Raw genomic sequence first — 56,413 nt, 5'->3', positions numbered from 1 at the left:
GCATCACCAGGCCGGACCCGATGCCGGACCCGATCAGCGTCCGGAACACCGACCACTCGGCCAGCCGCCCGGCCAGCCAGGTGCCGGCGACCATGCCGAAGCCGAAGGCCGCGGTGAAGACCGGGACCGCACCCTCGGACAGCCCGCCGACCTCGGTGACCGTCGGCGCGATGTAGGAGTAGACGGCGAACAGCCCGCCGAAGCCCACCGCACCCGCAAGGAGCGTCAGCATCGCCTGGCCGTTGCGGAAGAACAGCAGCTCGCGCCGGCCGGTGGCTGCCGGGTTGCCCGGGCAGGAGGGCACGAAGAACAGGATCATCACGATCGAGGCCGCCGCGATCGCCGCGGTCGACACGTAGGCCGCGCGCCACCCGGCCTGCTGACCGAGCCAGGTCGCGGCCGGCACGCCGATGACGTTGGCGACCGAGAGACCGAGCATCACCGACGCGACCGCACGCCCCTTGCGCGCGGGCGGCGCCAGGCTCGCCGCCACCAACGAGGCGACACCGAAGTAGGCGCCGTGCGGCAGGCCGTCGAGGAACCGCGCCAGGAGCAGCACGCCGTACCCGCTGGCGAGCGCACTGAGCAGGTTGAAGCCGGCGTACACCGCCATCAGGCCGATCAGCAGTCCCCGGCGCGGCAGCTTGGCGCCGAACACGGCGATCAGCGGCGCGCCCACCACCACCCCGACGGCGTACGCCGAGATCAGGTGCCCGGCGCTCGGGATCGAGACGTCGACCCCGTCGGCGATCTGGGGCAGCAGGCCCATCGTCACGAACTCCGTGGTGCCGATCGCGAAGCCGCCGAGTGCGAGCGCGAGGACCGCCAGTGCGAAGTGGGAGGCCCGAGTGCTCGGGGTCAGCCCGGTCGCGGGCGCGGTCGTCGTCATCAGGGGCGCCCTTCCGGTCGTCGTGGCACTGCCTGAGTGTGCAACCGGACGTGCGGTGGCGCCTATTCCGCGCCGCGTCGGGCGCGAGCCTCGTAGGCGGCCCGCGCCGCCGGGTCGGCCTGCCGCAGCACGTCGGAAGCACCGTTCAGCTTGGCCAAGGTGTCCTGCACCCGCCGCGGCATCGCCTGGATCGTCTTGGTCGGGCCCTGCACCCAGCGCGGCACCCAGACCTCGGCCTTGGGCTTGCGCACGACGCTCTCGATCACCTCCGCGACGTCGTCGGCGGTGACCGGGGCGACGCCCTTCGCGGCGGGCACGCCGGCGGACAGCTCGGTCTGCACGACGGTCGGCAGCACCACGGAGACGTCGATGCCGAACGGCGCGAGCTCGGCCCGCGTGGCCTCGCTGAAACCGACGACCGCGAACTTCGAGGCGGAGTACGACGCCCCGTCGGCCACCGCGAGCCGCCCGACCGCCGAGGCGACGTTGACGATGTGCCCGCGCCCGCGCTCCACCATCCCGGGGCCGACGGCCTTGGTGCCGTTGATCGGGCCGTGCACGTTGACGTCGAAGATCGCGCGGGTCACCTCGTCGGGCTCCTTGAGCACCGAGCCGAGCGGCATGATGCCGGCGTTGTTGACCAGCACGTCCCAGGGACCGAGGTGACCGACCGCGGCGAGGAACTCCCGCCACGAGGCCGGGTCGGTGACGTCGAGGCGGGCGGTGGCGACGCGTTCGCCGTACGGCGCGGCGACCTCCTGCAGCAGCGCCGTGTCGAGGTCGCCGACGGCGACCGAGGCGCCCTGGCGGGCGAAGCGTTCGACGGTCGCTCTGCCGATCCCGCGGGCGCCGCCCGTCACGATGATGGACAGTCCGGCGATCTGGCGGTGAGCGGTCATCGTTCTCTCCTGGTGCTGACGAGGTCGATCGGCTGGCCGTCCTTCGGGAACGGCAGCGAGTGGTTGTCGAAGGGCGGCACGTAGCCAGGGTCGACGCTCCAGCGGTGGTCGCGCAGAAGCCGGTGCAGGATCGCCTTGACCTCCATGCCGGCGAAGTACAGCCCGATGCACTTGTGCACGCCGCCGCCGAACGGCTCCCAGGCGTAGCGGTGCGAGTGGTCCTCGCGCCGGTCGGGCGAGAAGCGCTCGGGGTCGAACGTCATCGGGTCGGTCCAGTACTCCTCCATCAGGTGGGAGAACTGCACGCCGACCATCACGTCGGTCCCGGCCGGGATGCGGCAGCCCTGGACGACGGTGTCCTTGACGGCCCGCCTGACCAGGACCGGCACCGGCGCGTGCAGCCGCAGCGCCTCCTTCATCACCCAGTCGAGAGCCTGGAGGCTCTCGAGCTCGGCAAGCGTGGGCTCGGGGCCGAGCGCGAGGGCCTCGGCCCGGCACCGCTCCTGCCACGCGGGGTGCTGACCGAGGAGCTGCAGGATCGTGGAGGTGGTGATCGTGGAGGTGTCGTGGGCCGCCATCATCAAGAAGACCATGTGGTTGACGACGTCGTCGTCGCTGAACCGCTCGCCGTCCTCGCTCTCGATGTGGCAGAGCACCGAGAAGATGTCGTCGGTGCGGGTCGCTCGCTTGGCCGGCAGGTAGTGCCGCAGGAACTCCTCGAGCACCGCACGGCCTCGATGGGCGCGACCCCACCGGGTGAACGGCACGTTGGCGCGCACGACGCCGGCGGCGGCCTGGACGCAGGCGACGAAGGCACGGTTGACCCGGTCCATCTCGGCCCGGCTGGTCTCCCCTGCGCCGCCCATGAAGATGTCCGCGGCGATGTCGAGCGTCAGCTGTTTGAGCGCCGGGTAGGCCTGGAAGTCGGGATCGTCATCCCACGCTGCCGTGCCCGCCGCGATCGCAGGATGCATGCGCGTGGCGTACGTCGCGAGCCGGTCGCGGGTGAAGGCCTCCTGCATGATCCGCCGGTGGCCGTGGTGCTCCTCGAAGTCGAGCAGCATCAGGCCGCGGTTGAAGAACGGGCCGACGATCCGGCCCCAGGCCGGCTCGTTGGCGAACGCCTTGTCCTTGTTGCGCAGCGCCTCCTCGCAGGCGTCGGGGCCGAGCAGCATCACCCCGGTGCCCAGCACGGCGCGGAACGGCGAGACCGCGCCGTACGTCTCCCACTGGTGCCGAAAGACCCCGAGGGGGTCGCGGGTGTAGTCGAGGAACCGCCCGACGACTGGGAGACCGCGGTCGCCCGGCCTCAGTGGTGGCACCTCGCGCACGTCCGACGGCACCTCGATCGCGGCCCGGTCCGCCATGGTGACTCCTCGTGTCCTCTCGGTCCCCGCAGGCCACGATGATTCAGGAAGGGCATCCTGTCAATGTCTGGCATCGGCCGGCACGGCAGTGCCCCGTGAGAGGCTGACCAGCATGGCCGTGCAGGCAGGTGTGTACCGCGGCGTTCCCGCCGCGACGCGGGCAGCCGCGCGCCGGGAACGGCTGATGGAGGCCACGCTCGCGGTCTGGGCCGACCCCGCGGTCACCACCACGATGACCCGGATCTGCGCCGAGGCCGGCCTGAGCGAGCGGTACTTCTACGAGAGCTTCCGCACCCTCGACGACGCGCTGACCGCAGTGCTCGACGCGGTCGCGTTGGAGATCGAGGAGCTCGCCACGGCCGCGGCCGACGGGTGCGGTGACGATCCGGCCGAGCGGGTGCGCGCCTCGGTGCGGGCGTTCGTCGACCTGCTGGTCGAGGACCCCCGCAAGGGCCGGGTCGCGATCATCGAGGCGGGTGCTCTGCCCGCACTGCGACACCGCCGCACCGAGCTGCTGCACCACTTCGCGCACCGCTCCGCCGAGGAGGCCCGCGTGCTCGCGGGCGGTCCGGGGCGCAGCGAGCACGACGACGAGATCGCGGGCGTGCTGTTCATCGGCGGGATGGCCGAGCTGATCACCCGGTGGCTCACCGGCACCCTCGAGGCCACCCCCGAGGAGATCGTCGACGCCGCCTCGCGCAGCTTCCTGGGGTTCTACCGCTGAGCCGCTCCGGGCCCGGCCGCGCCGCTCTGGTTGGGGGCCTGGTCGGGCGGGCATTCCGCCCAGAATGACGCGGGTGCTCTACGCCGAGGCTAAGTGTGAGTTCACACGGGTCCGGCAACGACTCCGAATGTCGGGTAGCCCTCAGCGCCCTCGGCCAGTGGTGCTAGTTCAGGCGGGAGATAGCGCGCTGCAGTCGGTCCTCGATCACCGAGAGGACACGAAGGCGAAGGGGGGCTGGTCGCTCCTTTCGCTTGGCAACGGCTTCGCGCCAGTCGTCTCGGTGCTCAACGATTGGGATGCGCCCATCCCCGACTGCGGTCGCGTTTTCATAGGGGCAATAAGTGCCTGAGGTCGCTGTGGAGTGTTCAAGGGTGTGGGACGAGAGGATGTAACGCAAAGGTGCGGGTACGCCGCGGTGTCCGGGGTTTGCCGTGAGGCTGACGAACTGGGCCAGAAGTGCGGCGCTGACGCTCGCGGACAGAGACGCGACGTTCTGCCGAGAGGGCTCCTCACGTCCTGCGCCGGCGATGTACTCCGGGTTCTCGAGTAGACCTTGCTTGTCGAGGGCTACGTCGCCGAGGACGAGTTGGCCGAGACAGACCATGCACGGACGCTTGGGGACGAGCGTGTGTGAACGCCAGATCCCGTTGCGCATGCGGTGGTCGGGGAAGGTGTCGAGGGCAATGCCGCCGTCGATGACTGGGATGAGATCGGCGTAGGCGATAGCGTTGAGAACGGCCCGAGGCCATGGGCGGTCGACACAGGAGAAGATCACGTCGTAGTCGAGTGCGGCTTGCAGTCCGATGGGATCGGTGATGCTGAGCTCGTGTCGGCGGATGTCGATTGACTCCGCGGTTGCAGACGATCGTGTGAGGCGGGCAGCAACGTCTGTCTTGGATCGTCCAAGGGCGGCATCAAGGCGTGTGGCGCCGATCATTCGGTCCAGGTTCACGGTCTCTACGGCGTCGTAGTCCATGAGACCGACGGTTGCGATGCCTGTCGCGGCGAGGCGCTGTGCGATGTCGAGTCCAACGCTGCCGGTGCCGACGACGAGGACGCGGAGGCGCGCGATGGATCCCTGAGTGCGCTCGCCCCACGAGGAGACGGTGCGTTCCTGGGAGTTGGTCACGGTGGGCACCGGGCGCAGATCGTCGTTCCAGGTTACGGCGAGCTTCGTGGAGACAGTCCGTACCGACTCGGCCCAGGTCGGCGCGGTCTTGTCGAACCAGAATCGAGCCGACCAGGAAGTGTCGCGCCCGCCGAGCGTCATACCCAAAAGGGGCATCTTGGTCATGGCGCGAGCGACACGTTCGTATTCCGACTCGGTCTCATGGTCCATGTGGCTCAGGTATTGCCAGCCGCGGCCGCCGGGGTGGGAGTGCAGTAGCACGAGCCCGTGTCCCAGCGCGCGGGCCTGGTTCGAGGCGCGCAGGACGTATCCGCTGGTGAACGAGGCGTTCCCGTGGACGAGGCGCTCCCCTTCACCCGGCAGGACCAAAGTCCTGAGGAGCGCGGTTGTGCGCTCGTCACCGGTGGAGAGAACGTAGGTGGCGATGAGCACATCCTCTTGGCTGTCGTCGCGGATCAGGTGGACGCGCATGGCCTCGGCGACCTCGCCGGTCATCGCCACGGAGTACCGCACCTTAGGCAGCCTTCGAGACGGCGATGGAGATGAAGCCGCGAACGTGCCGGAGCCACGCGAGCGCCGGGGGCGTCGACATGTCGGTGAAGGTGAATTCCCGGGAGTGTCGATTCCATCCGGGCGGGCAGTCTGTCTCGTCCATATTTGTAGCCTCGAAGGCGATCGACGCGGGCAGGTGGATCCAGTGCGGCGGAACCATCGGCCAGCTCTGCACCTCGGACATGCTGACGCCTGTCGTCACGATCTGTCCGTTGACGGCTCCACCGACGGCCATAACGTCGTACAGAATCCGCTCGCCATCGATCCGGGCAGGGGCGCCTGCAGCGGTCAAGTCGTCGACGAACTGCTGGGTTGCTGCGGTCGGAAGGGGTGTGTCGGTCACGCGACACCGCCGACGCGCTTGGCGGTGACGAACTCGTCGCCGTTCTTGATCGTCACGATCTGCTCGTCCCGGAACGTCTCGGGCTCGCTACCGTCCCGGACGCGCGCCAGGTCGTAGCCGATCGGGTCGACGCCAGCGAGGCAGAGCAGAGCAGCCGCGGCCTGGTCGTCGTCGTAGGTGGTGTGCGGTTCGCCGTCGATGGTGAACCGGATCTTCTGGCGGGTGACGAACTGCTCGCCGTCCTTGAGGTTGACGATTCGGGCATCGGCGATCTTCTCTTCGACGCCGTTGCGCTTGACGAGGAAGAGGTCCCAGGTCTTCGGCTCACGACCAGCCAGGCGCAGCAGCGACCCTGCTTCCTGGTCGTTGTCGCGGATGGGGTAGCTCGTGCCGTCGATGGTTACGTGGATCGGTGCAGGTGTGGGGGTCATGGGACCCTCCTTCCTATTGGTGTCATTGCGTCCCGCCGGGGACGGGACCTTTCACCCCTCCATGACGTCGCACCGCGGCCAGCTGTCCGGGGAAGCCGTCCAGGACTTTTCTCGCCACAAGCCGCCGCGACCAAGCCGCCGCGGCTAGGGTGGCGGCGGATTGCGGCGCCCGGGAGGAGACGGAGGTGGCCAGGAAGCGGCACGCTACGTACGTCGCACCGACTGGACCGCCTTCGCCCCCATTCCTGCCCGAGGTCGGCGACCTGTACTGGGTCGACACGTTGCTCTACACCGCCTCAGATTCGGCGCCGCGGCGACCCGCTGTCGTGCTCGAGGTTCCCGACCCGCCCCACAGCCCGATCCGGATCGCAACGCGCACGACCAATCTCAAGGTCCGTGGAGTACCCCATGCAGCGCAGCCACAGTGGCTCCTCGAGGAGGGCATGTTCTCTGACCTGAACCACGTCAAGAAGGACGAGTGGTGCGCACCGCGGGTGTCGCTGATTGCGCCGATCGACACCGAAACGCTGGCCGCAGTCAAGGATCGATTCGAATGACCGCGTGGACAGAACTCAGCGAGACCGGGCAGCTTGGCGAGTTGGGGGCCAAGGCGCTCTACCGCGCCGTGCTGGTCACCGCCTTGGCACACAACTTCCCGCCCCCGCCGGGCAGCGATCGCTGGGATGAGGCAGCAGTCGCTGATACAGCGCACGACTTCCTGACTGGACCTCGCGGCCTGGCACGGATGACAGAACTCGCGTTGCGGGCTGACGACGACCGCTCGTTTGCTCGACTACTCGACGCCGCGGTGCTGAACCGCTTGCGCGACGTCGCGCGCCGAACCGACCGAGGTCGGCTCATCCGTCGCATCAAGGAGGTCATGTCGGATGACGATGTCTTCAGCCGTGCCCCACAAGGCCAGGACTGGTGGCACCTCACAGGGGAAACACCAGTGGCTAGCTCGCTCCCCCTGGCCGACATAGCTCCGCACCTCACCGGAGTCGAGGTCGTGGTTCCGCGCTGGAACAGCGAGGAACGCAATGCACCCGTGGCCGACCGTCGCACCTTGCGTGATCTGCTCTCCACGGCACTCACGGCTGCAGGAGGGGCGCTCACGGACACCGACCTTGCCGAGCTGGTCGCAAGACGCATCGACACCCGTCGCTCCCCGCTCACGGTGGAGTTGGAGACCCTGGAAGGAGTCGCCGAACCTCCGACGCTCGCGCCGCAGCCCGCAGACCTCGTCATTGGACATGCTGAGGCGACTGCCATCTTCAACAATTTGAGTGATGTAGCCCGCATCGTCCTCTCCGTTGCCGACCAGCCGGTTCGCGAGATCGGCCTCGCAGTCGGCATGGGCAAGTCGCAGGCAGCGACATATCGCCAGCGTCTCTATGACGACCTACGCAATACGCTGGACGCGTCCGGCGACGCGCTTGGCGTCCTCGAGGACCTCACGGGATTGTGCGCGGACTGGGTTCGAACACGGACAACCGGCGACGGTGCGACGTCCATGGAGAAGCATGCTGACGAAGGTGGTGACTGAGGCATGAGCGACCACCCGACCTCCCAGGAGCTGTTCGATGCAGCCGGTCACAATGCAACTGACGCCACGGCTCGACACATCGCCAGTTGTTTGCGGTGCCAGGTATTCGTCTCAAGGTTGAGCGAGACCGAGCTGGCTATCGACCCATCGCCGGCGACGGCGTCGGCGCTGTGCGAGCATTCGCCGACCGTACGGGTGCTTGCTGCAGCGCCGGCCGACGTTCAGCCTGCCGAAGGCGATGTCTGGCGCACACAGGCACCTGGATCCCTTCTGCTGTGGATCCGGAGGATCATTGATAGCGAGACAGTTGACGCAATACCCCTGACCCTCGACCTAACCCTCGCGGACAATATGTCTCTGATCGTTGGATCGGACAGAGCGTCGTGGGCATGCGACACAGTTCTGCTGCTGGACTACCGGAGCCACGTCCACATCGACGCCTTGGCTGCAAAGGTCGGGTATCTCGACGCTAGGTCTACGGTTCAACGCATTCTTGTCGGCGATCAGTCGCTTGATCCTCATGCCACGGGCCTCCCTATCCATGATTCGGCCGACCAGAGGCTTGAGTACCGCGACCTGCTGCGCCTCGAACTCAGCACCTACGCGCCGAGCATCTGGACCGAATCGCATCCTCCGACCCCCGAGTACTGGAATGTACCTCGCGACGAGCTCAGCTTGCGTCTAGATGGAATTGCGTTCTTCGAATGGTCTGGGCTTCCCCGAGTTCTCGCGCCGGGTGTCGAGTTGATCCCCTGCCTGCGAAGCACGTATCTGGGCTCGACCGTGCTGATCTGCAGGCTTACTGATCCCGGCTTCTTGGGAAGCACCCCCCGCATCATCGACGCCTGCAGAAGCATCGTCGCCGAAGAACATGACGCAGACGCGGTAGCGGTCTTTGCCGCAAGTGAGAGCCAAGACTCAGTCGTCGTTAGGCGAGCCGACATGCGCCACGCGATCGGTCTACCGAGCGGCGCACCGGCCGAACCGGGACCGTATTTGGCTGACCTGCCGCTTGTGGACATTCTGTTCAAGCACTTTGACCGCTACGCCTTCGCGATCTCCTGGTCAGCCGACGATCAGATGCCCGAACTGAAGCAACGAGACCTTGGCACGGTCGCTTCGGAACAAGTTCGCAACGCAGCTGAGCTTGTGGCCGGACGGGCGCGCGCGGCGCGCCAACTGGCGAAGACACGTGGATACGACGCGGCCGTTCACAACGTGAGCGCGGTAGAGGCGCTCGTTCTTAGCGCATTGCGCGGCGATATCAATGTTGCACTCCAGCGCCTGACGGAGGACGACGACCGATGATCCGACGGCTGATCCTTGAAAACTGGCGGAACTACGAGAACGCCGACCTATGCCTGTCGAAGGGAACGACCTTCGTGGTGGCATCAAACGGTGTCGGCAAGACGTCCTTTGTCGAGGCAGCCCGTTGGGCCCTATTCGGATCAAAGCTGCCAACCAGTCCGGCGCGAATCGGAACAGAACGCACGAGCGCCAGCGTCGAGGTCGTTCTTCCAGACAGAACCGTTTTGACCGCATCGCGCGTCTGGGATGCCCGAAAGACCAGGCCAGTCCACCAACTGGCATTGGCTCGAGATGGCCGGGAGCTCTCGATGCCGGCGTGGGAGGAGCTTTGCGTCGAGGTCTACGGTTGCAGCACCGAACTGCTTGAACGGCTCACGATGCCCGAACCGGGATCGAGCGGACCGTCGAGCCTTGGCCTTCACGAGCACCTCTGCGCGCTGTACGGAGTTGACGATCTCAGCAATGCGGCCGTTCGCCTGAGTATGGAACTGAAGTCGGTCGCTAAAGAGATTGCAGGCGTCAAGAACGCGAACGCCGTGAGGGCCGCGGAGTTCGACGCATTGCGAACCGAGGTTGCTGTGGCCGCGACACGACTGACCGTGGCCCGACGTGGCGTTGCCGACGCCGAAGGAGCATTAACCCTCTCACGCCAACGCGACCAGCAGATAGAACGAGCACAAGCCCGAACCTCCGAAAAGGCCCTAGTCGATGACGCACTCGGCCAACTGCTTCAACGTCTCGCTGACCTCCTTGGAGAACCTGTCACAGCAGATCGCGTCAGCGATGTTCTGGGGCAACGTTTGGCTGATGCCCGAAGCAACCTCGAAGCTCTGCGTCTGGAACTGCAACTCGTGTCGAGCCGCAGGCACGACATCGAACGCGACCTCGCCAGCCTCGACGCGGCACCCAGTGATTGCCCCACATGTCGTCGCCCGCTAGACAGCGAGACGAGGGAGCACGCACATGCGCTGTGGAGAAGCGAATTGACGGACCTCGATGCGCGCGAGCTCGCAGCTGGTCGCGCGGAGCCTCGCGCGGTCGCACGAGTCACAAACCTTGAGCAAGCACAACGAGAGCTTGCAACCGTCGAACAGCGGTACACGGCGCTCGCCGTCCCCGGCGACGAACGGATCGTTGAGGCTCCGCCCAGCGAAGAGGCGACCCAGCAGTACCGAGCAGCAGCCGAGGCTGAGGCGCTTGCCAAACAAGGACACGAACGTGCTGAACTCGCGTTGCAGGAGGCGCGCGAGGCAGACGAGAACATGAGGAAGCTCGAAGGTCTCTTCACTAGGGAAGCCCAATTCGAGATCGCTAAGACCGCCATCGAGGCAACGCGGGAGGAAGTGCTTAGCGAGGTCGTAGAACCGCTCGCTGAGGCGATGAACGTTCGCTGGGCGAGCCTCTTCCCGAATCGGGGCAATGTGACTACGGAGCCGGATGGAACGATCGCTCGTAGCGTCGGTAAGTACGATCTGACCTTCGAATCGTTCAGCACCGCGGAAAGCACGGCGGCAGTGATCATCATGCGTCTGCTCGTTGCCCAGATGACCACCAGCGCAAATTTTGCATGGTTCGATGAACCGCTCGAGCACCTTGATCCTGACGTCCGACGAAACGTCGCCAGCTTGCTGACCAAGATCACAGCCGACGGCGCACTAGACCAGGTCGTCGTCACCACTTACGAGGAGAACCTCGCTCGAACCTTGCACGAACGATCGCCCAGTAGGACAAGGTTGCTTGACGTGCGACAAGAGGCTCCTGCTGACGATCGGTCTGCCTGAGGCCACGCAAGAGAGTCAGCCGGTTGAGGCAGTGAACCCTCAGCCAACTCGTGACCCGCGTCTTATCGGCTCCCTTCTGTTGTCAACCGGTTCGGCGTAGCGTCTTTTCCGCGGGTCCGGGAAGTGGCTGATCCGAAGTGTCGATGTGCGGGGGTAGGTCGACCGCGCTGGATTGAAGAGTCGCCCCGCAGTGCCCTCCCGGGCCCGTGCCAAGGTCCTCGACTGCGGCGCGTTGTGCGTCTTCGACCAGCTGGCGGTAGATCGCATCCGAGATCCTGCGCTTGAGACAGCGGATCGCCTCGAGAGGCTTCTTGCCCTCGGCTCGCTTGCGTCGGTAGTAGGCGCGGCCGTCGGTGTTGAGTCGGATCTGGCTGATCGCGGCGATGTGGATCATGTGGTTGATCCGCCTGTTGCCGGCGCGTGAGAGTCGGTGGCGGTTCTGCTCGCCGGAGGACGCATCGAGTGGTGCGGTGCCGGTCCAGGACGCGAACCGGTTGCGGTCGGCGAAGCGGGTCACGTCCCCGACGTCGGCGAGGACCCGTGCGGCCACGACGGGGCCGACGCCGTGGAGGTCCATCAGGCGGGAGCCGCGTGCCAGGACGATTGCCTTCAGCTCGGCGGTGGACTTCTTGATCTTCGCCTCGACCGCGACCAGCTCGGCGAGCTCTTCAGCGGCGATGCGACGGCGGGTCTTCCCGGCGATGTCGCGCGGTCGGACTGGCGCGAGCATGGCTTTGGCCTGGCCGGTGGTGATGTCGCGTTTCGCCTGTCCTGGGAGGAGTTCTGCGAGAAGAGCCTGGAGCCGGTCGACGGTCTGAACACGGCGCCTGGTGAGTGCCTCGCGGCGGTCGGTGAGCATCCGCAGTGCCTCGAGCTCACCGTCAAGCTGCAGCACCCGCAGGTTCGTCGTGCGGACTGCAACGGCAGCGACCGCGTGCGCGTCGTGGGCGTCGGTCTTGCGGTTGTGACCGGTGTCGAACAGTCGGACTCGGGCGGCGAGCTTCGCTGGCACGTCCACCACCTGCTCACCGTCCTCGAGCAGTCGTTGTGCGAGCGGGCGGCCGGCGCCGTTGCTGCCCTCGACCGCCCAGACCCGGTTCGGCCAGGTCTTCGCATAGGTCCGCATCGCGGCGTAGCCGGTCCGGCTGGTGGTGAATCGACCCGACCCGAGCAGCTGCTCGCGCTCGTCGACGACCTCGATCGTGGCCGACAGTTTGTGGGGATCGACCCCGATGATCACGTGCTCCGAGTAGTTCATCTTCTGCTCCCGCCTGTGCTCGCTTCCGTTGTGGACGGCGAGGTGGGCAGTGCTACTACGAGCAGGGCAGTCCCTTCTTGAGCCACGCCTCGTCACGGTGACCGGCGGGCCGCAGACCGATAGTGAGCCACACCAGATCAGCCGGTGGGCAGCCGCAAAGAGAGCTGCCCGCCGATCACCTGGACCGAGTCTGGCCAGACACCGGTCCTACGGAAATCCTCTAGTAGCCGCAGATGACGTCGACGTTTGCGCCCTCGAACGCTGCGGGCGCTGACGGCCCCGGAGCCTCATGCTGCAACGCCGCGCGGCGCTCTTGTGAGGTTGTGCTTGTTTTCGATCATGTGTTCGGTTAGGATAGGTCTATGGCGCCCCTTCTCACCGATCTCGACGCAGCCGGCGTGCTGGCCGCATCCGAGCGTGCGGTCAGGCGACGGCGTGAGGCGCAGGTCGAGGACCTGCAGTTGATGCTGCAGTGGGCCGACCTCCACGGCGACAACCCGCAGGAGCAGCCAGGCGCAGTGCCGGGCAGCCGAGGGGGCGACAAGCTCGTGGGGCTCGGTGGTGATGGCACTCCCCTGGTCCAGGAGCTCTGCGTCCATGAGCTCGCGATCGCCCGGCACACCCACCCGGCCTCGACCCGGGCCACGATGGGCGACGCCCTCGACCTGCGGCACCGGTTGCCGCTGACGTGGGCACAGGTCGTGGCGCTGGAGTGCGAGACCTGGGTCGCCTGCAAGGTCGCGCGGATGTCGCGCCGGCTCGACCGCGACCGGGTCGGCATCGTTGACCAAGCAGTCGCCGCCGCGATCGGCGGCCAGTCACCTGGCCGGGTGCTCGCGATCGCCGAGGCCAAGGTCATCGAGGCCGACCCCGCCGCCCACGTGGAGCGGTTCGAAGAGGGACGCCGCCGCGGGGTGTGGGTGAGCCGCACCGACCTGGAGACCGGCACCCGCAGCGTCTTCTCCCGCGTCGAGCCCGGGGACGCGGCCTGGATCGACGCCATCGTCGAGCGCATCGCGGACGCCCTCCTGGCCCGACCCGACCTGCTCCGCACCCACCACCCCGACCTCCCCGTCGAGCTGGCCGACCTCAGCCACGACGAGCTGCGGGCGATCGCGTTCGGCTGGCTCGCCCGCCCCGAGGACGTCTGCGAGCTGCTGCGCATCAAGGCCGACGAGCTCCTCCCCCGTCGCCCCCACGGACGCGCCGTGATCTACCTCCACCTCCACGAGAGCGCCCTGACCGGCAGCTCCGCCGCCGTCGCCCGCGTCGAGGGCATGGGCCCGATGCTCCTCGACCAGGTCGTGGCCCTCCTCGGCCACGCCCACGTCACGGTGAAGCCCGTCATCGACCTCGACGACCACGTCAGCGTCAACGCCTACGAGTTCCCGACCGCCGTGAGCGAGCGCACCCGTCTGCGGTGCATCGGGGACGTCTTCCCGTACGCCGTCAACACGGCAACGATGACCGGCCGCTACGACGACGACCACGCCGTCCCCTACGACCCGCTCGGACCACCCGGTCAGACCGGCGACCACAATGACGCCCCACTCACCCGTTCCCACCACCGGGCCAAGACCCATCGGGGATATCGCGTCAGGCAGGTCGGCGACGGTGCCTACCTGTGGATCTCGCCCCACGGGCTGCGCCGCCTCGTCGACGCCGAGGGCACCCACGAGCTCTGTGAGACCGACGCCTGGCGGCTCGAGCACGCAGAGCAGCTCGACACCGCCATCCAGCAACTGCACGAGGCAGCCCGCACGAAGGCCGGCTGATCGGCTACTCCGCGATGATGCGCAGCGGTGCGCCGCCGTCCTCGACCTCGACGCTCACCGCACCCGCGCGGTCCACGTGCACGTCGAGCCTGCGCCCTGCCACCCGCAACCCGTGCAGCGTGTAGGCGCCGAGCAAGGCGCTCGTGCGGGCCGGGTGCCGCAGCTCCCCCGCCGGCACGTCGATCCGGATTCCGCCGACCGCGACCAGGGCCGCGAGCGGTGCCGCTGCCGACCAGGCCTGCGGGCGGCAGGCCGCCGGGTACGCCGAGGGCAGCGGGACGTCCGCGGCCGCGTCACCGCCGTAGAGCTCGGGCAGTCGGTAGCCCACACCCTCGGCGGCGACGAACAGTCCACGCGCCAGCCGGGCGGCCTGGTCGACGTACCCCTCGGCGGCGAGCCCGCGCACCGCGATCGCGGTGTCGTGCGGCCAGACCGTGCCACCGTGGTAGGAGAGGCGGGAGAACCGCGGCGAGTCCGATGCGAGGGTGCGCAGCCCGAACCCGGAGTCCATGCGAGCGTCGAGCAGCACCTCCGCGACCCGGCGCGACGCGTCGGGAGGCAGGAGGCCGGTCCCGAGCAGGTGCCCCATGTTCGAGGTGACCGAGTCGACGCGGCGACCCGAGCCGTCCAGGGCGATCGCGACATGGCCACCCTCGGCGGTCTCCACCCAGAAGTCGCGCAGGAAGCGCGCGCGCAGGTCCTCGGCCCAGTCCGCGAGACCGGGCACCGGCTCCTCGTCGTACGCCGCGAGGAGGGCGCCACCGCGCACGGCTGCCTCGTAGGCGTAGGCCTGCACCTCGCTCAGGGCGATCGGCGCCTCGGCCAGGCGGCCATCGGCGAACTGCACCGAGTCGTGGCTGTCCTTCCACCCCTGGTTGGACAGGCCGTGGCCGGTCCGGTCGACATAGCGGATCCAGCCCGTGTCCGCCGACTGCTCCATCAGCCAGGTCAGGCAGCCGCGCGCGGCCGGGAGCAGGGCGCGGACCTGGGTCGGGTCGGCGCCCCAGTCGTGCGCGTCCGCGAGCGTCGCAACGAACAGCGGGGTGGCGTCGACCGTGCCGTAGTAGACCGGCGGGAGGACCTGGTCACCGAGGTCGAGCTCGCCGCCGCGGACCTCGTGGAGGATCTTGCCGCGCTGCTCCTCGGTCATGGGGTCGTCGCGGGTGCCCTGCCGCCTCGCCAGGACGCGCAGGGTCGAGAGCGCGAGCCCGGGAGCGAACGGGACCAGCATCCGCGACGCCCAGAGCGAGTCGCGGCCGAAGAGCGTGAGGAACCACGGGCTCCCCGCGGCCAGGAACTGGTCACCCTCGTCGCTGAGCAGGAGTCCCGCGAGGTCGGCGAGCCCCTGGCCGGCGGCGCGGGACACGCGCAGGTCGTCCGCCTCGACGCTGACCGCCGACCACGGCGCCGGGCCCCCGGGCGCGAACGGACCGCTCGCCCGGGTGCGCGCACGCACCGTCAGCTCGTGCCGCTCGCCTCGCGCCAGGCGGAGCCGCCAGGTGAACCGGTCGGCGCACACCTCCGGCTCCGGCGCGGCGGTCACGGTCGCCCCGTCCTCCCAGGACAGCCGGCCGGCACCGGACCCAACCGGTGCGCCGGCGCGGTCCCGGCCCTGCTTGACCTCCGCCATCGGAGCCAGGTCGGCGGCCAGGACCAGGTGGACGACAAGGTCGACAGGCTCCTGCGCGACCGACTCGACCACGATCACCTCGGTGAACCCCTCGGGATCCAGCTCGCGGACCCGGTCGAGTCGCACCGTCGGGTCGGGCAGCCGGTCCCCCAGGCTGCGCGCCACGTAGGAGAACTCCTGGCGGGCCGACCCCACGGTCGCCGCACGCACCAGGTCCAGACCGGAGCCCTCGACGGCCAGCTCGACGGTGTCGAGCAGCCGCACGTCCCCGACGTACCAGCCGCTGACGCCGCCGGGCCGCACCTGTCCGTCGAGCGAGCTCAGCAGCAGTCCCGGGGCGGCCACGGCCGAGGCCAGGTCGTGCAGCAGCGGCTGCAACGAGGGGCTTGTGGTCGAGCGCTCGGTCTGGGTAACCTCCGTCACAGGTCGCATTTTAACGCTAAACAGCAGGTCGCCCGCAAGGGCGGAAGGGATCGAGATGGCGGAGAGCACGCGCGGACCCGCGCCGCACGGCGTCGTCACGCTGGGCGACGTAGCCCGGCACGTCGGCGTCTCGGCCCAGTCGGTCTCCAACGCCCTCAACAGCCCGGACCGCGTCGCGCCCTCGACCCGCGATCGGATCCTGGCCGCCGTGCAGGAGCTGGGCTACCGGCCCAACCGATCGGCGCAGGCGCTGCGCAACCAGCGCTCGCGGCTGATCGGCGTCAAGGTGGAGGCGTCCCGTGACGACCGGGCCGCCCTCCTGCTGGACCAGTTCCTGCACGCGTTGGCGGAGTCGGCCCGCGGCGCCGGGTGCCACCTGATCCTGTGCCAGGCCGACACCGAGGCCGAGGAGATCGCGGCCTACCGCGAGCTGCTGGACACCACGTCCGTCGACGCGTTCGTGCTCGCGAGCACCCACGCCGACGACGGGCGGCTGACCGCCCTGCGCGAGTGGGGGGTGCCGTTCGCGACGTTCGGCCGCTCGTGGGACGGCGACGACGACCTCGCCTGGGTCGACGTCGACGGCCGCTCCGGCATCCGTGCGGCCACGGAGCACGTCGCCGCTCAGGGCCATCGCATCGTGGGGTACGTCGGTTGGCCGCACTCCTCCGAGACCGGGCGCGACCGCCGGGCCGGCTGGGAGGACGCGTGCGCCGAGCTCGGCCTGCCGACCGACCGGCACGCCGAGGCTGCCGACGACTTCGAGGCCGGGAGGGCCGCCGCCCACCGGCTGCTCGACGGCGCCCAGCCCGCGACCGCGCTCGTGTGCGCCTCCGACACCCTCGCCCTCGGCGTGCTGCGCGCGCTGCACGAGCGCGGGCTCCAGGCCGGCGCCGACATCGCGGTCACCGGGTTCGACAACTCCCCCGCCGCCGCGCTCGCCACCCCCGGCGTCACCAGCCTCCGCCAACCGCTCGAGCAGGTCGCCCAGGACCTCATCGGTTCGCTGGAGGAGCTGCTCGCCGGCACCCCCACCCGACGCCAGACGCTGCTCCAGCCGGAGCTCGTCGTCCGCGAGTCGAGCCTGCGCGGCCCGGCACGCTCCACCCATCCCACCAAGGAGTGACCATGAAGAACCACCGGGGTCGTCGCGCCCTCCCCGCCCTCAGCCTGGCCGTGACCGCCGCGCTCGCGCTCAGCGCGTGTGGCGGCGGGTCCGGCTTCTCCGACGGCAACGACAGCTCGAAGGACTCCGGGGGCAAGATCGAGGTGCTGATCGGGTCCTCCGGCGACGCCGAGACCGCGGCCGTCGAGAAGGCCGTCGCCGCCTGGTCGAAGGAGTCCGGCACCGATGCCACCGTGCGCGTCGCCTCCGACCTCTCCCAGGAGCTCAGCCAGGGCTTCGCCTCGAGCAGTCCCCCGGATGTCTTCTACGTCTCGACCGACAACCTCGCGGGCTACGTCGCCAACGGCTCGCTCTACGCCTACGGCGACAAGCTCGCCAACGCCGGCGACTTCTACCCGAGCCTCACCGACGCCTTCACGGTCGACGGCAAGCTGCAGTGCGCACCCAAGGACTTCTCGACGCTCGGCCTGGTCATCAACACCAAGCTCTGGAAGGCCGCCGGCCTGACCGACGCCGACGTGCCCACCACCTGGGACCAGCTGGAGTCGGTGGCGAAGAAGCTGACGTCGGGCGACGTCGTCGGCCTCACCTTCAGCCCCGAGTACGCCCGCGTCGGCTCGTTCTTCCCTCAAGCGGGCGGCGCGATGGAGAACGAGGACGGCACCGAGGCGACCGTCGACAGCGACGCGAACATCGAGGCGCTCACCTTCGTGCAGAAGCTGCTGAAGGAGGGCGTCGCGAAGTACTCCTCCGACCTCGGCGCGGGCTGGGGCGGCGAGGCGTTCGGCAAGCAGCTGGCCGCGATGACCATCGAGGGCAACTGGATCGCGGGCGCGATGAGCGCCGACTACCCCAAGGTCGGCTACACCGTGGCTGAGCTGCCCGCCGGCCCGGCCGGCAAGGGCACGCTGGCGTTCACCAACTGCTGGGGCATCGCCGAGGACAGTGGCAACAAGGACGACGCGGTCGACCTCGTCGAGTACCTCACCAGCCCCGACCAGCAGCTGGAGTTCGCCGACGCGTTCGGTGTGATCCCCTCGATCCAGTCAGCCGCGGCGCAGTACGCCGAGAAGAAGCCGGAGTTCCAGCCGTTCATCTCCGGCGCCGACTACGCCCAGACGCCGCCGTCGCAGCAGGGCGCGGCGGACGTGATCACCGACTTCAACGCCCAGCTCGAGGGGCTGAAGGACGGCGACCCGAAGTCGATCCTGAGCTCCGTACAGGACAGCCTGCAGGCCGCCCTGGACGCCGCGCAGTGAGCGCTGCCCGGTGAGCTCCATCGCCCGCGGGCGCACCCGCGACGGCTGGCTGCTGGTGGCGCCGGCCGTCGCGGTGCTCGGCGTGTTCCTCCTGCTGCCGGTGCTGATGGCCCTGTGGGTCAGCTTCTCCGACTGGAACGGCAACGGCAGCCCGCTGGCCGGGGACGTCGGCTTCGTCGGCCTGGACAACTACCGGGCGCTGCTGAGCGACGGCGGCCTGGCCGAGCGCGACTTCGGCACGGCCTTGCGCAACAACTTCTACTACGTGCTGTTCGTGGTCCCGATCCAGACCACGTTGGCGCTCGCGCTGGCCGTGCTCGTGCACAACCGGATGCTGCGGGGCAGAGGGTTCTTCCGGACCGCCTTCTACTTCCCCTCGGTCACCAGCTCGGTCGCGATCACCGTGCTGTGGCTGTTCCTCTTCAGCACCACCGGCACGGTGAACGGCGTGCTCGGCTGGGTTGGCATCCACGGGCCGAACTGGTTCCAGGACCCACGGGGCCTGATCCACCTGGGCCTGGGCAAGCTCGGGTTCGCCGACGCCCCGGCGTCGCTCGCGGACCACCGACTCCTCGGCGTGTCCTGGTGGGACTGGCTGGCCGGGCCCTCGGTCGGGATGTTCACCCTGATCCTCCTGGCCGCATTCACGACGTCCGGCACGATGATGCTGCTGTTCATCGCGGGGCTCAACAACATCGGCGAGGAGCTCGACGAGGCCGGCATGATGGACGGCGCCAACGCGTGGCAGCGGTTCCGGCACATCACGCTGCCGATGCTGCGTCCGACGATGTTCACGGTCCTGACCCTGGGCCTGATCGGCAGCTGGCAGGTCTTCGACCAGGTCTACGTCGGCACGCAGGGCGGTCCCGCCAAGACCACGATCACTCCGGCGTACCTCTCCTACACCGCCGCCTTCAAGAACCAGCAGTGGGGACAGGGCGCCGCGATCGCCTTCATCCTGTTCGTCATCATCGTGGCGCTGACCCTGCTGCAACGGGCCGCACTGAGGAGCCGCACATGAGCGCCGACCGTCCCCGGGCACGTCGCCCGATCGCGCTGTACGTCGTCCTGGCCGCGCTCGCCACCGTCTACATCTTCCCGTTCCTCGTCGACGTGGCGACCTCGTTCAAGACCGAGGACGAGGCCGCGAGCAACCCGGTCTCGCTGGTGCCCCATCCGGCGACCCTGGCGGCGTACCGCGAGCTGTTCCTCCACTCCGACTTCCCGCGCTGGTTCGCCAACTCCACGTTCGTCACGTTGGTGGTCTCCGCCGGCCGCGTGCTCTTCGCCTCGATGGCGGGATACGCGTTGGCCCGGATCCCGTTCCGCGGCCGGAACGTCCTGTTCGCCGTGCTGATCGCGGTCATGGCCGTGCCCAACATCGTGCTGCTGATCCCGAAGTTCCTGGTGCTCAACCAGCTCCAGATCTACAACTCCTACCCCGCGCTGATCCTGCCGTTGCTCGTCGACGCCGCCGGCGTCTTCATCATGAAGAACTTCTTCGAGTCGATCCCGGTCAGCATCGAGGAGCAGGCGCGCATCGACGGAGCAGGCACCTTCCGGATCTTCTGGTCGGTGGTGCTGCCGATGGCCCGCCCGGCGTTGATGACGATCGTGATCCTGTCCTTCCAGGGCTCCTGGAACGAGCTGACCCACTTCATCGTCGCCAGCAACGACCCGAAGCTCTACACGCTGACCAAGGGCGTCGCCCAGCTCACCTCGGGCAGCCTGGGCCAGGGCACGCGCTACCCGCTCAAGCTCGCCGCGGCGGCGGTGATGACCATCCCGGTCGCCGTCGTGTTCTTCGTCTTCCAGAAGCGGATCATGAACACCACGACGGGCGCGGTGAAGGAGTAGGCCCTTCAGCTGGTTCGGGCGTCGAACTCCGCTCGGGCGGCCAGGATGCGCGCCGTGTTCGCGGTCGTCCACTCCGCGAGGTGCGCGACGGGCACCCGCAGCTCGCGACCCAGGTCGGTCAGGGCGTACTCGACCTGCGGCGGCACCGTCGCGAGCACCGTCCGGCTGACGAGTCCGTCGCGTTCGAGGACCTTCAGGGTCGAGGAGAGCATCTTCTGACTGATCTCCCCGACCTGCCTGCGCAGCTCGTTGAAGCGCAGAGGTCCGTCTCCGAGGTTGGCGACGATCAGCAGCGACCACTTGTCGCCGAGCCGGGCGAGCATGTCCGCGATCGCTCCGCAGGCCCCCTCGCCGTCCTCGGGTCGCGCGCACGTGCGGGTGTCGACCATCGCCACTCCTCTCGTCGCCGTCCGCCGCGGGCGGTCACCTCGAGGTGACCTGGTGCGGTGAAAGTGCCTTCTTGTCCCGATGCCGGACGCCCGGCACCGTGGTTACCACAAGGAACTTACTCCCTACAGGACACCGAAGGAACCGCTGTGACCACCCCGCCCCGCCTCGCCCTCGTCATCGGCTCCACCCGCCCCCAGCGCTTCGCGGACAAGCCGGCCGAGTGGTTGCTCGAGCACGCCGCCGAGCGAGACGACCTGACGCTGGACCGCCTCGACCTGCGCGACTTCGACCTGCCCTTCTTCGAGAAGGGCGACCTCTACGCGCCGAGCACCGACTCGCGGGTGCTGGCCTGGCAGGAGGCGATCGGCAGGTACGACGGCTACCTGTTCGTGGTCGCCGAGTACAACCATGCGATGACGGGTGCACTCAAGAACGCGATGGACCAGGCGATGGTCGAGTGGCGACGCAAGCCGTTCTCGGCGTTCGGCTACGGCAGCGTCGGCGGCGCTCGCGCGGTGGAGAACCTGCGGACCGTCGGGATCGAGCTGCAGATGGTGCCGTCGAAGTTCTCGGCACACCTCGGCGGCAGCGACCTGTTCCGGGTGCACCCGTTCGGCGGCAACGGCCCGATGAGCGAGATCGCCGACGCCGTCAAGCCCTCGGTCGACGCGATGTTCGACGACCTCGCGTGGTGGGCGACCATCCTGCGCGAGGCGCGGGAGCTCGCCGCGGCCGCGTGACCGGGCCCGGGTTCAGGGAGTGACGGTCACCTCGGACTGCACGATCGCGACCTCACCGCTCTCGGGCAGGCAGGGTTCGCCGGCGAAGGTGCCCGCAGGGCCGAAGCCGCCGGTCATCGAGACCTGGTCGCCGTCGTGGGCGACGGTCTTGCCGGCGCCGTCGAGCAGGGTGAGGTGCTCGCCCTCGCGGACCGCCTTGTAGCCCGCCGGCCAGACCGGCCAGACCCGACCGGGGTCGGCGCCGTCCTGGCCGGACTCGAGGTAGACGCAGTGGTCCGCGTCGAGCCGCAGGATGCCCTGGATCGCGGCATCGTCGGCGCCGCCGCCGGACGTCCATCCCGACACCGGGAGCCGGACGGTGACGCCGCTGGCGGTCTCGTCACCAGCGGAGATCAGCGACACGATGCCGAACCCGATCGCGGCGATCACGAACGGCAGCGCGGCGATGATGGCATAGCCCCGCTTGCTCAGCGCCTGAGGGCGGGACCAGCGGTCGTAGGGCTGGTCCCGCTCCTCGGGGCTCGGGTCGTGGAGGTCAGCCAAGAGTCGCCAGCGCCTCGTTCAGCGTCGCGGAGGGCCGCATGACCGCCGACGCCTTGGCGTCGTCGGGCCGGTAGTAGCCCCCGATGTCGGCCGGCGAGCCCTGGACCGCGAGCAGCTCCTCCACGATCTTGTCCTCGTTGTCGGCCAGGGCCTGCGCCAGCGGCTTGAACGCGGCCGCGAGCTCGGCGTCCTCGGACTGGCCCGCGAGCTCCTGGGCCCAGTAGAGAGCCAGGTAGAAGTGCGAGCCGCGGTTGTCGATGCCACCGAGCTTGCGGGTCGGCGACTTGTCGCGGTCGAGGAAGGTGCCGGTGGCCCGGTCGAGGGTATCGGCGAGGACCTGGGCACGCGCGTTCCCGGCGTACCCGGCGAGGTGCTCGAAGGACGCCGCGAGCGCGAAGAACTCGCCCAGGCTGTCCCAGCGCAGGTAGTTCTCCTTGACCAGCTGCTGCACGTGCTTGGGGGCTGAGCCACCCGCGCCGGTCTCGAAGAGGCCGCCGCCCGCCATCAGCGGGACGACCGACAGCATCTTCGCCGAGGTGCCGAGCTCGAGGATCGGGAACAGGTCGGTGTTGTAGTCGCGCAGCACGTTGCCGGTCACCGAGATGGTGTCCTCGCCACGGCGGATGCGCTCGAGGGAGTACGCCGTCGCGAGCTCGGGCGTGAGGATCTTGATGTCCAGGCCCTCGGTGTCGTGCTCGGGGAGGTAGGCGTTCACCTTCGCGATCAGGCTGGCGTCGTGCGCCCGGCTCTCGTCGAGCCAGAACACCGCCGGGTCGCCGGTGGCGCGGGCCCGGGTGACCGCGAGCTTGACCCAGTCGCGGATCGGGGCGTCCTTGGTCTGGCAGGCGCGCCAGATGTCGCCGGCCTCGACGTCGTGCTCGAGGAGCGTCGCGCCGGAGCCGTCGACCACGCGCACGGTGCCGGCGGCCGGGATCTCGAACGTCTTGTCGTGGGAGCCGTACTCCTCGGCCGCCTGCGCCATCAGCCCGACGTTGGGCACCGAGCCCATCGTCGCGGGGTCGAACGCGCCGTGCTCGCGGCAGTCGTCGATCACCGTCTGGTAGACGCCGGCGTAGGAGGAGTCGGGGATCACCGCGAGCGTGTCGTGCTCCTGGCCGTCGGGGCCCCACATGTGGCCCGAGGTGCGGATCATCGCGGGCATCGAGGCATCGACGATGACGTCCGAGGGGACGTGGAGGTTGGTGATGCCGCGGTCGGAGTCGACCATCGCGAGCGCCGGGCCGTCGGTCAGCGCCTGCTCGAAGGCCGCCTTGATCTCGGCGCCGTTGGGCAGCTTGTCCAGGCCGGCGAGGATGCCCCCGAGGCCGTCGTTGGCGGACAGGCCGGCGGCGGCGAGGTCGTCGCCGTACTGGGCGAAGACCGGCTCGAAGTAGGCCTTCACGACGTGGCCGAAGATGATCGGGTCGGAGACCTTCATCATCGTCGCCTTCAGGTGCACGCTGAACAGCACGCCCTCGCTCTTGGCGCGCGCGATCGCGTTGCGCAGGAACCCGTGCAGGTGGGCGACCTGCAGCACGGTGGCGTCGACGACCTCGCCCGCCAGCACCGGCAGGGACTCCTTGAGCACGGTGGTCGTGCCGTCCTCGGTCTCGAGCTCGATGCGCAGCGTGTCGTCCGCCGGGATCACCACCGACTTCTCGTTGCTCTTGAAGTCGTGCTCGCCCATCGTGGCGACGTTGGTCTTGGAGTCGGAGCTCCAGGCACCCATCCGGTGGGGGTAGGCCTTGGCGTAGTTCTTCACCGAGGCGGGCGCCCGCCGGTCGGAGTTGCCCTGGCGCAGCACCGGGTTGACCGCGGAGCCCTTGACCTTGTCGTAGCGGGCCCGGACGTCGGAGTCCTCGTCGGTCTGGGGGTTCTCGGGGTAGTCGGGCAGGTCGTAGCCCTGCTCCTGCAGCTCCTTGATCGCGGCCTTGAGCTGCGGGGTCGAGGCCGACACGTTGGGCAGCTTGATGATGTTGGCCTCGGGCTGCTTCGCGAGCTCACCGAGCTCGGCGAGCGCGTCGTCCTGGCGCTGCTCGTCGGTCAGCCGCTCCGGGAACTGGGCGATGATCCGGCCCGCCAGCGAGATGTCGCGGGTCTCCACCTCCACACCCGCCTGAGCGGCGTACGCCTGGATGATCGGCAGGAACGAGTACGTCGCGAGCAGCGGCGCCTCGTCGGTGTGGGTGTAGATGATCGTGGCCATGCGCGACGACTCCTGGTGATCGAGGAAGTTCCTTGACGTCAAGATACCTGACGGGTGCGACAACCCCACCTTGGCACCGCGTCGCGAGGCAGGTCCAGCGGGGTCCCCACCTGGGTAGAGTGCTGTCGCCGCGTCCGCGGGGGACGCGTCAGCGAGCCCGAACAAGGGGGCACCACCGTGGCCGATTCCGTTGCCCAGCCCGACGCCCAGACCAGTGAGCCCGACGACCCAGCCGTCGGGTCGACGGTCGAGCCGACGCTGCGGCAGAAGCTCGCCGCCGAGGTGCTCGGCACCGCCGTGCTGGTGCTCTTCGGGTGCGGATCGCTGGTCTACGCCGACCAGGCGCAGGTGCCGACCACGCTCGGCACCGTCGGCCTGACCTTCGGCCTGGTGGTGGTGGTCATGGCCTATGCGTTCGGTCGCGTGAGCGGCGCCCACTTCAACCCAGCCGTCTCCGTCGGCGCCGCGATCAGCGGCCGCCTGGCGTGGCGGCAGGTCGCGTTCTACGTGCTGGCCCAGGTCGCCGGCGCCTTCCTCGGCGCGCTGGTCCTGTTCGTGCTGCTCCAGGGGTTCGCGGGCTTCGACGCCGAGGGACACATGGGCCAGAACTTCTTCGGCGACCAGGGCCGGGCCGACTATGCCTGGTGGGCGGCGTTCCTGCTGGAGATGGTGCTCACCTACGTCTTCGTCACCGTGATCCTCGCGGTCACCGACGAGCGCAACGAGCACCCGTCGTTCGCCCCGCTCACCATCGGCCTGACGCTGGCAGCGATCCACTTCGTCGCGATCCCGGTCACCGGCACCTCGGTCAACCCGGCCCGCTCGATCGGTCCGGCGCTGTTCGCGGGTCCCGACGCGATCGTCCAGCTGTGGCTGTTCATCCTCGCCCCGTTGCTCGGAGCCGCGGTCGCCGGCGCGGCGTACCCGCTGCTGTTCGGCCGCGCGAGCGACCCGGTGCCCGGGTCGGGGGTCAGCTTCAGCAGGCCGCGGACGGCCGGCCAGCTGCCCGGGCAGGCCATGCCCGACCTCTACCAGCAGCAGTGGAACCAGGAGACGCAGAGCTCGTACGCCGCCGCGCCGATCGTCCAGGACGGCTGGCAGTGGGACCCGGTCGGTCAGCAGTGGCACCCCGTCGGCCAGACCCCCGAGCAGTGGCGCGCCCAGCAGGCGGCCGAGGAGGAGGCCGCCCGGGAACGAGCCGCCGAGCACCCCGCGACCGAGGCGGTCCCCGAGCAGCAGTCCTGGCCGGACGGCGAGTGGCCCGAGAGCGAGCCCGGCGACGGCGGGACCCGGATCAGGCCCCCGGGCGAGTAGCCGTCTCGCTCACCAGTCGGATCGCGCGGTAGCTGCCCGAGACGATCGTCGCCTCGACCAGGCCGACGCCGCGCGCGTAGGACAGCTCGCCCGCGGCCCCCGGGTCCAGCGCGCTGCTCTGCTCGACCTGCACGAGGTCGTCGTAGGAGCCCGCGGCGACGTCGGCGCTCCCGTCGAGCGCGGTCACCCGCGCGGTGTCCTCGACGACGCCCTCGTCGTACGCCATCCGGTAGCCGTCGCCAATGCGGGGCTTGGCCAGCATCGCGATGCCCGCCTCGGCTCCGTCCTCCCCCGCGCGCCAGCTGCCCGCGCGGCCGAACCACCACACGTTGCCGTGGTCGTCCTGGGCGAACCAGTCGGTCACGACCCCGGACGGCTCGGTGCTGACCCGGCTCGTCGTCGCCACGCCCGCGATCGTCGGGCCCGGCTCGACCGTGACCGTGAGCCGGTGGGCTCCCGCGGCGTCGCTGACGGCGTAGACCCACGAGTCGCCGGGCTCCAACGGAAGCCAGGGGTTGTCGACCTCGGCCACGAAGTCGCCGGGGTCCGGCGACGGCGTCGGGATCGTCAGCTCGTCCACCCCGGCGGGCGGGCTCGGGACGGACGCCGTACCGCAACCGGTGAGCACGGCGAGTGCGGGCAGCGCGGCCCCGAGGAGGAGGGCCCGCACGGTCATGGACCCCAGCATCGCAGGAAGCGACGCCGCTGCTAGCGTCGGGAGCAGGATCCCGTCGCGTGAAGGAGTCGTCGTGAGCTCTACCCCGTTGAAGGTGGCCGTCACCGGTGCCGCCGGCCAGATCGGCTACAGCCTGCTGTTCCGCCTCGCGAGTGGTTCGCTGCTCGGTGACCGTCCGATCGAGCTGCGCCTGCTGGAGATCACTCCCGCGCTCAAGGCCCTCGAGGGCGTCGTGATGGAGCTGGACGACTGCGCGTTCCCGACGCTCGCCGGTGTCGAGATCGGCGACGACGCCGAGAAGATCTTCGACGGCGTCAACCTCGCCCTGCTCGTCGGCGCGCGTCCGCGCGGCCCGGGCATGGAGCGCGGTGACCTGCTCTCGGCCAACGGCGCGATCTTCACCGCCCAGGGCAAGGCCCTCAACAAGGTGGCCGCCGACGACGTCCGCATCGGCGTGACCGGCAACCCGGCCAACACCAACGCGCTGATCGCGATGACCAACGCCCCCGACATCCCGCAGGCGCGGTTCTCGGCGCTGACCCGCCTCGACCACAACCGGGCGATCTCGCAGCTGGCCGCAAAGACGGGCGCCGACGTCACCGACATCAAGAAGATGACGATCTGGGGCAACCACTCCGCCACCCAGTACCCCGACGTCTTCCACGCCGAGATCGGCGGCCGCAACGCCGCCGAGGTGGTCGGCGACCAGGACTGGATCGAGAACACGTTCATCCCGACCGTCGCGAAGCGCGGCGCGGCCATCATCGAGGCCCGGGGCTCCTCCTCGGCCGCATCGGCTGCGTCGGCCACCATCGACGCCGCCCACGACTGGCTGTTCGGCAGCGCCGAGGGCGACTGGGTGTCGATGGCGGTCGTCTCCGACGGCTCGTACGGCGTCCCCGAGGGCCTGATCTCCTCCTTCCCCGTCACCACCAAGGACGGCGACTGGGAGATCGTCCAGGGCCTGGAGATCGACGACTTCTCGCGCGCCAAGATCGACGCCTCCACCGCGGAGCTCGCCGACGAGCGGGCGGCCGTGACGGAGCTCGGCCTGATCTGAGCTGCAGCCGACGAACCAACCTCCGGCGAGGTCAGCCCAGCAGGGACCTGACCTCGGCCGAGTCGTAGAACGGGGCGAGCTGGTGGCGGATCATCCGCTCCAGCTCGCCCGTCTCGCGTAGGGCGTCGATGACGGGTGGCGCGACCCGCGTGACCTCGGCGACCACGTCGGCGCGATCCAGGCCGAGCTCGTCGAGCAGCTCCGCGGGGCTGTAGCCGCCGAACCTCTCGAGGAACGCCTCGATCAGCGCCGCGACCAGGCGGGCGGCGGGCTCTCCGGACGCGGTCGTGACGACCAGCTCGTGGGCCGCGTCCACGACGCCGGCGAGCTGCTCCTGGGTGAGGCTGCGGCTCAGGCCTGCTGCCTGCTCCCGAGCGACGAGGTCCCAGACCTGCAGCACCGCCTCGCGGGTCGTGGGGTCGCGAACGGTCTCGACGATGATGCGGTTCAGCCGGCGTACGGCGAACGTGCCGCCCTTGCCGACGGTGTCGCCGATCAGGCCCTCGAACTGCTTGTCCGCCGCGCCCATCACCTTCGAGGCCGCACTCGTGCCGAACGACATCAGCGAGCCCAGTCCGGGCACGCGGTCGGCGACGGCCTTGTTCGCCTGCAGCACCTCGCCGACGATGCGGCCCATGAAGCGGGAGGCCACCGTGCCGACCAGGGGGCTCTCGGTCAGCCGCTCGAGGCCGCGCTCGAGCACCGGGCTCAGCGCGATCAGCCGGTCCAGCAGCGCCTCGATCTCCTCGCGACCGGCCAGGTCCCCGAGCGGGAACTCCTCCGCCGGACCGTCGTGGAGGACCTCGGTGACGAGCTCGACCACCGCACCGGCCGCGGCGCTGGCCGGCACCTGGGCGAGCAGCCGAGTGGCGATCAGGACGGCGGTCTCCAGGTCGACCAGGTCGTCGATCGGGTGCTGCTCGGAGGCCGCGAGCAGGTCCTCGGCGAACCGGGCGACGGTGGCGGTCAGCCGGTCCCCGCGGAGGCGCTCGAGGTGGTAGGCGACCTGGGCGTCGAGGAGCCTGTCGGCCAGGGACCCTGCGTCGGGAGAGTCGGTGGTCACGGGACCGACGGTACGCGAGGGGGTCGCTCAGGACCCGCCGCGGAACGCCGGCGCGAGCTCGAGCGGCACCGGCCCCCAACGATCGAGCAGCACCCGGTGGAGCTCGCCGGCCAGCCGCACCAACGAGCTCGGGCCCTGCGTGGCCGCCGCCAGGCTCAACCGATGCAGGACGAAGGACCGGCGACTCGGGCGCTTCGGGTCGCCGGCGCGGTCGTCGTCGGCGCGGTCGTCGTCGGCCAAGGCCCCGGCGATGAAGAACGCGGGACTCATCAGCTGCCAGCCCAGGGTGGCCAGCGCGAGGTCCTCACGGAACGCGGCATCCGCCACGTGCTCTCCGCGTGCTGCGCAGTAGCGCTCGAGCGCCACGTCCGCCAGGCCGTCGGGGATCCGCCAGGCGCACCAACAGCTCGGCCACGGCGTGTGCAGGTAGGCGACGTCCCATGCCGCGTGCCGGAGCTGGGCGAACTCGTAGTCGATCAGCCGCACCTCGCCCCGCACCATCAGGTTGTTGTCCGGGCAGGTGTCCGCCGGCGTCAGCACCTCGTGGCCGCGCCGCGAGAGCCAGCCCGGGAGGGCGCGCAGGTCCCGCAGCGCCTCCTCGTGCGCCGGCAGCCCCAGCTCGGGGAGGACGGCGGCGTACCGGTCGGCGGCAGCCGCGAAGTCGTCGACGAGCGCCCATGGGTCGAGACCCGGCGCCCGCACTTCCAGCGCAGAGGCGAACGCCGCACACCGGGCCGGCGAGCTCTCCGCGTGCAGCGCGGCCAGCGCGTCCGCCCACCGCAGGACTCCGTCAGCGGCCCGGTCTCCGTCCCCGCCGAGCAGCAGGTCCGCCAGGCTCTCGGTCCCGTCGAGCCGGCTCATCACGACGAGGGGCGGATCGTCACCCTCGGCCAGTACCTTCGGCGCTCCAGCGGCCCCGTCGAGCACGTGCAGCGCCGCTCGCTCGCGGACTCCGCCGCTCGCGGAGTCATAGCCCTTGACGACGTACGACGCATCGCCCTTCCAGACGACCCTCGCGCCGCCTCGTCCACCGGACAGGGGCTCGTCGCGATCCCAGGCATCCCAGCCCATCAGCCGCGCCGAGGCCGAGGTCACCGCTGCATCCACGCTGTCAGAGCGGTTGGTCGGGGATCGAGCCGGCGAGCACGATCAGCGCGATGCCGACGGCGGCGAGGAGGAAGCAGTCCCACCAACGCCGGCGTACGGCGAGCATGCCGGCGTCGCGGGCCGGCAGCACCGCCCGCACCACGGCCGCGAACAGCAGCGCGCCGGCGATCCAGCGGATCCCCTGGCGCCACGAGCCCGTGGTCACGATCCCGAAGCCGATGCCGGTGACCGCGATGACGACGAGGTAGAACGCGCCGCCGATCGTCGAGGGATAGCGCCGGCCCCCGTCCTCCGCGGAGACGGGCTCCAGGTCGTCCGGGGGCTCGAGGTCGCTCACGCCAGGGTCTGCTCGGCGGCGGCGACGATGTTGGTCAGGAGCATCGCGCGGGTCATCGGCCCGACCCCGCCGGGGTTGGGCGAGACCCAGCCGGCGACGTCCCACACCTCGGGTGCGACGTCGCCCGCGATCTTGCCGTCCACGCGGGAGACGCCGACGTCGAGCACGGCGGCACCGGGCTTGACCATGTCGGCGGTGACGATGCCCGGCACCCCGGCTGCCGCGACGACGATGTCGGCGTCCCGGACGTGGGCGGCCAGGTCGCGGGTGCCGGTGTGGCACAGCGTGACCGTGGCGTTCTCGCTGCGCCGGGTCAGCAGCAGGCCGAGCGGACGGCCCACGGTGATGCCGCGCCCGATCACGACGACGTCGGCCCCGGCGATCTGCACCCCGTGGCGGCGGAGCAGCTCGATGCAGCCGATCGGCGTGCAGGGCAGCGGACCACGCTCGTTGAGCACCAGCTTGCCGAGGTTGGTCGGGTGCAGGCCGTCGACGTCCTTGTCGGGGTGCACGCGCGAGAGCAGCGCGAACTCGTCGAGACCGGTCGGCTGCTGCACCAGGAAGCCCGTGCACGCGGGGTCCTCGTTGAGTACGTCGATCGCCGACTCCACCTCGGCCTGGGTCGCCGTGGCGGGCAGGTCGACGCGGATCGACTCGATCCCGAGCTCGGCGCAGTCCTTGTGCTTGGCCCCGACGTACCAGTGGGAGCCGGGGTCGTCGCCGACGAGCACCGTTCCCAGCCCGGGGACGACGCCTCGGGCACGCAGCGCCGCCACCCGCTCGGCGAGCTCGGCCTTGATCGCCTTGAGGGTGGCGGTTCCGTCCAGCTTCTGTGCGGTCACGTGGTCATCCTTGCTTGCTCGGTCTGTCCTTGCATCCACCGGGTCTCGACACGCCCGTCGCGACTTCGTTCCTCAGTCGCGGTGCTTGCTCGACCACCATCATCGGGTCCGCTGGCGCGTCCCCGATCAGTGGAAGAAGTGCCGGGTGCCGGTGAAGTACATCGTCACGCCGGCGGCCTTCGCGGCCTCGACCGTGAGCTCGTCGCGCACCGAGCCGCCGGGCTGCACGATCGCGGTCACGCCGCCGTCGATGAGGATCTGCGGTCCGTCCTCGAAGGGGAAGAACGCGTCGGACGCGGCGACCGATCCAGCGGCCCGCTCCCCCGCCCGGGAGACCGCGAGGCGGCAGGAGTCGACCCGGTTGACCTGGCCCATGCCGATGCCGACCGAGGCGCCCTCCTTGGCGAGCAGGATCGCGTTCGACTTCACCGCGCGGCAGGCCTTCCAGGCGAACGCCAGGTCGGCGAGCACCTCGGGCGAGGCCGGCTCACCGGAGGCGAGGGTCCAGGTCGACGGGTCGTCGCCGGCCGCGTCGACGTGGTCGACACGTTGCATCAGCATGCCGCCGCTGATCGGGCGGAACTCGACCGGGTCCGGGTGCTCGTCGGGCGGGCACACGAGGATGCGGATGTTCTTCTTGGCCTGCAGCACCTCCACGGCGCCCTCGTCGTACGCCGGCGCGACGATCACCTCGGTGAAGACCTCGGCGACCTGGCGAGCCATCTCGACCGAGACCGGTCGGTTGACCGCGATCACGCCGCCGAAGGCGCTGACCGGGTCGCACTCGTGGGCGCGGCGGTGGGCCTCGGCGACATCGGCGCCGACCGCGATGCCGCACGGGTTGGCGTGCTTGATGATCGCCACGGCCGGCTCGTCGAAGTCGTTGGCGGCGCGGCGGGCGGCGTCGGTGTCGACGTAGTTGTTGTACGACATCTCCTTGCCGTGCAGCTGCTCGGCGCCCGCGAGGCCGCCACCGCCCAGAGAAGACTCAGCCCGGTACAACGCGGCCGGCTGGTGCGGGTTCTCGCCGTAGCGCAGCACCGCCGCCTTCTCCCAGGTGGCGCCCGCCCAGGCCGGGAAGCCGGTGCCCTCGGAGGTGTCGGTGAGGACGTTGCCCATCCACGAGGCCACGGCGACGTCGTACGCCGCGGTGTGGGTGAACGCCTCCGCGGCGAGGGCCCGGCGCTCGTCCAGCGTGAAGCCACCTGCGGCGGTCGCGGCCAGCACGTCGGCGTAGCGCTCGGGCGAGGTCACGATCGCGACCGAGGGGTGGTTCTTGGCGGCCGCCCGGACCATCGAGGGGCCGCCGATGTCGATCTGCTCCACGCACTCGTCGGGGCTGGCACCCGATGCGACGGTCTCGCGGAACGGGTAGAGGTTCGACACGACCAGGTCGAACGGCTCCACGCCGAGGTCCGCGAGCTGCTGCACGTGGGAGTCGAGGCGCCGGTCGGCGAGGATGCCCGCGTGCACCCGGGGGTGCAGGGTCTTGACCCGGCCGTCGAGGCACTCCGGGAAGCCGGTCAGGTCCTCGACCCTGGTGACCGGCAGGCCGAGCCCCTCGATCAGCTTCGCCGAGCCACCGGTGGAGACCAGCTCGACGCCGGCGTCGTGCAGGCCGCGGACCAGGTCCTCGAGGCCCGCCTTGTCGTAGACGGAGACGAGAGCGCGACGGATGGCGACGCGGTGCTGGGACGTGGGATCAGACACGGACACTCCTTGCTCGGAAGGAGGAGCACCCAGGCGGTCGATGCTCCACGCGCGTCACTCCCCGGTGGTCACCCACCTGCGCCAGTCGTGTGCGGTCCAGCATAGGGCCGTCAGTCGTCGTCACCGAACCGGGTACGCCGGCCCTCGACGGCCCATCCGGCCCGGGCCATGCGGCCGACCGTGTCGACCAGCATCGCGCGCTCGGCGACCTTGATCCGCTCGTGCAGGGACGCCTCGTCGTCGTCGGGCCGCACCTCCACAGCGCGCTGCGCGAGGATCGGCCCGGTGTCGACACCGTCGTCGACCAAGAACAGCGTGCACCCGGTGACCTTGACGCCGTACGCCAGGGCGTCGGCCGCACCGTGCATGCCGGGGAACGACGGTGACAGGGCCGGATGGGTGTTGACCACGCGGCCGCCGAACCGGCCGAGGAACTCCGGGCCGACCAGCTTCATGAAGCCGGCGAGCACCACGAGGTCCGGCTCGAAGCCGGCGACGACGTCGGCCAGTGCACGGTCCCAGTGCTCGCGGCTGGTGAACTGCCCCACCTTGCGCACGAACGTCGGCACCCCGGCCGCCTCCGCCCGCACCAGGCCCTCGATGTCGTCGCGGTCGGCACCCACCGCGACCACGGTGGCGCCGTACGCCGGGTCGGCGGCGGCGTCGAGCAGAGCCTGGAGGTTGGTGCCGGCCCCGGAGACCAGCACCACGAGACGAGCGGGGCCAGACGGGCGTGGGGTCACGCGGTGGAGTCTAGGGAACCCTCACGGAGGGTCCGGCGCTGCCACCAGGTCATGAGAAGACCGCCGGCCAGTCCCCCGATCCCGAAGGCGGTGATCGCGTGCACGAGCACGTCGGAGGCGAACGGCCCGACGTCTCGCATCCGGCCGGGTCCGACCGCGCCGCCGGAGACGGCGGCGAGGAGGCCCAGCAGCACGCCGGCGAGGACTCCGCCGACGCACCCGCGCAGCGCACCGTGGTCCCACCGCAGGGTCGGGAACCGTCGCTGCGAGCGGGCGACCGCGACGGCAGCGACGAGAGGTGGGAGCACGAGCAGGTACGTCGTCCAGGACGGCGTCGGCCCGTTGGCCGGCAGCGCGGCCAGGAGCGGGAACATCGGGAGGGGCCCGAGTACCACCGTCGTGGGCGACACCAGTGTCTGGGCGCCCACGGCGAAGCCGGGACCGAGCAGGTAGGAGCCGGTGAACACCGCGGCGTTGGGCACCAGCGTCGCCGTGAGCGCGGTGTAGACGGTGCCGTCGCCGGCGCCGAGGTGAAGCCGCGACATCACGTTGACGGCCGTGCCGAAGTCGGTGACCAGCGCGATCACGAACACCGCCGTGGACACCAGGACGTAGCCGCCGAGCACGCGCAGGCAGGCGGCGCCCGCCGCCCGGACGGACACCGGCACGAACGCCGTCCAGATCGCCGCGCGACCGGACCCGATGGAGATCGCGACCAGGCCGAAGGTGACGCAGAGCAGCAGCGACCAGCCCACGACGTGCACGAGCGACGGTGCGGTCTGCGCCGTCGCCGCCAGGCGGAACGTGACGTACGCCACGATCAGGTAGCCCGCGGAGAACGCCGCGGTCGCTGTCGCGACGGTCCAGTCGCGCTCACCGTCGGCGATGCGGTCGGAGTCGGGGCCGTGCCCGGAGACCGAGTCGCCGACGCGATGGCCGAGGCGCCACACCGCCCACGCCGCGAGGGAGGTCAGGCCGAGGGGTACGACGCTCACCGCGACCCCGTCCACGTGGAGTCCGGAGCCGTGGGCCAGCAGCCACCCGAGCGCCCCAACGCGCAGACCATCGCGTGGGGTTCCGTGTGCGCCCGCGTCGGCCAGGAACCAGCCCACGACTCCGACGGCCAGGCAGATCAGGAGGGTCGCCGCGGCCGCGCTCGCCCCGCCGAGCATGGCGACGAGCACCAGCGGCCGGCGGTGCCGGGGGTCGGCGCGGTCCGCGAACCCGGGGCGGGTCGCGGTCGAGGCTGGCGTCGAACCGGGCAGGAGCGAGGTCATGGCTCGACCATCATCACCCGCCTCCACGGCGCGATCGCGGCTCCCACGCCGGTTCGGCCGGGATGTCGACCTCGGTTACCGTGGACGATGCGATGAGGGACCCCGACCAGTTCGACGAGTTCTACAAGGACGTCCGCACCCGGCTGCTGGTGCTGACGTACTGCCTGACCGGCGACCTCCCGGCCTCCCGTGCCGCCGTGCGCGACTCCTTCGTGGTGACGTCGCACCACTGGCGCAAGGTGATCCGCCTGGAGGACCCGGAGGCCTGGGTCCGGGTCCGCGCCTGCGCCCACGCGCAGCGCCGCCACACCGCGAAGCTCTGGCACCGCGAGAAGGGCCTGGACCCGGAGGTCAAGGCGACCCTCGACGCCCTCGGGAAGCTGCCGCTCGTGCAGCGCAAGATGCTGCTTCTCACCGAGCTCACCACCGCCTCGCTGGCCGAGATCGCCCGCGAGGTCGGGCTCCCCCGCGCCGACGCCGAGCGCGAGCTCCAGACGGCGACCGCCCAGCTCGCCGTGCTCCGCGAGGTGCCGACGACCAGCATCCGCACCCTGTTCGAGCCGGTTCGCGCGCACGTCGAGGACGGCCGCTGGCCCCGCGCCACGATCATCCGGCGCTCGGGCGCCGCTCGCCGGCGTACCCACACCGTGATCAGCATCGCCGCCACCGTCGCCGCCCTGGTCGTGACCGGCACCCTCGTCACCGACACCCACGGCGTTCGTCCCACCCTCGCCGGCGAGCGGGTCGAGGCGCCCCAGGACCACCGTCCGTCGCCGCGCCCCACTCCCGAGCCGATCGACGTCGCCGAGGACACCCTGCTGACCGCCCCCGAGGTCGCGGCGCGGGTGCCGGGCGCGGCGTGGACGGTCGGTCGCACCGACGACAACACCAGCGGCGACGGGCTGGTGATGCCTTGCCAGGCCGACCGCTACGCGGACCCCCACGGCACCGCCGCGCTGGTGCGCACCTTCAGCACCACCGGCAAGAAGGCCGTCGCGGCCATGCAGTCGACGCAGGCCTCGGCCACCGAACGAGGGGCCACGCGCGGGTTCCGCAAGGCGGAGCGGTGGTTCGCCGGCTGCGCGGACGGCCGGGCCCAGCTGCTCGACACACGGGCGGTCGCCGGCGTCGGCGACGACGCGATGCTGTTCGTGCTGCGCACCTGGGACGAGCCGAGTGCGACGGTCGTCGCAGGGGTGGCCCGGACCGGCCTGCTGACGACTGTCGTCGTCAGCCGCTCACCCGTGGGCGACGAGCCGCCCCTCGCGAAGTCCGCCAGCCTGTTGTCCACGGCGATCACCCGCCTGTGCGGCCGCCCCGGGGCGGGCACCTGCTCGACGACCCCGAGGCTCCGCAAGGTCACGCCCATCCCGGTGGCCCCGGTGCCGGCCATGCTCGCCGAGGTCGACCTGCCGCCCGTCGGCGGCGTACGCCGTCCCTGGGTGGGCACCGAGCCGCGCCAGGCGCGCGACAACGCCGCCGCCACCGGGTGTGACCAGACCGACTTCAGCGCCAAGCCGATGACCAACAACGTCACCCGCACCTTCCTGGTCCCGGGCGCCAAGCTGCGCGACGAGTTCGGGCTCACCGAGACCGTCGGCTCGCTCCCCGAGGGCCGGGCCTCGGCCTTCGTCGACGGCGTGCGCGAGCGCCTCGACCGCTGCTCGAAGAAGAACTTCGGCACCCAGGTCGACCGGATCCGGCAGGTCGAAGGCAAGCACCGCGACCTGACGGTGTGGCGGGTGACCACGGAGATCACCGACGCCCGGTCGGTGAGCTTCCTGATGGGCATCGTGCGGCTCGGGACGTCGGTGGCGCAGGTCGGCTTCGTCCCCGACCCGGCCGCGGAGATGTCCGCGGACTCCTTCGTCGCGCTCGTCGAGCGTGCCCTCGAACGGCTCGGCACCATGCCCGCGCCGCAGGCCGGCTGACCTGCTGAGAATTCTCGCCCGCCCGTGCAACCGTGGGGGCCGGTGAGACGTATCCCCTCCGACTCGGCACCACGCCGGGCCGCACAGAGACGGGAACAGGGTCGATGGACGAGCGTGAGTTCGACGAGTTCTACAGCGCGTCGTTCCAGCGGGTCACCGGCCAGGTCTACGCGATGATCGGCAACCGGGACGAGGCGCAGGAGTGCGTCCAGGAGGCGTTCGCGCGGGCCTGGGCACACCGTCGCAAGCTGGACCGGGCCGAGCATCCCGAGGCGTGGGTGCGCACCACGGCGTACCGCCTCGCGGTGAGCCGCTGGCGGCGTACGACGCGGGGCCGTCGGCCGGCCGACCGCGCCGTGAACCTGCCGACGGTCACCGCGGCCCCGACCGAGACGCACGTCGCGCTCGTCGAGGCCCTCAAGCAGCTGCCCGAGGCCCAGCGCCAGGCGCTGGTCCTGCACCACATCGCGGACCTCTCCGTCCACGACGTCGCCCGCGAGGTCGGCGTCCCCGAGGGCACCATCAAGGCCCGGCTCAGCCGTGGTCGCGCGGCACTCGCCGCGATGCTCGCCGACGACAGACCCGGCGGTCTCCAGGAAGGAGCGAGCCATGCGTGACCCGATCGAGGAGCTCGAGAGCTTCAGCGTCCCAGGACCTCCCATGACTCCCCTTCCCGCCGCCGAGGTGCGCAGGCGCGGCGACCGCATCCGGCGCCGCAACAACCTGCTCACCGGCGCCGCCGCTGTCGCGGTCGTCGCCGTCCTGGCGACGCCGTTCGCGGTGCTCGCCGGCAACGACCGCACCGACGACGCGCCTGCCCCGTCCACCACGTCGCCGTCCCCGACGGTGACGTGGGTCCAGGAGATCCCCGCCGGCTTCTCGCTCACCGACGGGCTGCCCCGGGCCACGGTCCAGGACACCTACCAGGCCCAGGGCGACGCCGACGCCTGCCCCGGACTCGGCTGGTCGCCGGACGGTCCGCCCGCGGCGGTCGACGTCGAGCAGGTCGTCCAGACCGAGAACGAGGGCGGCGTGGACCGCGCACTGGCCCTGTATGCCGACGAGGAGTCCGCCACCCAGGCCCGCCTCGGTCTCGAGGCCCGCGTGCAGGAGTGCGCGGCCGCGACCGACGGCAAGGCCCGCTACACCGAGGACGTGTCCAGCGACGCGAGCTCGCTCGTCTACGTCGACCACGTGAGCGAGGCCGGTGAGATGTTCGCGCACCAGGTGGTCCAGGTGGGCAATGCTCTCCTGCTCGACACGGTGTACTCGATGGGTGGCGGTGACCCCACGATCGTCCAGCGGACGGCCGACCTCCTCAACGAGAAGTCGGCGCCGGTCGTCGCCGCCATGCGGGCCACCTTCTCCGAGCCGTCGGCAACCGGGCCGACCACCCCCGGGACCGGGGAGGGCGCGGTCAGCGCCATCCCGCCGGACCTGGACCTCGGCCGCGGGCTCTCCTCCTCCGAGGGCAACCCCGTCGACGGCCCGTCAGAGACCGCGGAGGGCGTGCCCGCTCTCGAGCTGTGCGGAACCTCCGTCTGGCCGGTCACGGGCGTCGAACGGCTGGCGGTCACGGTCCGAGGCGCGGAGTACGGCGAGAACCGCGAGCTCGTCACGTTTGCCAGCAGTGCGGACCTGACCGCGGCACTCGACGCCCTGCGTGCCTCCACCGATGCCACCTGCACCCCCGACGGACGGACCATGGCGTCGTACGACAAGTCTGTCGGCGACGACACCGTGACCTTCGCGATGGGTTCCGTGGGCGGCACGGGCCTCGACATCTACCAGTTCGTCCAGGTCGGCCGGTCTCTCCTCGCCACGCACCGCTACACCGAGGGCCTCCTCGACGGCGCCGGCCCGGCCGTCCGCGACGTGACCTTGGCCAACCAAGGTCTGGTCCCCGACCTGTGCCCCTTCACCGAGGGAGGCTGCTGAGCCGCATCGCCTGGTGGTTGAGGAGGCTGCCCTGGCAACCGTCTCGAAACCACCCCGCGGGGCACGGTGGTTGAGGTGCGAGGGCCGCTAGGCCCGCGGAGTCACGGTGGTTGAGGTGCGAGGGCCGCTAGGCCCGAGCCTCGAAACCACCACCGCGTCGGCAGGGCGCCGGATGCACGCCGGCCTGCGGACCCGTCGTGGTCGTCGTTGCTGAAAGGCGAGGGACGTGGTCACCGTCCGCTGTGGTCACCCGAGGGTGGTCACCGTCCGCCCTCGGCACCAGGTCCGTGGTGGGTTGCTGTGCTGTGGTCGTCGTTGCAGACCCGGGATTCCTCCTGCCGACCCTGACCCCGACGGGTGCTCGCAGATTTTACCTTCGGAGTGCCCAGAACCCTGTGGATACCCGGGTTCTGGGCCCTCGACTGTCGGCGGCCAGTGCTGGGATAGACACATGGCAGCCACCCCGATCGAGCACCCGGACCTCGATGGTCCCGGCACGGTGCTGACTGCCCTGGAGACGACACACGCGGTGCTCACCGACGCCGAGATCGACCAGTTCCGGCTCGCCGTCGACTGGGCCACCGCAAACCCCGCCGACGCGCTGGACGACGCCGCGACCGTGGAGGGCACGCAGGGTGAGCTCGCGATCGCCGGTCCCGGTGCACCCCTGGTCGCGGAGTTCTGTGTCGCGGACTTCGCCCTCGCCCTCGGCATGACCACTGATGCGGGACGCTCGTACCTGGGCGACGCGGTCGAGGTCCGGCACCGGCTCCCCCGCCTCTGGGGGCGCGTGATGGCCGGGCAGGTGCCGGTGTGGCGGGCCCGGCGGATCGCCACCAGCACGAAGTCCCTCCCCGCCGAGGCAGCAGACCACGTCGACACGCACCTCGCCCCGCTCGCGCACCGGCTCACCTGGGCACAGCTCGACCGGACCGTGGAAGCAGCGCGGGCGTTGTTCGACCCGATCGAGGCCGAGCACCAACGCCTGCTGGCCGCTGAGGGCCGGTTCTTCGACATCGACACCCACCACGCCACCCTGGAGGGCACCGCGACCGTGCGGGGTGAGCTGGACCTGGCCGACGCCCTCGACCTCGACCACGCCCTGGCCACGGGTGCGCAGCAGCTCGCCGACCTCGGCTGCGAGGAGTCCCTCGACGTCCGCCGCGCCCTGGCCGCCGGCGCACTGGCCCGCGGCGACCTCATGCTCGCACCCGACACCACGGCCGTGAGCGTCCAGCCGGCCAGGAAGCAGCGGGAGCTGGTCGTCTACGTGCACCTCTCCGAGTCCGCGCTCGCCGGGGTGGAGAACACCCGCACCCACGTGCTGGTCTCGCAGGTCGAGGGCTGGTGCGCCACTGCCACCGGGCGGGTGACGATCCGTCCTGTGCTGGACTTGAACGAGCACATCGAGGTCCCCGGCTACACGCCCTCGAAGACCCTGCGCGAGCAGATCCTGGCGACCTACCCCACGTGTGTGTTCCCCGGCTGCAGTCGCCCCTCGCGGGGCTGCGACCTCGACCACGTCATCGCCTACGCCGAGGGCGGGCCGACGTGCAGCTGCAACCTGGTGCCCGAGTGCCGGTTCCACCACCGCTTGAAGACCCATGGCGGCTGGACCCTCCACAGGGTCGGCCACCGGCTGTTGGTGTGGACCAGCCCCCACGGCCGGACCTACACCCGACATACCTGACCCACCCGACCCCGCCGGCCACGGCCGACGGGGCCACACTCACGCCCCGGCGGTTCACGACGGCCAGGCCAGGTGGGAGTGAGTCGGCAGGAGGAATCCCGGGTCTGCAACGACGACCACAGCACAGCAACCACACGCCCACCTCGTGCCAAGCGCCGACGACGACCACCCTCGGGTGACCACAGCGAACGATGACCACGCTCCCTCGTTGTTCAACCACGACGACCCGAGACGACCCGCAGGCCGACGTACGGTCGCGCCCTGCCGACGCTGCGGAGGCCTCGACAAGCTCGACCACCGGCACCACCAGTGATCGAGCAGCCGCGGCAACCAGGACCACAGCGAGCGCGTCCTAGGGGCATGAAGGCCGTCCTCGGGATCCTCGTCGCGGCTGCGCTGCTCACCGGGTGCGGCGACGCCCGCCCCACGGCCGCGGACCCCGATCCGGCGGCGGCCAGCACCCCGTCGAGCAGCGCACCGGCCGAGAACACCCGCCCCACCCCGACCGACGTACCGACCACTCCCCCGGTGGCGCCGTCGTCGCCGGGCGAGATCATCCCCGACGACTTCCCCCTTCTGAGCGGCCTCCCCGACGACCGGGAGGCTGAGCCCGGCATGGGCCGGCGGGGGCCCAACCGCACCATGGAGCCGATCGTCCCCGACGCTTGCGGCGACCGCGCCCCGCTCCCCGCGCACACCGACCGGCTGCGGGCGGCATGGACCAACCCCGAGGACGGCCGGGACCGCGAGCTGGTGACCTTCGCGAGCGTCGACGAGGCCCAGGCGTACGCCGTGCGGGTGCTCGACCTCTTCCGCACCTGCCCCGTGCAGACCACGTCAGCGGAGACCGAGGAGACCCGTCACGCGCGCGTGTTCGACAGCGACCTCGGCGACTTCGCCGGGGCGGCCTCGACGCTGTACCAGCTGCACGGCTTCCGGGCACCCGGTCTGACGACCTGGTACGTCGTGCGTGTCGGCGCAGCAGTGCTGCTGTCGGTCACGTACGACGAGGGCGGTGCCGGCGCCGACCCAGCGCAGCAGGCCGCCGACCAGCGTCGTCGAGACGCGGACGCGCTCGATGGGGTCATCGAGGCGATGGCCAGCCTCCCGGCGCCAGAGCATGTCCGTGAGCCGGCGTTCGGGCCCGACGGCTTCGGTCGAATCGCCCTTGGCCTGCCGCGGGCCGAGCTGCTCGCCGTCCCGGGCGTTCGGATCACCGGTGACAACGGCGTGTGCGAGGACTTCGAGGCCCCGGGCGTCATCGGCCACCTGCAGCCCGGCCGCGGCGTCGCGGTGCTCTCCATCAGCGGCGACGCGGAGACGCCCGCCGGCATCCACCTGGGTTCCACCGTCGCCCAGGTGCGCGTGGCCTACCCGGACGGCACCGAGGACGGCCCGTGGCTCTACGCGCCGCCGTACCGGTTCGAGTTCGGCGCCGATGATCGCGCGATCAGCGTCATGCTGCTCCACGACGGCCAGCGCTGCGGGAGCTGACACCCAGGCGTGGCGTGGGCCCCGGGCAACTGCCCGGGGCCCTCGTCGTACGCATGGAGATGCGGTGGCTCAAAGCGAGCGCAGCACCTCACGCATCAGCTCGGCGGTCTCGGACGGCGTCTTGCCGACCTTGACGCCGACGGCCTCGAGGGCCTCCTTCTTCGCCTGCGCGGTGCCCGAGGAGCCGGAGACGATGGCGCCGGCGTGGCCCATGGTCTTGCCCTCCGGGGCGGTGAAGCCCGCGACATAGCCGACGACCGGCTTGGTCACGTGCTCCTTGATGTACGCCGCCGCCCGCTCCTCGGCGTCGCCGCCGATCTCGCCGATCATCACGATCGCCTTGGTGTCCGGGTCGGCCTCGAACGCCGCGAGGGCGTCGATGTGGGTGGTGCCGATGATCGGGTCACCCCCGATGCCGATGGCGGTGGTGAACCCGTGGTCACGCAGCTCGTACATCATCTGGTAGGTCAGCGTGCCCGACTTCGACACCAGGCCGACCGGGCCGGTGCCCGCGATCGTGGCCGGCGTGATGCCGGCCAGCGACTCGCCCGGCGTGATGATCCCGGGGCAGTTGGGCCCGATCATCCGGGTGCCGGCCGTGTTGGCGTCGCTGTGCAGGTAGGCGAAGACCTCGGCCGTGTCCTGGACGGGCACACCCTCGGTGATGACCACCAGCAGGCCGATGCCCGCGTCGATGGCCTCGATGCAGGCGTCCTTGGTGAACGCCGGCGGCACGAAGACCACCGACACGTCGGCGCCGGTCTCGGCCATCGCGTCCTTGACCGTGCCGAAGACCGGCAGGTCCTTGCCGCCCAGCTCCACGGAGGTGCCGGCCTTGCGGGCGTTCACGCCGCCGACGATGTTGGATCCCGACTCGACCATGAGGGTGGTGTGCTTGGAGCCCATGCCACCGGTCATGCCCTGGACGATGATCTTGGAGTCCTTGTTGAGGTAGATCGACATTCTTCTGGTCTCCAGTCTCAGGCGTTCGCGAGCTCGGCGGCCTTGTCGGCCGCGCCGTCCATGGTGTCGGCCATGGTCACGAGGGGATGGGCTGCCTCGGTGAGGATGCGACGACCCTCGTCGACGTTGTTGCCGTCGAGACGTACGACGAGCGGCTTGGTCGCGTCGTCACCGAGGATCTCCAGCGCGCCCACGATGCCGTTGGCGACCTCGTCGCAGGCGGTGATGCCGCCGAAGACGTTCACGAACACCGCCTTGACCTGCTCGTCGCCGAGGATCACGTGCAGGCCGTCGGCCATCACCTGGGCGTTGGCGCCGCCACCGATGTCGAGGAAGTTGGCGGGCTTGACCCCGCCGTGCTTCTCCCCGGCGTACGCGACCACGTCGAGCGTGGACATGACGAGTCCGGCGCCGTTGCCGATGATGCCGACCGAGCCGTCGAGCTTCACGTAGTTGAGGCCCTTGTCCTTGGCCTGCGCCTCGAGCGGGTCCTCCTCGTCGCGGATCACGAAGGCCTGGTGGTCCTCGTGCCGGAACTCGGCGTTCTCGTCGAGCGACACCTTGCCGTCGAGCGCCTCGAGCTTGTCCCCGGCGAGCCGCGCGAGCGGGTTCACCTCGACCAGCGTGGCGTCCTCCTCCACGAACACCTTCCACAGCGCGAGCACCATCTGCACGGCCTGGTCGGTGAGCGCCTCGGGGAACTTGGCGTCGGCCACGATCTCGCGCGCCTTGGCCTCGTCGACGCCGGTCCCGGCGTCGATCGGGATCTGTCGCACCGCGTCGGGGTTGGTCTTGGCGACCTCCTCGATCTCCACACCACCCTCGACGCTGGCGATGCAGAGGTACTTGCGGTTGGCCCGGTCGAGCAGGAAGGAGAAGTAGTACTCCTCCTCGATGCTGGCGGCGGGGGCGATCAGGACCCGGTTGACCCGGAGCCCCTTGATCTCCATCCCCAAGATCGCCTCGGCGTGAGCGCGCGCCTCCTCAGGCGTCTTCGCGAGCTTGACCCCGCCCGCCTTGCCGCGGCCGCCGGCCTTGACCTGCGCCTTGACCACAACGACGCCGAGCTTCTCGGCCGCGGCCTGAGCCTCGTCCGGGGTGTTGGCGACGATGCCGAGGGTGACCGCTACGCCGTGCTTGGCGAAGAGCTCCTTCGCCTGGTACTCCATCAGATCCACTGATCCACCATGTTCCTCTTATCGGAGCGGGCGGACGTGCTTGACGTCCGCGCGCCGCTGGGATGTCGCTCGGGTGTCCTCGGGCACCCTAGTCCGCGCTCCGGCGTACGACGAGGCCCGGCGGACGTGACGCATGGCATATAGACCCGGGCACATAGGCCCGGGTCGAACGGGCAGGGGTCAGCCCGCGGCGCTGGTGGCGAAGTGCTCCGCCACCCAGCCGGTGATCTCACCGGTCGATGCGCCCGGGGTGAACACCTTCGCGACCCCGAGCTCCTCGAGCAGCGGGATGTCCTCCTCGGGGATGATCCCACCGCCGAAGATCACGATGTCGGAGGCGTCGCGCTCCGCGAGCAGCTCTGCCAGGCGCCGGAACAGCGTCATGTGTGCCCCGGAGAGCACCGAGAGTCCGATCAGGTCGGCGTCCTCCTGGATCGCGGTCTCCACGATCTGCTCCGGGGTCTGGTGCAAGCCGGTGTAGACGACCTCGTGCCCGGCGTCGCGCAGCGCTCGGGCGACGATCTTGGCGCCGCGGTCGTGCCCGTCGAGGCCGGGCTTCCCGACCACGATCCGGATCCGGGTCGCGCCCGCCACAGGGGGCGCCGAGGGTGTGGTCGAGGTCATGCTCGCAGGCTAACCCACGCTTGGAGTGAGCGTGACCCTGACCACGTCGGGGTCGGATTTCTGCGCGAACGGCCGCATGTACCCGACTTTCCGGCCGATGATTCCTCCGAAGGTTTCTCGCGCCCGTGATCTTTCCGTTACAGTCGGGCGTCGCCGTCTGAACCCCGAGCAGCGGAGAACGAATCTATGGGCAACCACCGAGCGGAACGTCGCGGCTCCAGCCGCCGTCCCTCGGACCTCGCGACCCCGATCGAGGTCGCCGCCCCGGCACCCGTCGCGGGACCTGTCGCCGGCAAGCGCCGGGCCGTCAAGCCAGCCAGGTCCGCGAAGCCGGAGCGCACGGGTCGAGCCGCCAGGACGATCGCCGAGGTCACCTCCTCCCCCGCCGCCGAGCCGGCCGCCCCCGGCCGCCGGGCCAACCGCCACACGGCCCCCCGCGGGCCGTTGTTTCGCGGCCTCCCCTCACCGCCGATCCTGATCGGCGTCGCCGCGCTGGCGATCTCCGCCGGTGGCGCGATCACGGCGGCCAACGGCGGCCTCGGTGAGCAGAGCCCCCGCTTCAGCCAGGCCAGCGCGCTCAGCGGCGCCAGCGACGTCTCGAGCGTCAACATGCTCGACCGCAGCACCGTCAGCCGCGACTCCCGCCGCGACGCACTCGACGACCAGGCCGACGCCAAGCTGGTCGCCGCGGCCGAGGACCAGGCCCGCCAGCGCGACGCCGCCCTGCTGAAGCTCCGGCAGTCCGCTCAGCACTACTCCGACAAGCTCCAGCTCAACCAGTGGGTGCTCCCGGTCTCCGGCTACCACCTGACGGCGGGCTTCGGCGAGTACAGCGGCCTGTGGTCGCATTACCACACCGGCCTGGACTTCGCGGCCCCCAGCGGCACCCCCATCGTCGCGGTCGCCAACGGCGTGGTCACCTCGGTCGGCTACGACGGCGCCTACGGCAACAAGACCGTGATCACCCTCGACGACGGCACCGAGCTGTGGTTCTGCCACCAGACCTCCTACGTCGTCAACGTCGGCCAGGAGGTCCACGCCGGCGAGCTCATCGGGTACGTCGGCTCCACGGGCAACGTCACCGGTCCGCACCTCCACCTCGAGGTCCGCCCCGGCGCCGGCGACCCGGTCGACCCCTACCAGGCGCTCGTGGCGCACGGGCTCCAGCCGTAGGGTTCGGACTCACCGACCACCGTCGGCGTTCGTCGCACCGGGTCTCGACACGCGGGTCGCGGCTTCGCAGGCTCGGCCGCGCCGCTCGCCCGACCACCATCAGAAGCTGTGCTGCGGGCTTCGCCCGATCACCGTCGGCGCTCGTCTCACCGGGTCTCGACACGCGGGTCGCGGCTTCGCAGGCTCAGCCGCGCCGCTCGCTCGACCACCATCAGAAGCTGTGCTGCGGGCTTCGCCCGATCACAGCTTCTCCACGGGCGCGTAGCGCAGCAGGAGCCGCTTGACGCCCTCGGAGCCGAAGTCGATGGAGGCGACGGCCTTCTCGGCGACCCCCTCGAGCGCGACCACGGTGCCCAGGCCGAACGAGTCGTGGAGCACCCGGTCCCCGGGCTCGAGGCTGGGGATCTCGCGGGCCGGCTTGGCCCGGGCGGCGGCGTCGGCGCGCACCGCGGCCGCGGAGAAGTTGCGTCGACCGGCAGCCGTCGGGGCACCCATGCGGGCCGCCGAGCCCTGGGCGAGGTCGGGACGTCCCCACCGGGTCTGGGCGGCCTCGGTGCGCCGCCAGTCGACCAGGTCGACAGGTAGCTCGTCGAGGAAGCGGGATCCGGGGTTGTGGGACGGCGCGCCCCAGGCCGAGCGGACCACCGCGCGGGAGATGTAGAGGCGCTCGCGGGCCCGGGTGACCCCGACGTACGCCAGCCGGCGCTCCTCCTCCAGCTCCGGCTGGTCACCCAGCGACCGGGCATGGGGGAACACGCCGTCCTCGAGCCCGGTCAGGAACACCACGGGGAACTCCAGACCCTTCGCGGTGTGCAGCGTCATCAGCGTGACGACACCGGAGTCGTCGGGGTCGTCGTCGGGGATCTGGTCGGCGTCGGCGACCAGTGCCACCCGCTCGAGGAAGTCCCCCAGGCCCGGGCTCAGCGTGCCCGCATCGACGTCCGCCGGGTCGGCGGAGGGGCCCGAGACGGGGTCGTCGGCGAACTCACGCGCGACCGCGACCAGCTCGGCGAGGTTCTCCAGCCGGGTCTCGTCCTGCGGGTCGTCGCTCTCCTCGAGCGAGGTCAGGTAGCCCGAGCGGGCGAGGGTGGTCTCCAGCACCACGTCGGGTCGCTCTCCGGCGTCGACCATCGACTGCAGCTCCTCGATCATCGCCACGAACCCCTGGATCGCGGTGAGCGACCGGGTGGCGAGCCCCGGGGCGTCCTGCGCGCGGCGCAGCGCCTCCCAGAACGTCGTACGGTCGCGCTCGGCGAGCGCGTTGACACACGCGACCGCCCGGTCGCCGATGCCGCGCTTGGGCGTGTTGAGGATGCGTCGCAGCGAGACCTGGTCGGCGGGGTTGACCAGCAGCCGGAGGTAGGCGAGGGCGTCGCGGACCTCGCGGCGCTCGTAGAACCGGACGCCCCCGACGACCTTGTAGGGCATGCCGAGCCGGATGAAGATCTCCTCGAAGACCCGGGACTGGGCGTTGGTGCGGTAGAAGACGGCGACGTCGCCCGGCCGGAAGGCCTTGGCGTCGGTGAGCCGGTCGATCTCCTCGGAGACGAAGCGCGCCTCGTCGTGCTCGTCGTCAGCGACGTAGCCGACGATCCGCTCGCCGTCGCCGGCATCGGACCACAGCCGCTTGGGCTTGCGGCCCTGGTTGTGGCCGATCACGGAGTTGGCAGCGGTGAGGATGGTCTGGGTGGAGCGGTAGTTCTGCTCGAGCAGGATCGAGGTGGCGTTGGGGAAGTCCTGCTCGAAGTCGAGGATGTTGCGGATGTTGGCACCGCGGAAGGCATAGATCGACTGGTCGGCGTCGCCGACGACCATCAGCTCGGCGGGCGCCACGCGCTCCGTCGAGGGGTCGAGCTCCTCCAGCTGGTCGGCGCAGAGCTGGTGGATGAAGGCGTACTGCGCGTGGTTGGTGTCTTGGTACTCGTCGACCAGGACGTGCCGGAACCGCCGGCGGTAGGTCTCCCGCACCTCGGGGAACGTCTGGAAGAGGTGCACGGTCAGCATGATCAGGTCGTCGAAGTCGAGCGCGTTGGCCTCGCGCAGCCGCCGCTGGTAGAGGGTGTACGCCGCGGCGTAGGTCTCCTCCAGGTGGTTGCGAGCGTCCTTGGTCGCCTCCTCGGCATCGCGCAGCTCGTTCTTGTGGTTGGACACCCAGTGCAGCAGCGCGCCCGGCTGGTAGCGCTTGGGGTCCAGGTCGAGGTCGTTGCAGACCAGCGTCATCAGGCGCTTCTGGTCGGCGCTGTCGTAGATCGAGAAGTTGGACTTGTAGCCCAGGCCGACGTTCTCGAACGCCGTGATCTCCTTGCGGAGGATGCGCACGCAGGCGGAGTGGAACGTGGAGACCCACATGATCCGGGCGCGCCGGCCCACGAGGTCCTCGACCCGCTCCTTCATCTCCGCGGCAGCCTTGTTGGTGAACGTGATCGCCAGCACCGAGCCGGGGTGCGCCTTGCGCTCCGAGATCAGCCAGGCGATGCGCCGGGTGAGCACCCGGGTCTTGCCCGAGCCCGCGCCGGCGACGACCAGCAAGGGGGCGCCCTCGTGCACCACGGCGGCGCGCTGGGGGTCGTTGAGGCCCTCCAGCAGCTCCTCGCGCGAGGGGCCGCGCCGGGTCGGCTCGGGCCCGTCCGGGGTGGCTGGGGCGGGCATGCCGGGCAGGGGGATCGAGATGCTCATGCTGGACGCCAGCCTACGTGGCCCCACCCCCCGGCCACCCGGGTGTCGTCGGTCAGCCGAACACGGTTACGATCGACAGCGTCCCGCTCCCGTAGCCGGAGATCTCCAGGGTGACGTCCTCCCGGACGCCGGGCGTCGCGACATACGACGCGATCTGGGGCGGCAGGGGGTCGTGCGGGGCAAAGGTGGCCGAGAGCCGCTGGTGCACCCCAGCGCACTCGCCGATCGGCGCCGCGAGCACGTTGAGGATCTCCGAGACGTTCTCGAACAGGTTGTCGGGCAGGACCTTGTCCTCGACCGCCGCCTCCGCGCCACCCTTGGGGATCAGCGCGAGCGCGGCACCGGCGTACGCCGCCAACGGCAGGTCCATCGCCGCAACGAACGCCAGCTGGTGCTGGGGATCGATGTAGGTGGCCACGACCGGACGCGGGGGGTCCAGGCTGATGGGGGTTCCGTCACCGACGGAGACGTCGCGGCCGAGCAGGCCCTCGAAGACGTCCTTGATCAGCTTGCGGTCCGGCAGACTCATGATCTCCTCCTCAGCCGAGCATGCCGACGAGCGCGGACTCGAAGTGCTCGGGGGTGAACGGCTTCGCGATGAGGAACAGCGCGCCCGCCGCCTGGGCGGCCTCGCGCATCTCCTCGGATCCTTCGGACGTGACGAAACCGAAGGGCACCGCGTTGCCGCTGCCGCGCAGGTCGCGCAGCAGCTCGATGCCCGTCTTGTTGGGCATGTTCCAGTCCGACAGCACCAGGTCGGGGCGCTCCGTCGCGACCTTGTCCAGCGCGTCCGCGCCGTCTGTGGCCTCCACGAAGTCGTGGTGCCCGAAGCCGGCCTGACGCAGCGTGCGCAGCACGATCTGACGCATGACGCGACTGTCGTCGGCGATGATGATCTTCATGATCGAGTCCTCTCTTCGGTCGTAGGTGGTCGAGGTTCAGAGGTCCGCGGCGTCCGGCACGATCTGCACGTAGACCGGGGCACCGCGCCAGGACACGACGAGGCTCTCCTCCGTCGACGGCGGCGAGGCGCTCGCGCGGACACCGGGCAGGCCGAGCGTCATGGCACCGTCGATGGCACCCTTCACACTGCCACCCACGACGTTGAGGACCTCACCGACCGCGTCGTGGACGTCGAGCTCGTCGACGGCCTCGTCCGGTCCCATGCCCAGCAGCGCTCCCGCGATCTGGGCGGCGACGTCACTGTCGCAGGTCAGGAGCAGCCGGCCGTTCCAGCCGCCGCGGATCTCGATGTGCGCCTGGATCCCGGTCTCGAACTCCGCCGGGACGTCGGCGGGCCACGGGTCGGCGGCCTCGAAGAGCATCGAGCCCCAGACCTGCTCGACCGCCGCGTGGACGAGCGCCTGGTCCGGCGCGCTGTAGAGGGTCATGAGTGATCTCCTACGGGAGTCGGGAGGAGCCCGAGCAGGTCGAGCTTCTCCACGAGGGCGTCGCCGGTGAACGGCTTGATGAGGTACTCGTGGGCACCGGCTGCCAGCGCACGCACGATCCGGTCCTGCTCGCTCTCGGTGGTGACCATCATCAAGGTGATGGACCGCCACTCGACCTGCTTGCGGACCTGGCTGATGAACGTGAGTCCGTCCATCACGGGCATGTTCCAGTCCACGCACGCGAGGACGGGGAGGTCGCCGTCCACGGAAGCGAGGACGTCGAGCGCCTCCTGGCCGTCGCCGGCCTCGAGGATCTCGAACCCCGCATCGCCCAGGATGCGGCCGACGATCCTCCGCATCGCGCGTGAGTCGTCAACGATCAAGGCACGCATGTGCGTTGTTCCTCTCTGATCCGGTACACGGAGGACCGTCCGGCCGGTACCCGTTCCCAGGCGTCGTCGACGCCCATGGTCATCTCCGCCGCCCCCAGGAAGAGGTGGCCGTCAGGTGCCAACACCTGGCGGACTCGGCGCAGGATGTCTCGCTTGGTGGCGAGGTCGAAGTAGATGAGCACGTTGCGCAGGAAGACCACGTCGAACTTCCCCATCGCAGGGAACGGGCGCATCAGGTTGAGCTGACGGAACTGCACCTGGGCCGCGAGCGCCGGGCTGATCCGCCACCCGAGGCCGACCCGCTCGAAGTGCCGGACGAGCGTCGTCGCCGGCAGCCCGCGGTTGACCTCGAGCTGGGAGTACTCCCCCTTGCGGGCCCGTTCGAGCATCTCCAGGGAGAGGTCGGTGGCCAGCATGTCGATCTTCCAGCCCGCGACCTCCGGGGTGTCCTGCGCGGTCATCAGGATGCTGTAGGGCTCCTGCCCGCTCGAGCACGCGGCCGCCCAGATCCGGATCTCCCGCTTGCTGCGGGTCTTGGCCAGGGCCGGGAGGACCGACTGGCGCAGCGCGGTGAACGGGTCGGTGTCGCGAAACCACGACGTCTCGTTGGTGGTCAGCGCCTCGACGACCAGCCGCATCGCGGCCGGGTTGCGCCGCACCGCGAGCTCGGCGACGAACGCGTCGACGTCCTTGTGGCCGCCCTGGCGGGCCAGGGGCACCAGTCGCGACTCGACCAGGTACTCCTTCCCTGGTTCCAGCACGATGGCGCTCTCCGCCCGCACGAGCTCGCGGACGAAGGTGAAGGCCTCGTGGCCGATGGTCATGTGAGTGCTCCAGCCGAGACGAGTGACGGACGTTGACGGGCGAGCCGGCGCAGGATCTCCGGACCGAGTTCGAGCAGGGGCAGCACGCGCTCGGCGAGGCCGGCGGTCGCGACGGCGCCCGGCATCCCCCAGACGACTGAGGTGGCCTGGTCCTGCGCCAGGATGCTGCCGCCCTTGTCGACGATCACCCGCGCCCCCTTGCAGCCGTCGGACCCCATCCCGGTCAGCACGACGCCGAGGACGGCAGGTCCGACGGCGGCGACGGCGCTGCGGAACAGCACGTCGACGGCCGGTCGGCAGTAGTTCTCGGGCGGCGCCTGGGTGAGGCGGGTCCGCAGGCCGTCGGCGTGCGGCACGACCTCGAGGTGGAAGTCTCCGGGCGCGATCGCGACCGTGCCCGGTCGCAGCGGTACGCCGTTCTCGGCCTCCACGACCTCGAACGGGAGCTGACGGTCGAGCCGGCCCGCGAACTGCTTGGTGAACAGCGGGGGCATGTGCTGGACGATGGCGACCGGCACCGCGAGCGGCGGCAACGTGTGCAGGAGCGCGCTGAGCGCCTCGGGGCCACCGGTGGAGCTGCCGATGACCAGCAGCCGGTAGCCCCCGAGCGGAGGCGTCGCGGCGGCGTGCAGCTGGACGGCCGCTGTCGGGGCGACCGTGAGGCCGGCGGGATGAGGCGAGATGCCGACACGGGGAACGAGTGACTTGATCCGTGGGATCAGTGCCTCGCGGACCTGCTCCATCGAGCGTCCCACGCTGCCGACGTTCGCTGGCTTGGGCACGTAGTCGGAGGCACCTGCCGAGAGCGCTTCCAGGGTTGCGACGGCACCGCGCTCGGTCAGCGTGCTGAACATGATGATCGGCACCTTGCTGCCGGTCGCGCGGATGGCGCGGACCGCCTCGATGCCGTTCATCTCGGGCATCTCGATGTCCATGGTGACGATGTCCGGCTTGAGCTGGGCGACCTTCTGCACCGCGGCGCGCCCGTTGACCGCGGTCCCGATGACCTCGATGTCGCGGTCGGCCGCGAGGAGGTCGGACACGAGCTTGCGGATGACCACGGAGTCGTCGACCACAAGCACCCTGATACCGGGCATGGGCGTCTCCTCCTTCTGTCCCCCGGGCGGCGGACGTAGTGACCATCGGCGGCACCCGAGGAGACCTAAGGGATGCGGGTCGAGGTTGTGTGGACCGGTCTGCACCGGCCGGGATCACACTCCGGTCAGCGGGCCGGCGAGGGGTCCGTCACCGTAGACCAGGCGCCACGGACGCAGCAGGACGGCCGCCGTCGTGGAGGGCAGGAGGTCGGCGATGACGACGGCCTGGAGGACACCGGAGACGGCGTTCCACACGCCGTACGCCGCGTCGCGGGGCGTCAGGCCCGCGAGCTGGAAGGCGATCACCCCGGCGAGCTGGGCGTCGCAGGACAGGCGCAGCCGGTCGGCCATCGAGACCGCCCAGCTCGCCTGGTGCATGGCGGGCGCCCACTCGGCGGTGCGCACCCGCTGTTCGTCGACGACCCGACGCCACGCGGTCCGGATCGTCTCGTCGCTGTCGGCGAGCCGGTCGAGCACCCGGTCGAGCTGTGCCATGCCGGTCGAGGCGGTCTCGTCGCGGGTCGGCAGGTCGGCTCGGAGGTACGGCGCGACCATGGCCCGGCGTACGCCGGAGTCCAGACGGTCTCCGAGGAAGCCACTGACTGCGGCGTCGGCGAGCACGTCCGCCGCTGCGGAGGCCGTCGGATCCTGGACGGCCATCGGGCCGCTGTGCAGCCAGGTCCAGTCCAGCACGTCGTGGCGCAGGAAGTGGTCCACCGCGTGGGTGTCACCCAGCAGGCTGTTCTCGAGCCGCCGCAACAAGGTGGAGGCGCCCGTGGTGACGGCCTCCTCGACGGCGTCGGCCGCCAACGGGAGCATGGTCCGGACCGTGGCGGCTCGTGCGTCGGCCCGCGCGGTGGCCCGCAGCCAGGGGCCGCGGGCCACGCCTCCCGGATGCTGGGCGGCGAGCCGGTCCAGGTCCGGGCCGTCGGCGGTCAACGCGGTTCGCAGCACCGCCGCGGCCTGTCGACCGCGCCCGAGCCGGGCGAGGTCGAAGCCCACCGCATGCGCGCCCACGAGGGAGTACGGCACCGGCCCCTCCCCCCTCGTTCAGCAGTGGCGGACCGGATCAGGCCGTGAAGCCCGAGACGGCCGTGCGCAGGTCCGATGCCATTCTGGCAAGGTCGTCAACCGCTGTCCTGGTTTGGGCCAATGCTTGCGTCGTCGAATCGGCAGCTGCGGAGACACCGGAGATGTTGGTCGCGATCTCACCCGAACCCGTCGAGGCCTCCGCCACGTTGCGCGACATCTCGTTCGTCGTCGCCGTCTGCTCCTCCACCGCCGAAGCAATCGTCAACTGATAGTCGTTGATCGAGGTGATGATCGCCGCGATCTCACCGATCGCACCCACCGCACCACCCGTATCAGCCTGGATCGCCTCCACCCGCCGAGCAATGTCCTCCGTCGCCCGCGCCGTCTCCTGCGCCAGCTCCTTCACCTCGTTCGCCACCACCGCAAAACCCTTGCCCGCCTCACCAGCACGAGCCGCCTCGATCGTCGCGTTGAGAGCAAGCAGGTTGGTCTGCTCCGCGATCGAGGTGATCACCTTCACCACATTCCCGATCTCCTGAGACGACGCACCCAACTTCCCCACCGTCTCGTTGGTCACCTCCACCATCGACACCGCCTGCGAAGCCACCCGCGCCGCCTCATTCGCCGAATGCGCAATCTCCCGGATCGAAGCACCCATCTCCTCCGAACCCGCAGCCACCGTCTGCACGTTCCGCGACACCTCCTCCGCAGCACCCGAGACCACACCCGCCTGCACCGACGTCTCCTCAGCACCCGCAGCAATCTGCTGCGACGACGCCGACAACTCCTCCGACGCAGCCGCCACCGCATCCGCCGAGGCGATCACGGAGGTGAGCAGCTGTCGCAGAGCGGCCGTGGCCCGGTCCATGCTGGCGGCCATCTGGCCGACCTCGTCATCGGAGTCGACCTCGGCCCGCTGGGTCAGGTCACCCTCGGCGAGCGCGTCCGCGACACGCTTGACCCGGGCGACGCCGCCCGCGACGGATCGGGCGATGATCCAGCCCAGTCCGAGCGAGAGGACCACGCCGACCACGAGCAGCGCGATCGCGAGGAACCGGCTGCTGCTGTAGGCGGTGTGGGTGTCCTTGGCGCCCTGGGCGGCGAGGTCCGACTCGATCTTCTCGAGGGCCAGGATGTCCTCGTTCATCTTGTCGGTGAACGGCTTCATCTGCTCGGTGTTGGCCGTCGCCCAGCCGGCGTAGTCGCTCGCGAGCGCGAGCGGCTCCATCACGGTGTGCTGCCCGTCGACGTAGTCGGCGACGGTGCCCTCGAGCTCCTCGACGAGGGCGCGCTGGTCCGCGTCGAGCGTGCCGCTCTTGATCGACGCGATCGCAGCCTCGAAGGCCGAGTGTGCCTCCTCGAGAGCGTCGTACGCCGCCTTGGTGTCCGCCGGGGATCCGGCGATGAGCGCGTCCCGCGACTTCAGGCGCATGTCGTACAGCGCGGTGTGCACGGCCGCGGTGTCCCGGATGCCCTGGACGTTGTCCGTGTACATCACGTCGGTGCGGTTCGCGGACGCGGACAGGGAGCTGAGGCCGACGACGCCGACCGTGACGGCGACGAGGGTGGCGATGCCGACCGCGGCGAGCACCTTGACCCGAAGGCCGAGGTTGCGGAACCAGCGCAGGGCAGAGCGAGGCGATGACGAGGACATGGGTGCTCCTGATGAGAGGGGTTGACCCGAGAGGGGTTGACCCGAGAGGGGTTGACCCGAGCGGCGTTGACCTGAGCGGGCATGAACTGAGGGGTTTGGCCTCAGGGGGTACTTGCCGAGATTGTCGGCCGAGATTGTCGGCCGAGATTGTCGGCCGAGAGAGCGTCGGCCGAGGGCCGTGGACCGAGCTCAGCGCCGGAAGCGCGAGACCTCGGAGCGCAGGTCGTGGGACATCCGCGCCAGCTCCTGGATCGCGGTCAACGTCTGGTTCACCGCCTGCGTCGTGGTGTCAGCAGCAGCAGCCACACCGGAGATGTTGGTCGCGATCTCACCCGAACCCGTCGAGGCCTCCGCCACGTTGCGCGACATCTCGTTCGTCGTCGCCGTCTGCTCCTCCACCGCCGAAGCAATCGTCAACTGATAGTCGTTGATCGAGGTGATGATCGCCGCGATCTCACCGATCGCACCCACCGCACCACCCGTATCAGCCTGGATCGCCTCCACCCGCCGAGCAATGTCCTCCGTCGCCCGCGCCGTCTCCTGCGCCAGCTCCTTCACCTCGTTCGCCACCACCGCAAAACCCTTGCCCGCCTCACCAGCACGAGCCGCCTCGATCGTCGCGTTGAGAGCAAGCAGGTTGGTCTGCTCCGCGATCGAGGTGATCACCTTCACCACATTCCCGATCTCCTGAGACGACGCACCCAACTTCCCCACCGTCTCGTTGGTCACCTCCACCATCGACACCGCCTGCGAAGCCACCCGCGCCGCCTCATTCGCCGAATGCGCAATCTCCCGGATCGAAGCACCCATCTCCTCCGAACCCGCAGCCACCGTCTGCACGTTCCGCGACACCTCCTCCGCAGCACCCGAGACCACACCCGCCTGCACCGACGTCTCCTCAGCACCCGCAGCAATCTGCTGCGACGACGCCGACAACTCCTCCGACGCAGCCGCCACCGCATCCGCCGAACCCACGACGAGGCCGATGACGCCGCCGACGGACTCGATGGAAGCGTTGAGAGCGCGCTCGAGCTCGCCGAGCTCGGCGGAAGACTTCTCCTCGGCGCGCTGTGTCAGGTCGCCGTCGGCGAACCCGCGCAGCACGTCGATGCTGCTGCGCAGCGGACGCGTGATGGAGCGAGCGATCAGGTAGGCGAGGACCATCAGGGTCAGGACACCGATCGCGCCCGCGACGAGGAACAGCTGGATCGCGCCCGAGCGGTCCGAGTTCGCCTTGTCCTCCTCGGCCTGCGCCGCCTTCTCGATCTGGTCGATGGTGCCACCGAGCAGCTCGTCCATCTGGTCGTTGGCCGCCTGGATGTCGTCGGCCTTGGCGCGCATCGCGACCTGGTTCTTGATCGCGGCATCGACGAACGTCGCGATCGCGGTCTCGTACTGGGTCCAGGCGCCGTTGAACGCGGCGGACTGCTCTGACGTGGCATCGAGCCCGACGGCCTGGAGCTGAGTCATCAGCTCGTCGACCGTCCCGACGTCGTCCTGGACGTCCTGGGCGATGCTGGCGTTGTCGGCGTACGTGATCGACTTGAGAGCGTCGACCTTGAGCTCGCTCGACCGGGTGTCGAGCGCGTGCAGGATCGAACGCGCGTCCTCGTACTTGGCCAGGCTCTTGGCGTCGCTGTCCGTGTTGCGCAACCCGGTGAGGGCAACGCCGCCGACGGCAACGGTGGTGATCACCCCGATCGCAGCGATCGCGGTCAGGCGGCGGCCGACGGTCCAGGTGATCGGTGACTTCATGATGGTGCCTTCTCTGTATGCAGGTGACGCAGGGGGAGGTCAGGCCGCGACAGCGCGGTCGACATCGAGGGCCAGCAGCAGCTGGTCCTCCAACTTGTAGGCCCCGAGAAGGAGGTCGCGCGAGACGCCGGTCAACGTGTCCGGCGGAGATTCGAACTGGTCCGCGTCGACGTCGACGACCGACCCGATCGTGTCGACGAGGAGCGCGATCGGCTCACCGGCGACGCGGATGACCACGAGCATCGGCTCGGTGTCGACGTCGCGTGCCGGCATGTCGAGCAGCGCCCGGAGGTCGA

52 protein-coding genes and 1 riboswitch (2 of these 53 running past the window's edge) are annotated in these 56,413 nt (G+C 70.3%); of the genes, 19 read left to right on the top strand and 33 right to left on the bottom strand.

From position 1 onward, the window contains the following. From AC3ANS_RS05395 to AC3ANS_RS05385, 3 genes are all read right to left on the bottom strand, one after another. Positions 1-889: the 5' portion of an MFS transporter gene (locus AC3ANS_RS05395; RefSeq protein WP_488295141.1), read on the bottom strand. 347 nt of this gene lie to the left of the window's left edge; the window shows 889 of its 1,236 coding nt (coding positions 1-889); the start codon lies at positions 887-889; the stop codon falls past the left edge of the window. 62 nt (positions 890-951) lie between these two features. Beyond that, on the bottom strand, positions 952-1,788 hold the full coding sequence (locus tag AC3ANS_RS05390) for an SDR family oxidoreductase (protein ID WP_488295140.1): 837 nt from the start codon (positions 1,786-1,788) through the stop codon (positions 952-954). After that, positions 1,785-3,155 (bottom strand): cytochrome P450, encoded by a 1,371-nt coding sequence (locus AC3ANS_RS05385; RefSeq protein WP_488295139.1) that lies wholly within the window; start codon positions 3,153-3,155, stop codon positions 1,785-1,787. The genes AC3ANS_RS05390 and AC3ANS_RS05385 overlap by 4 nt, the downstream gene beginning before the upstream one ends. A 112-nt stretch (positions 3,156-3,267) precedes the next feature. Here AC3ANS_RS05385 and AC3ANS_RS05380 point away from each other — a divergent pair, with 112 nt between their 5' ends. After that, positions 3,268-3,879, top strand: a complete 612-nt coding sequence (locus AC3ANS_RS05380) for a TetR/AcrR family transcriptional regulator (RefSeq protein ID WP_488295138.1) — start codon at positions 3,268-3,270, stop codon at positions 3,877-3,879. A gap of 163 nt (positions 3,880-4,042) precedes the next feature. On the opposite strand, the gene AC3ANS_RS05375 is transcribed toward AC3ANS_RS05380, so the two are convergent. Genes AC3ANS_RS05375 through AC3ANS_RS05365 form a run of 3 tightly spaced genes read right to left on the bottom strand, consistent with a single transcriptional unit; the run spans position 4,043 to position 6,334 of the window. Further along, complete coding sequence (locus tag AC3ANS_RS05375; protein ID WP_488295137.1) at positions 4,043-5,503, bottom strand: HesA/MoeB/ThiF family protein; 1,461 nt, start codon at positions 5,501-5,503, stop codon at positions 4,043-4,045. A gap of 19 nt (positions 5,504-5,522) precedes the next feature. Then, positions 5,523-5,903, bottom strand: coding sequence for a hypothetical protein (locus AC3ANS_RS05370; RefSeq protein ID WP_488295136.1), 381 nt, complete (start codon positions 5,901-5,903; stop codon positions 5,523-5,525). After that, positions 5,900-6,334 carry a hypothetical protein gene (locus AC3ANS_RS05365; RefSeq protein ID WP_488295135.1) on the bottom strand — a complete coding sequence of 145 codons (435 nt, stop codon included), beginning with the start codon at positions 6,332-6,334 and terminating at the stop codon, positions 5,900-5,902. The genes AC3ANS_RS05370 and AC3ANS_RS05365 overlap by 4 nt, the downstream gene beginning before the upstream one ends. A gap of 185 nt (positions 6,335-6,519) precedes the next feature. Here AC3ANS_RS05365 and AC3ANS_RS05360 point away from each other — a divergent pair, with 185 nt between their 5' ends. Genes AC3ANS_RS05360 through AC3ANS_RS05345 form a run of 4 tightly spaced genes read left to right on the top strand, consistent with a single transcriptional unit; the run spans position 6,520 to position 10,969 of the window. Next, on the top strand, positions 6,520-6,891 hold the full coding sequence (locus tag AC3ANS_RS05360) for a hypothetical protein (RefSeq protein ID WP_488295134.1): 372 nt from the start codon (positions 6,520-6,522) through the stop codon (positions 6,889-6,891). Next, positions 6,888-7,880: a hypothetical protein gene (locus tag AC3ANS_RS05355; RefSeq protein WP_488295133.1), complete on the top strand. Its 993-nt coding sequence runs from the start codon at positions 6,888-6,890 to the stop codon at positions 7,878-7,880. Before AC3ANS_RS05360 ends, AC3ANS_RS05355 begins: the two co-directional genes overlap by 4 nt. Positions 7,881-7,883: 3 nt before the next feature. Beyond that, positions 7,884-9,188, top strand: coding sequence for a hypothetical protein (locus AC3ANS_RS05350; protein WP_488295132.1), 1,305 nt, complete (start codon positions 7,884-7,886; stop codon positions 9,186-9,188). Next, positions 9,185-10,969, top strand: a complete 1,785-nt coding sequence (locus AC3ANS_RS05345) for an ATP-binding protein (RefSeq protein ID WP_488295131.1) — start codon at positions 9,185-9,187, stop codon at positions 10,967-10,969. The genes AC3ANS_RS05350 and AC3ANS_RS05345 overlap by 4 nt, the downstream gene beginning before the upstream one ends. Before the next feature lie 82 nt (positions 10,970-11,051). On the opposite strand, the gene AC3ANS_RS05340 is transcribed toward AC3ANS_RS05345, so the two are convergent. Beyond that, the gene (locus AC3ANS_RS05340) at positions 11,052-12,323 is read right to left on the bottom strand and encodes an IS110 family RNA-guided transposase (protein WP_488295130.1); all 1,272 of its coding nucleotides are present in this window, start codon (positions 12,321-12,323) and stop codon (positions 11,052-11,054) included. Positions 12,324-12,589: 266 nt separating this feature from the next. Between AC3ANS_RS05340 and AC3ANS_RS05335 the strand changes: the two genes are divergently transcribed. Then, a complete protein-coding gene (locus tag AC3ANS_RS05335; RefSeq protein WP_488295129.1) occupies positions 12,590-14,002 on the top strand; it encodes a 13E12 repeat family protein in 1,413 nt (470 codons plus the stop codon). Positions 14,003-14,006: 4 nt separating this feature from the next. Here the strand turns inward: AC3ANS_RS05335 and AC3ANS_RS05330 are convergent, their stop codons facing one another. Beyond that, entirely contained in the window at positions 14,007-16,055 is a 2,049-nt protein-coding gene (locus tag AC3ANS_RS05330) for a glycogen debranching N-terminal domain-containing protein (RefSeq protein ID WP_488295128.1), read from the bottom strand. 55 nt (positions 16,056-16,110) lie between these two features. Between AC3ANS_RS05330 and AC3ANS_RS05325 the strand changes: the two genes are divergently transcribed. The 4 genes from AC3ANS_RS05325 to AC3ANS_RS05310 are packed head-to-tail and all read left to right on the top strand — an operon-like array spanning position 16,111 to position 20,297. Further along, positions 16,111-17,181, top strand: coding sequence for a LacI family DNA-binding transcriptional regulator (locus tag AC3ANS_RS05325; protein ID WP_488295127.1), 1,071 nt, complete (start codon positions 16,111-16,113; stop codon positions 17,179-17,181). A 2-nt stretch (positions 17,182-17,183) separates the two neighbouring features. After that, positions 17,184-18,440 (top strand): sugar ABC transporter substrate-binding protein, encoded by a 1,257-nt coding sequence (locus tag AC3ANS_RS05320; protein ID WP_488295126.1) that lies wholly within the window; start codon positions 17,184-17,186, stop codon positions 18,438-18,440. A 10-nt stretch (positions 18,441-18,450) separates the two neighbouring features. Next, on the top strand, positions 18,451-19,461 hold the full coding sequence (locus AC3ANS_RS05315) for a carbohydrate ABC transporter permease (RefSeq protein WP_488295125.1): 1,011 nt from the start codon (positions 18,451-18,453) through the stop codon (positions 19,459-19,461). Further along, positions 19,458-20,297 carry a carbohydrate ABC transporter permease gene (locus AC3ANS_RS05310; protein ID WP_488295124.1) on the top strand — a complete coding sequence of 280 codons (840 nt, stop codon included), beginning with the start codon at positions 19,458-19,460 and terminating at the stop codon, positions 20,295-20,297. The genes AC3ANS_RS05315 and AC3ANS_RS05310 overlap by 4 nt, the downstream gene beginning before the upstream one ends. Before the next feature lie 5 nt (positions 20,298-20,302). Here AC3ANS_RS05310 and AC3ANS_RS05305 read toward each other — a convergent pair whose 3' ends face one another. Further along, positions 20,303-20,686, bottom strand: a complete 384-nt coding sequence (locus AC3ANS_RS05305; protein ID WP_488295123.1) for a winged helix-turn-helix transcriptional regulator — start codon at positions 20,684-20,686, stop codon at positions 20,303-20,305. 147 nt (positions 20,687-20,833) lie between these two features. Here AC3ANS_RS05305 and AC3ANS_RS05300 point away from each other — a divergent pair, with 147 nt between their 5' ends. Further along, on the top strand, positions 20,834-21,427 hold the full coding sequence (locus tag AC3ANS_RS05300; RefSeq protein ID WP_488295122.1) for an NADPH-dependent FMN reductase: 594 nt from the start codon (positions 20,834-20,836) through the stop codon (positions 21,425-21,427). A 12-nt stretch (positions 21,428-21,439) separates the two neighbouring features. On the opposite strand, the gene AC3ANS_RS05295 is transcribed toward AC3ANS_RS05300, so the two are convergent. Further along, entirely contained in the window at positions 21,440-21,970 is a 531-nt protein-coding gene (locus AC3ANS_RS05295; protein WP_488295121.1) for a hypothetical protein, read from the bottom strand. After that, a complete protein-coding gene (locus AC3ANS_RS05290; protein WP_488295120.1) occupies positions 21,963-24,176 on the bottom strand; it encodes an NADP-dependent isocitrate dehydrogenase in 2,214 nt (737 codons plus the stop codon). The genes AC3ANS_RS05295 and AC3ANS_RS05290 overlap by 8 nt, the downstream gene beginning before the upstream one ends. A gap of 177 nt (positions 24,177-24,353) precedes the next feature. Between AC3ANS_RS05290 and AC3ANS_RS05285 the strand changes: the two genes are divergently transcribed. Then, positions 24,354-25,490 carry an MIP/aquaporin family protein gene (locus AC3ANS_RS05285; protein WP_488295119.1) on the top strand — a complete coding sequence of 379 codons (1,137 nt, stop codon included), beginning with the start codon at positions 24,354-24,356 and terminating at the stop codon, positions 25,488-25,490. On the opposite strand, the gene AC3ANS_RS05280 is transcribed toward AC3ANS_RS05285, so the two are convergent. After that, positions 25,471-26,166 carry a hypothetical protein gene (locus AC3ANS_RS05280; protein WP_488295118.1) on the bottom strand — a complete coding sequence of 232 codons (696 nt, stop codon included), beginning with the start codon at positions 26,164-26,166 and terminating at the stop codon, positions 25,471-25,473. The two genes, AC3ANS_RS05285 and AC3ANS_RS05280, sit on opposite strands and share 20 nt — an antisense overlap. A gap of 73 nt (positions 26,167-26,239) precedes the next feature. Here AC3ANS_RS05280 and AC3ANS_RS05275 point away from each other — a divergent pair, with 73 nt between their 5' ends. Then, positions 26,240-27,226 (top strand): malate dehydrogenase, encoded by a 987-nt coding sequence (locus tag AC3ANS_RS05275; protein WP_488295117.1) that lies wholly within the window; start codon positions 26,240-26,242, stop codon positions 27,224-27,226. A gap of 31 nt (positions 27,227-27,257) precedes the next feature. On the opposite strand, the gene AC3ANS_RS05270 is transcribed toward AC3ANS_RS05275, so the two are convergent. The 7 genes from AC3ANS_RS05270 to AC3ANS_RS05240 all read right to left on the bottom strand — a co-directional run bounded on the left by AC3ANS_RS05270 (position 27,258) and on the right by AC3ANS_RS05240 (position 34,305). Continuing rightward, the gene (locus AC3ANS_RS05270) at positions 27,258-28,289 is read right to left on the bottom strand and encodes a hypothetical protein (RefSeq protein ID WP_488295116.1); all 1,032 of its coding nucleotides are present in this window, start codon (positions 28,287-28,289) and stop codon (positions 27,258-27,260) included. A gap of 27 nt (positions 28,290-28,316) precedes the next feature. Then, positions 28,317-29,384: a phosphotransferase family protein gene (locus AC3ANS_RS05265; protein WP_488295115.1), complete on the bottom strand. Its 1,068-nt coding sequence runs from the start codon at positions 29,382-29,384 to the stop codon at positions 28,317-28,319. A gap of 16 nt (positions 29,385-29,400) precedes the next feature. Beyond that, positions 29,401-29,733, bottom strand: a complete 333-nt coding sequence (locus AC3ANS_RS05260; protein ID WP_488295114.1) for a DUF3017 domain-containing protein — start codon at positions 29,731-29,733, stop codon at positions 29,401-29,403. Continuing rightward, a complete protein-coding gene (locus tag AC3ANS_RS05255) occupies positions 29,730-30,575 on the bottom strand; it encodes a bifunctional methylenetetrahydrofolate dehydrogenase/methenyltetrahydrofolate cyclohydrolase (RefSeq protein ID WP_488295113.1) in 846 nt (281 codons plus the stop codon). Before AC3ANS_RS05255 ends, AC3ANS_RS05260 begins: the two co-directional genes overlap by 4 nt. 126 nt (positions 30,576-30,701) lie before the next feature. Beyond that, positions 30,702-32,285 (bottom strand): bifunctional phosphoribosylaminoimidazolecarboxamide formyltransferase/IMP cyclohydrolase, encoded by a 1,584-nt coding sequence (purH, locus tag AC3ANS_RS05250; protein ID WP_488295112.1) that lies wholly within the window; start codon positions 32,283-32,285, stop codon positions 30,702-30,704. Positions 32,286-32,305: 20 nt separating this feature from the next. Further along, a riboswitch (ZMP/ZTP riboswitch) is annotated at positions 32,306-32,383 on the bottom strand. Positions 32,384-32,395: 12 nt separating this feature from the next. After that, on the bottom strand, positions 32,396-33,028 hold the full coding sequence (gene purN / locus AC3ANS_RS05245) for a phosphoribosylglycinamide formyltransferase (protein ID WP_488295111.1): 633 nt from the start codon (positions 33,026-33,028) through the stop codon (positions 32,396-32,398). Continuing rightward, the gene (locus AC3ANS_RS05240) at positions 33,025-34,305 is read right to left on the bottom strand and encodes a cell division protein PerM (RefSeq protein ID WP_488295110.1); all 1,281 of its coding nucleotides are present in this window, start codon (positions 34,303-34,305) and stop codon (positions 33,025-33,027) included. Before AC3ANS_RS05240 ends, purN begins: the two co-directional genes overlap by 4 nt. A gap of 92 nt (positions 34,306-34,397) precedes the next feature. On the opposite strand from AC3ANS_RS05240, the gene AC3ANS_RS05235 reads away from it, so the two are divergent. The 5 genes from AC3ANS_RS05235 to AC3ANS_RS05215 all read left to right on the top strand — a co-directional run bounded on the left by AC3ANS_RS05235 (position 34,398) and on the right by AC3ANS_RS05215 (position 41,358). Beyond that, positions 34,398-36,236: a SigE family RNA polymerase sigma factor gene (locus AC3ANS_RS05235; RefSeq protein ID WP_488295109.1), complete on the top strand. Its 1,839-nt coding sequence runs from the start codon at positions 34,398-34,400 to the stop codon at positions 36,234-36,236. Positions 36,237-36,340: 104 nt separating this feature from the next. Then, positions 36,341-36,853: an RNA polymerase sigma factor gene (locus AC3ANS_RS05230; RefSeq protein WP_488295108.1), complete on the top strand. Its 513-nt coding sequence runs from the start codon at positions 36,341-36,343 to the stop codon at positions 36,851-36,853. Next, a complete protein-coding gene (locus AC3ANS_RS05225) occupies positions 36,846-38,174 on the top strand; it encodes a hypothetical protein (protein ID WP_488295107.1) in 1,329 nt (442 codons plus the stop codon). The genes AC3ANS_RS05230 and AC3ANS_RS05225 overlap by 8 nt, the downstream gene beginning before the upstream one ends. 451 nt (positions 38,175-38,625) lie before the next feature. Next, positions 38,626-39,864, top strand: coding sequence for an HNH endonuclease signature motif containing protein (locus AC3ANS_RS05220; protein ID WP_488295106.1), 1,239 nt, complete (start codon positions 38,626-38,628; stop codon positions 39,862-39,864). Between the two features lie 360 nt (positions 39,865-40,224). Further along, entirely contained in the window at positions 40,225-41,358 is a 1,134-nt protein-coding gene (locus AC3ANS_RS05215; RefSeq protein ID WP_488295105.1) for a hypothetical protein, read from the top strand. A 69-nt stretch (positions 41,359-41,427) separates the two neighbouring features. Here AC3ANS_RS05215 and sucD read toward each other — a convergent pair whose 3' ends face one another. The 3 genes from sucD to AC3ANS_RS05200 all read right to left on the bottom strand — a co-directional run bounded on the left by sucD (position 41,428) and on the right by AC3ANS_RS05200 (position 44,123). Continuing rightward, positions 41,428-42,321, bottom strand: coding sequence for a succinate--CoA ligase subunit alpha (gene sucD, locus AC3ANS_RS05210; protein ID WP_488295104.1), 894 nt, complete (start codon positions 42,319-42,321; stop codon positions 41,428-41,430). A gap of 17 nt (positions 42,322-42,338) precedes the next feature. Further along, complete coding sequence (gene sucC, locus AC3ANS_RS05205) at positions 42,339-43,499, bottom strand: ADP-forming succinate--CoA ligase subunit beta (RefSeq protein WP_488295103.1); 1,161 nt, start codon at positions 43,497-43,499, stop codon at positions 42,339-42,341. Positions 43,500-43,679: 180 nt separating this feature from the next. Beyond that, a complete protein-coding gene (locus tag AC3ANS_RS05200) occupies positions 43,680-44,123 on the bottom strand; it encodes a cobalamin B12-binding domain-containing protein (protein ID WP_488295102.1) in 444 nt (147 codons plus the stop codon). A 186-nt stretch (positions 44,124-44,309) separates the two neighbouring features. On the opposite strand from AC3ANS_RS05200, the gene AC3ANS_RS05195 reads away from it, so the two are divergent. After that, positions 44,310-45,296 carry a M23 family metallopeptidase gene (locus AC3ANS_RS05195; protein WP_488295101.1) on the top strand — a complete coding sequence of 329 codons (987 nt, stop codon included), beginning with the start codon at positions 44,310-44,312 and terminating at the stop codon, positions 45,294-45,296. Positions 45,297-45,536: 240 nt separating this feature from the next. Here the strand turns inward: AC3ANS_RS05195 and pcrA are convergent, their stop codons facing one another. The 11 genes from pcrA to AC3ANS_RS05140 all read right to left on the bottom strand — a co-directional run. After that, entirely contained in the window at positions 45,537-47,945 is a 2,409-nt protein-coding gene (pcrA, locus tag AC3ANS_RS05190) for a DNA helicase PcrA (protein WP_488296431.1), read from the bottom strand. A 79-nt stretch (positions 47,946-48,024) separates the two neighbouring features. Continuing rightward, complete coding sequence (locus AC3ANS_RS05185) at positions 48,025-48,501, bottom strand: hypothetical protein (protein ID WP_488295100.1); 477 nt, start codon at positions 48,499-48,501, stop codon at positions 48,025-48,027. Between the two features lie 10 nt (positions 48,502-48,511). Next, positions 48,512-48,874 (bottom strand): response regulator, encoded by a 363-nt coding sequence (locus tag AC3ANS_RS05180; protein ID WP_488295099.1) that lies wholly within the window; start codon positions 48,872-48,874, stop codon positions 48,512-48,514. 36 nt (positions 48,875-48,910) lie between these two features. Then, positions 48,911-49,363 (bottom strand): chemotaxis protein CheX, encoded by a 453-nt coding sequence (locus tag AC3ANS_RS05175; RefSeq protein WP_488295098.1) that lies wholly within the window; start codon positions 49,361-49,363, stop codon positions 48,911-48,913. Next, complete coding sequence (locus AC3ANS_RS05170) at positions 49,360-49,755, bottom strand: response regulator (protein WP_488295097.1); 396 nt, start codon at positions 49,753-49,755, stop codon at positions 49,360-49,362. Before AC3ANS_RS05170 ends, AC3ANS_RS05175 begins: the two co-directional genes overlap by 4 nt. Then, positions 49,743-50,579, bottom strand: coding sequence for a CheR family methyltransferase (locus AC3ANS_RS05165; RefSeq protein WP_488295096.1), 837 nt, complete (start codon positions 50,577-50,579; stop codon positions 49,743-49,745). Before AC3ANS_RS05165 ends, AC3ANS_RS05170 begins: the two co-directional genes overlap by 13 nt. Next, entirely contained in the window at positions 50,576-51,676 is a 1,101-nt protein-coding gene (locus tag AC3ANS_RS05160) for a protein-glutamate methylesterase/protein-glutamine glutaminase (RefSeq protein ID WP_488295095.1), read from the bottom strand. Before AC3ANS_RS05160 ends, AC3ANS_RS05165 begins: the two co-directional genes overlap by 4 nt. Before the next feature lie 114 nt (positions 51,677-51,790). Further along, positions 51,791-52,708 carry a hypothetical protein gene (locus AC3ANS_RS05155; protein WP_488295094.1) on the bottom strand — a complete coding sequence of 306 codons (918 nt, stop codon included), beginning with the start codon at positions 52,706-52,708 and terminating at the stop codon, positions 51,791-51,793. Positions 52,709-52,745: 37 nt separating this feature from the next. Beyond that, a complete protein-coding gene (locus AC3ANS_RS05150) occupies positions 52,746-54,362 on the bottom strand; it encodes a methyl-accepting chemotaxis protein (RefSeq protein WP_488295093.1) in 1,617 nt (538 codons plus the stop codon). A 189-nt stretch (positions 54,363-54,551) separates the two neighbouring features. After that, positions 54,552-56,117, bottom strand: a complete 1,566-nt coding sequence (locus AC3ANS_RS05145) for a methyl-accepting chemotaxis protein (protein ID WP_488295092.1) — start codon at positions 56,115-56,117, stop codon at positions 54,552-54,554. 39 nt (positions 56,118-56,156) lie between these two features. After that, on the bottom strand, positions 56,157-56,413 hold the 3' portion of the coding sequence (locus AC3ANS_RS05140; protein ID WP_488295091.1) for a chemotaxis protein CheW. It continues 163 nt past the right edge of the window; 257 of the gene's 420 nt are visible here — the last part of the coding sequence; the start codon falls outside the window, past its right edge; the stop codon is at positions 56,157-56,159.

This window comes from Nocardia sp. 149-1B (assembly GCF_057747975.1).
Note: the sequence above shows the minus strand (reverse complement) of the source record. Positions and strands in the feature narration are given on the sequence as shown.

Excerpts from the sequence above, each read along its gene's own strand:
- AC3ANS_RS05225 (WP_488295107.1), top strand. The coding sequence starts at position 36,846 with ATGCGTGACCCGATCGAGGAGCTCGAGAGCTTCAGCGTCCCAGGACCT.
- sucD (WP_488295104.1), bottom strand. The coding sequence starts at position 42,321 with ATGTCGATCTACCTCAACAAGGACTCCAAGATCATCGTCCAGGGCATG.
- AC3ANS_RS05355 (WP_488295133.1), top strand. The coding sequence starts at position 6,888 with ATGACCGCGTGGACAGAACTCAGCGAGACCGGGCAGCTTGGCGAGTTG.
- AC3ANS_RS05345 (WP_488295131.1), top strand. The coding sequence starts at position 9,185 with ATGATCCGACGGCTGATCCTTGAAAACTGGCGGAACTACGAGAACGCC.
- AC3ANS_RS05150 (WP_488295093.1), bottom strand. The coding sequence starts at position 54,362 with ATGTCCTCGTCATCGCCTCGCTCTGCCCTGCGCTGGTTCCGCAACCTC.
- AC3ANS_RS05310 (WP_488295124.1), top strand. The coding sequence starts at position 19,458 with ATGAGCGCCGACCGTCCCCGGGCACGTCGCCCGATCGCGCTGTACGTC.
- AC3ANS_RS05230 (WP_488295108.1), top strand. The coding sequence starts at position 36,341 with ATGGACGAGCGTGAGTTCGACGAGTTCTACAGCGCGTCGTTCCAGCGG.
- pcrA (WP_488296431.1), bottom strand. The coding sequence starts at position 47,945 with ATGCCCGCCCCAGCCACCCCGGACGGGCCCGAGCCGACCCGGCGCGGC.
- AC3ANS_RS05320 (WP_488295126.1), top strand. The coding sequence starts at position 17,184 with ATGAAGAACCACCGGGGTCGTCGCGCCCTCCCCGCCCTCAGCCTGGCC.
- AC3ANS_RS05375 (WP_488295137.1), bottom strand. The coding sequence starts at position 5,503 with ATGACCGGCGAGGTCGCCGAGGCCATGCGCGTCCACCTGATCCGCGAC.
- AC3ANS_RS05185 (WP_488295100.1), bottom strand. The coding sequence starts at position 48,501 with ATGAGTCTGCCGGACCGCAAGCTGATCAAGGACGTCTTCGAGGGCCTG.
- AC3ANS_RS05195 (WP_488295101.1), top strand. The coding sequence starts at position 44,310 with ATGGGCAACCACCGAGCGGAACGTCGCGGCTCCAGCCGCCGTCCCTCG.
- AC3ANS_RS05385 (WP_488295139.1), bottom strand. The coding sequence starts at position 3,155 with ATGGCGGACCGGGCCGCGATCGAGGTGCCGTCGGACGTGCGCGAGGTG.
- AC3ANS_RS05365 (WP_488295135.1), bottom strand. The coding sequence starts at position 6,334 with ATGACCCCCACACCTGCACCGATCCACGTAACCATCGACGGCACGAGC.
- AC3ANS_RS05165 (WP_488295096.1), bottom strand. The coding sequence starts at position 50,579 with ATGACCATCGGCCACGAGGCCTTCACCTTCGTCCGCGAGCTCGTGCGG.
- AC3ANS_RS05200 (WP_488295102.1), bottom strand. The coding sequence starts at position 44,123 with ATGACCTCGACCACACCCTCGGCGCCCCCTGTGGCGGGCGCGACCCGG.
- AC3ANS_RS05240 (WP_488295110.1), bottom strand. The coding sequence starts at position 34,305 with ATGACCTCGCTCCTGCCCGGTTCGACGCCAGCCTCGACCGCGACCCGC.
- AC3ANS_RS05390 (WP_488295140.1), bottom strand. The coding sequence starts at position 1,788 with ATGACCGCTCACCGCCAGATCGCCGGACTGTCCATCATCGTGACGGGC.
- AC3ANS_RS05380 (WP_488295138.1), top strand. The coding sequence starts at position 3,268 with ATGGCCGTGCAGGCAGGTGTGTACCGCGGCGTTCCCGCCGCGACGCGG.
- AC3ANS_RS05215 (WP_488295105.1), top strand. The coding sequence starts at position 40,225 with ATGAAGGCCGTCCTCGGGATCCTCGTCGCGGCTGCGCTGCTCACCGGG.
- AC3ANS_RS05180 (WP_488295099.1), bottom strand. The coding sequence starts at position 48,874 with ATGAAGATCATCATCGCCGACGACAGTCGCGTCATGCGTCAGATCGTG.
- AC3ANS_RS05170 (WP_488295097.1), bottom strand. The coding sequence starts at position 49,755 with ATGCGTGCCTTGATCGTTGACGACTCACGCGCGATGCGGAGGATCGTC.
- AC3ANS_RS05175 (WP_488295098.1), bottom strand. The coding sequence starts at position 49,363 with ATGACCCTCTACAGCGCGCCGGACCAGGCGCTCGTCCACGCGGCGGTC.
- AC3ANS_RS05280 (WP_488295118.1), bottom strand. The coding sequence starts at position 26,166 with ATGACCGTGCGGGCCCTCCTCCTCGGGGCCGCGCTGCCCGCACTCGCC.
- AC3ANS_RS05335 (WP_488295129.1), top strand. The coding sequence starts at position 12,590 with ATGGCGCCCCTTCTCACCGATCTCGACGCAGCCGGCGTGCTGGCCGCA.
- AC3ANS_RS05220 (WP_488295106.1), top strand. The coding sequence starts at position 38,626 with ATGGCAGCCACCCCGATCGAGCACCCGGACCTCGATGGTCCCGGCACG.
- AC3ANS_RS05325 (WP_488295127.1), top strand. The coding sequence starts at position 16,111 with ATGGCGGAGAGCACGCGCGGACCCGCGCCGCACGGCGTCGTCACGCTG.
- AC3ANS_RS05305 (WP_488295123.1), bottom strand. The coding sequence starts at position 20,686 with ATGGTCGACACCCGCACGTGCGCGCGACCCGAGGACGGCGAGGGGGCC.
- AC3ANS_RS05145 (WP_488295092.1), bottom strand. The coding sequence starts at position 56,117 with ATGAAGTCACCGATCACCTGGACCGTCGGCCGCCGCCTGACCGCGATC.
- AC3ANS_RS05290 (WP_488295120.1), bottom strand. The coding sequence starts at position 24,176 with ATGGCCACGATCATCTACACCCACACCGACGAGGCGCCGCTGCTCGCG.
- AC3ANS_RS05235 (WP_488295109.1), top strand. The coding sequence starts at position 34,398 with ATGAGGGACCCCGACCAGTTCGACGAGTTCTACAAGGACGTCCGCACC.
- AC3ANS_RS05160 (WP_488295095.1), bottom strand. The coding sequence starts at position 51,676 with ATGCCCGGTATCAGGGTGCTTGTGGTCGACGACTCCGTGGTCATCCGC.
- AC3ANS_RS05350 (WP_488295132.1), top strand. The coding sequence starts at position 7,884 with ATGAGCGACCACCCGACCTCCCAGGAGCTGTTCGATGCAGCCGGTCAC.